The sequence below is a fragment of the Pigmentiphaga litoralis genome, from assembly GCF_048632615.1.
GTDB lineage: Bacteria > Pseudomonadota > Gammaproteobacteria > Burkholderiales > Burkholderiaceae_B > Pigmentiphaga > Pigmentiphaga litoralis_B.
On the sequence record NZ_CP184480.1, the window covers coordinates 114,194 to 171,864 of the forward strand.

At 58.6% G+C, this 57,671-nt stretch carries 34 protein-coding genes and 10 pseudogenes; 20 read left to right on the forward strand and 24 right to left on the reverse strand.

Features of this window, described 5'->3' with window-relative positions:
• Nucleotides 1–254: 254 nt before the first annotated feature.
• Together ACNANG_RS26265 and ACNANG_RS26270 are read right to left on the reverse strand one after the other, a co-directional pair.
• The gene (locus ACNANG_RS26265; RefSeq protein WP_407792282.1) at nt 255–935 is read right to left on the reverse strand and encodes a DUF305 domain-containing protein; all 681 of its coding nucleotides are present in this window, start codon (nt 933–935) and stop codon (nt 255–257) included.
• A 393-nt stretch (nt 936–1,328) separates the two neighbouring features.
• Nucleotides 1,329–1,513, reverse strand: a pseudogene (locus ACNANG_RS26270) (arsenical resistance protein ArsH); the annotation flags it as partial.
• Here ACNANG_RS26270 and arsB point away from each other — a divergent pair.
• Nucleotides 1,495–2,404: pseudogene (arsB, locus tag ACNANG_RS26275) on the forward strand (arsenical efflux pump membrane protein ArsB); the annotation flags it as partial. The pseudogenes ACNANG_RS26270 and arsB sit on opposite strands and share 19 nt — an antisense overlap.
• Nucleotides 2,405–2,416: 12 nt before the next feature.
• Here the strand turns inward: arsB and ACNANG_RS26280 are convergent.
• The 4 genes from ACNANG_RS26280 to ACNANG_RS26295 are packed head-to-tail and all read right to left on the reverse strand — an operon-like array spanning nt 2,417 to nt 8,792.
• Nucleotides 2,417–2,770 carry a copper-binding protein gene (locus ACNANG_RS26280; RefSeq protein WP_407792283.1) on the reverse strand — a complete coding sequence of 118 codons (354 nt, stop codon included), beginning with the start codon at nt 2,768–2,770 and terminating at the stop codon, nt 2,417–2,419.
• A gap of 1 nt (nt 2,771) precedes the next feature.
• Nucleotides 2,772–5,972, reverse strand: coding sequence for an efflux RND transporter permease subunit (locus tag ACNANG_RS26285; RefSeq protein WP_407792284.1), 3,201 nt, complete (start codon nt 5,970–5,972; stop codon nt 2,772–2,774).
• Complete coding sequence (locus tag ACNANG_RS26290) at nt 5,969–7,483, reverse strand: efflux RND transporter periplasmic adaptor subunit (protein WP_407792285.1); 1,515 nt, start codon at nt 7,481–7,483, stop codon at nt 5,969–5,971. The genes ACNANG_RS26285 and ACNANG_RS26290 overlap by 4 nt, the downstream gene beginning before the upstream one ends.
• Nucleotides 7,484–7,493: 10 nt before the next feature.
• The gene (locus ACNANG_RS26295; RefSeq protein ID WP_407792286.1) at nt 7,494–8,792 is read right to left on the reverse strand and encodes a TolC family protein; all 1,299 of its coding nucleotides are present in this window, start codon (nt 8,790–8,792) and stop codon (nt 7,494–7,496) included.
• A gap of 825 nt (nt 8,793–9,617) precedes the next feature.
• Between ACNANG_RS26295 and czcI the strand changes: the two genes are divergently transcribed.
• The 4 genes from czcI to ACNANG_RS26315 all read left to right on the forward strand — a co-directional run bounded on the left by czcI (nt 9,618) and on the right by ACNANG_RS26315 (nt 15,719).
• Nucleotides 9,618–9,965, forward strand: coding sequence for a cation efflux protein, CzcI family (czcI, locus tag ACNANG_RS26300; RefSeq protein WP_407792287.1), 348 nt, complete (start codon nt 9,618–9,620; stop codon nt 9,963–9,965).
• A 72-nt stretch (nt 9,966–10,037) separates the two neighbouring features.
• Nucleotides 10,038–11,297 (forward strand): TolC family protein, encoded by a 1,260-nt coding sequence (locus ACNANG_RS26305; protein WP_407792288.1) that lies wholly within the window; start codon nt 10,038–10,040, stop codon nt 11,295–11,297.
• Between the two features lie 12 nt (nt 11,298–11,309).
• Nucleotides 11,310–12,563, forward strand: a complete 1,254-nt coding sequence (locus tag ACNANG_RS26310; RefSeq protein WP_407792289.1) for an efflux RND transporter periplasmic adaptor subunit — start codon at nt 11,310–11,312, stop codon at nt 12,561–12,563.
• A 12-nt stretch (nt 12,564–12,575) separates the two neighbouring features.
• Nucleotides 12,576–15,719: an efflux RND transporter permease subunit gene (locus ACNANG_RS26315; RefSeq protein WP_407792290.1), complete on the forward strand. Its 3,144-nt coding sequence runs from the start codon at nt 12,576–12,578 to the stop codon at nt 15,717–15,719.
• Here ACNANG_RS26315 and ACNANG_RS26320 read toward each other — a convergent pair.
• A complete protein-coding gene (locus tag ACNANG_RS26320) occupies nt 15,706–15,966 on the reverse strand; it encodes a hypothetical protein (protein WP_420227699.1) in 261 nt (86 codons plus the stop codon). The two genes, ACNANG_RS26315 and ACNANG_RS26320, sit on opposite strands and share 14 nt — an antisense overlap.
• Before the next feature lie 237 nt (nt 15,967–16,203).
• Here ACNANG_RS26320 and mcr-12 point away from each other — a divergent pair, with 237 nt between their 5' ends.
• Entirely contained in the window at nt 16,204–17,850 is a 1,647-nt protein-coding gene (mcr-12, locus tag ACNANG_RS26325; protein ID WP_407792291.1) for an MCR-12 family phosphoethanolamine--lipid A transferase, read from the forward strand.
• A 48-nt stretch (nt 17,851–17,898) separates the two neighbouring features.
• The gene (locus ACNANG_RS26330) at nt 17,899–18,552 is read left to right on the forward strand and encodes an SIS domain-containing protein (RefSeq protein WP_420227700.1); all 654 of its coding nucleotides are present in this window, start codon (nt 17,899–17,901) and stop codon (nt 18,550–18,552) included.
• Here the strand turns inward: ACNANG_RS26330 and ACNANG_RS26335 are convergent.
• From ACNANG_RS26335 to ACNANG_RS26345, 3 genes are all read right to left on the reverse strand, one after another.
• On the reverse strand, nt 18,506–18,961 hold the full coding sequence (locus ACNANG_RS26335; protein ID WP_407792293.1) for a hypothetical protein: 456 nt from the start codon (nt 18,959–18,961) through the stop codon (nt 18,506–18,508). The genes ACNANG_RS26330 and ACNANG_RS26335 overlap by 47 nt on opposite strands.
• Nucleotides 18,962–19,118: 157 nt before the next feature.
• Nucleotides 19,119–20,561: a heavy metal sensor histidine kinase gene (locus ACNANG_RS26340; RefSeq protein WP_407792294.1), complete on the reverse strand. Its 1,443-nt coding sequence runs from the start codon at nt 20,559–20,561 to the stop codon at nt 19,119–19,121.
• Entirely contained in the window at nt 20,551–21,234 is a 684-nt protein-coding gene (locus ACNANG_RS26345) for a heavy metal response regulator transcription factor (protein ID WP_407792295.1), read from the reverse strand. The genes ACNANG_RS26340 and ACNANG_RS26345 overlap by 11 nt, the downstream gene beginning before the upstream one ends.
• A gap of 237 nt (nt 21,235–21,471) precedes the next feature.
• On the opposite strand from ACNANG_RS26345, the pseudogene ACNANG_RS26350 reads away from it, so the two are divergent.
• A pseudogene (locus tag ACNANG_RS26350) lies at nt 21,472–21,909 on the forward strand (arsenic resistance protein); the annotation flags it as partial.
• A gap of 42 nt (nt 21,910–21,951) precedes the next feature.
• Here ACNANG_RS26350 and arsH read toward each other — a convergent pair.
• Nucleotides 21,952–22,686, reverse strand: coding sequence for an arsenical resistance protein ArsH (arsH, locus tag ACNANG_RS26355; RefSeq protein WP_407792296.1), 735 nt, complete (start codon nt 22,684–22,686; stop codon nt 21,952–21,954).
• A gap of 165 nt (nt 22,687–22,851) precedes the next feature.
• A pseudogene (locus ACNANG_RS26360) lies at nt 22,852–22,971 on the reverse strand (arsenate reductase); the annotation flags it as partial.
• Between the two features lie 75 nt (nt 22,972–23,046).
• Between ACNANG_RS26360 and ACNANG_RS26365 the strand changes: the two are divergent.
• The 3 genes from ACNANG_RS26365 to ACNANG_RS26375 all read left to right on the forward strand — a co-directional run bounded on the left by ACNANG_RS26365 (nt 23,047) and on the right by ACNANG_RS26375 (nt 25,288).
• Entirely contained in the window at nt 23,047–23,388 is a 342-nt protein-coding gene (locus ACNANG_RS26365; protein WP_407792297.1) for an ArsR/SmtB family transcription factor, read from the forward strand.
• Nucleotides 23,389–23,425: 37 nt separating this feature from the next.
• Nucleotides 23,426–23,932, forward strand: coding sequence for an arsenate reductase ArsC (locus ACNANG_RS26370; RefSeq protein ID WP_407792298.1), 507 nt, complete (start codon nt 23,426–23,428; stop codon nt 23,930–23,932).
• A 69-nt stretch (nt 23,933–24,001) separates the two neighbouring features.
• Nucleotides 24,002–25,288 (forward strand): arsenic transporter, encoded by a 1,287-nt coding sequence (locus ACNANG_RS26375; RefSeq protein ID WP_407792299.1) that lies wholly within the window; start codon nt 24,002–24,004, stop codon nt 25,286–25,288.
• A 436-nt stretch (nt 25,289–25,724) separates the two neighbouring features.
• On the opposite strand, the pseudogene ACNANG_RS26380 reads toward ACNANG_RS26375, so the two are convergent.
• The 5 genes and pseudogenes from ACNANG_RS26380 to ACNANG_RS26400 all read right to left on the reverse strand — a co-directional run.
• Nucleotides 25,725–26,503, reverse strand: a pseudogene (locus ACNANG_RS26380) (restriction endonuclease subunit R); the annotation flags it as partial.
• 64 nt (nt 26,504–26,567) lie between these two features.
• Nucleotides 26,568–27,943: pseudogene (locus tag ACNANG_RS26385) on the reverse strand (IS1182 family transposase).
• A 58-nt stretch (nt 27,944–28,001) separates the two neighbouring features.
• Complete coding sequence (locus ACNANG_RS26390) at nt 28,002–30,503, reverse strand: heavy metal translocating P-type ATPase (RefSeq protein WP_407792300.1); 2,502 nt, start codon at nt 30,501–30,503, stop codon at nt 28,002–28,004.
• A complete protein-coding gene (locus ACNANG_RS26395; protein ID WP_348691020.1) occupies nt 30,500–31,105 on the reverse strand; it encodes a cation transporter in 606 nt (201 codons plus the stop codon). The genes ACNANG_RS26390 and ACNANG_RS26395 overlap by 4 nt, the downstream gene beginning before the upstream one ends.
• The gene (locus ACNANG_RS26400; RefSeq protein WP_407792301.1) at nt 31,102–31,785 is read right to left on the reverse strand and encodes a ZIP family metal transporter; all 684 of its coding nucleotides are present in this window, start codon (nt 31,783–31,785) and stop codon (nt 31,102–31,104) included. The genes ACNANG_RS26395 and ACNANG_RS26400 overlap by 4 nt, the downstream gene beginning before the upstream one ends.
• A 767-nt stretch (nt 31,786–32,552) precedes the next feature.
• On the opposite strand from ACNANG_RS26400, the pseudogene ACNANG_RS26405 reads away from it, so the two are divergent.
• The 5 genes and pseudogenes from ACNANG_RS26405 to ACNANG_RS26425 form a co-directional block, all read left to right on the forward strand.
• A pseudogene (locus ACNANG_RS26405) lies at nt 32,553–33,406 on the forward strand (efflux RND transporter permease subunit); the annotation flags it as partial.
• A 60-nt stretch (nt 33,407–33,466) separates the two neighbouring features.
• A pseudogene (locus ACNANG_RS26410) lies at nt 33,467–34,416 on the forward strand (cation diffusion facilitator family transporter).
• Nucleotides 34,417–34,638: 222 nt separating this feature from the next.
• The gene (locus ACNANG_RS26415; protein ID WP_407792302.1) at nt 34,639–35,238 is read left to right on the forward strand and encodes an SIS domain-containing protein; all 600 of its coding nucleotides are present in this window, start codon (nt 34,639–34,641) and stop codon (nt 35,236–35,238) included.
• 346 nt (nt 35,239–35,584) lie between these two features.
• A complete protein-coding gene (locus tag ACNANG_RS26420) occupies nt 35,585–37,519 on the forward strand; it encodes an FTR1 family protein (RefSeq protein ID WP_407792303.1) in 1,935 nt (644 codons plus the stop codon).
• Nucleotides 37,520–37,726: 207 nt separating this feature from the next.
• Nucleotides 37,727–38,638: a cation transporter gene (locus ACNANG_RS26425; protein ID WP_407792418.1), complete on the forward strand. Its 912-nt coding sequence runs from the start codon at nt 37,727–37,729 to the stop codon at nt 38,636–38,638.
• A gap of 77 nt (nt 38,639–38,715) precedes the next feature.
• Here the strand turns inward: ACNANG_RS26425 and ACNANG_RS26430 are convergent, their stop codons facing one another.
• Nucleotides 38,716–39,507 (reverse strand): TIR domain-containing protein, encoded by a 792-nt coding sequence (locus ACNANG_RS26430; protein WP_420227701.1) that lies wholly within the window; start codon nt 39,505–39,507, stop codon nt 38,716–38,718.
• Between the two features lie 1,076 nt (nt 39,508–40,583).
• On the opposite strand from ACNANG_RS26430, the pseudogene ACNANG_RS26435 reads away from it, so the two are divergent.
• The 4 genes and pseudogenes from ACNANG_RS26435 to ACNANG_RS26450 form a co-directional block, all read left to right on the forward strand.
• Nucleotides 40,584–40,679, forward strand: a pseudogene (locus tag ACNANG_RS26435) (VOC family protein); the annotation flags it as partial.
• A 126-nt stretch (nt 40,680–40,805) separates the two neighbouring features.
• Nucleotides 40,806–41,477 carry a hypothetical protein gene (locus ACNANG_RS26440; protein ID WP_420227702.1) on the forward strand — a complete coding sequence of 224 codons (672 nt, stop codon included), beginning with the start codon at nt 40,806–40,808 and terminating at the stop codon, nt 41,475–41,477.
• Nucleotides 41,478–41,714: 237 nt separating this feature from the next.
• The gene (locus ACNANG_RS26445) at nt 41,715–42,350 is read left to right on the forward strand and encodes a hypothetical protein (protein ID WP_407792306.1); all 636 of its coding nucleotides are present in this window, start codon (nt 41,715–41,717) and stop codon (nt 42,348–42,350) included.
• The gene (locus ACNANG_RS26450) at nt 42,350–43,645 is read left to right on the forward strand and encodes an McrC family protein (RefSeq protein ID WP_407792307.1); all 1,296 of its coding nucleotides are present in this window, start codon (nt 42,350–42,352) and stop codon (nt 43,643–43,645) included. The genes ACNANG_RS26445 and ACNANG_RS26450 overlap by 1 nt, the downstream gene beginning before the upstream one ends.
• Nucleotides 43,646–43,864: 219 nt before the next feature.
• Here ACNANG_RS26450 and ACNANG_RS26455 read toward each other — a convergent pair whose 3' ends face one another.
• The 6 genes and pseudogenes from ACNANG_RS26455 to ACNANG_RS26480 form a co-directional block, all read right to left on the reverse strand.
• Entirely contained in the window at nt 43,865–46,861 is a 2,997-nt protein-coding gene (locus ACNANG_RS26455) for a type III restriction-modification system endonuclease (protein WP_407792308.1), read from the reverse strand.
• Between the two features lie 10 nt (nt 46,862–46,871).
• Nucleotides 46,872–48,767 (reverse strand): site-specific DNA-methyltransferase, encoded by a 1,896-nt coding sequence (locus ACNANG_RS26460; RefSeq protein WP_407792419.1) that lies wholly within the window; start codon nt 48,765–48,767, stop codon nt 46,872–46,874.
• Between the two features lie 40 nt (nt 48,768–48,807).
• Complete coding sequence (locus ACNANG_RS26465; RefSeq protein WP_407792309.1) at nt 48,808–49,578, reverse strand: DUF4391 domain-containing protein; 771 nt, start codon at nt 49,576–49,578, stop codon at nt 48,808–48,810.
• Between the two features lie 23 nt (nt 49,579–49,601).
• The gene (locus tag ACNANG_RS26470) at nt 49,602–52,796 is read right to left on the reverse strand and encodes a helicase-related protein (protein ID WP_407792310.1); all 3,195 of its coding nucleotides are present in this window, start codon (nt 52,794–52,796) and stop codon (nt 49,602–49,604) included.
• On the reverse strand, nt 52,793–52,990 hold the full coding sequence (locus ACNANG_RS26475; RefSeq protein WP_407792311.1) for a helix-turn-helix domain-containing protein: 198 nt from the start codon (nt 52,988–52,990) through the stop codon (nt 52,793–52,795). Before ACNANG_RS26475 ends, ACNANG_RS26470 begins: the two co-directional genes overlap by 4 nt.
• Nucleotides 52,991–54,723: 1,733 nt before the next feature.
• Nucleotides 54,724–57,435, reverse strand: a pseudogene (locus ACNANG_RS26480) (UvrD-helicase domain-containing protein); the annotation flags it as partial.
• Nucleotides 57,436–57,671 lie beyond the last annotated feature (236 nt).

Sequence of the window (57,671 nt, forward strand, 5' to 3'; positions counted from 1 at the left end):
GCCTTCGCATCAATGATCCCTACTATCGTCAGCATAATCCGCCCCTCAACATCCCATCCGGCTACTGGCGGGGTTCAAATGAAAGCCTTTGAGTAACTCTCATGGCCGCTGCCGATCTAATCATGCACGTCGCCCAGATTACATCCCCACCCTTAAGCACTTATGCCGACCCTCCAGTCATCTCTAAGATTTTGGGAATCAGAAACGGCCGACGGCGTGCCCACGGTGATGAAGAGGACGTGTAGCATGAGCTGTCAATGTTGACGCCGAGCTGCGCCTGGTTGAAAGTCGCAATCGGAGAAATCGCTGCAAAGATCCTTGCGCATTTCGTTTATGTCCCGGGTCTGGTTCTCAACGATGCCCTCGCAGTAGTGGATCAGTGAGTCGTGGGATATGTCACTTTTCACTCGACAGTCTTGACTAGGTTGAAGCGCCGCGTAGTGATGGTCGCTAAAGGTTTTGAGGAATGTGCGATCGAAACGAGAACCCGGCGGCGCTTGCTCAAGAATCTGGATCAGTGACTGAGCTTCTTTTGGTAATTCCGGCGCATGAGTAACAGCGTAGAACTCGAGCAACATACGTTGAGCGGTTAGGATCTCTTCTCTTTGCATGCGATTTGCCTGTCGAGCCATTGACTTGATCTTGTCAGAGTGGGCTTTCGCAGGCGTTGCTGAGGTTTTCGGCGTTGGTGAAGTGCCTTCCTCAAGATTGTGCAAAGCGGCGTCGCGCTTCACGTCGGTCCCAGAGGCGAGCTCGGTCATCCGTAGCGCCGAATAGTGATGATCTATGATGAAAGTCAGGTAATTCTTCTCGAACTCAGCCGTTGCCCCACGGCCAGGATTTTCAGCGTGCGCCAAGGAAGCACCTAACATCGCCGCGACGGATACGGCAATAAGTGTGAGTCGAGCAGAGCTAAATTTGGTTGTTAGCATCATGGATCTCCTTTTTAAGCAATGCGGGAAAGGTCGTTGCAAAGTGCACTGCGCGGTAAAACGTCAGCAAGAACCTCGCCTGTAAATCCCTGCTAACCAGCCGACGTCAGTTCTCATGACTCCGCGTAAGATGACCTTCGGCCGCTTCGCCTATTGTCAGGGGTCACGAGCGATCGGCACGAAGAGAAGGATCGCGACGAAGAGCAGGTATTTGCAAAATGCATCTCACATTCTTCTGCTTGAGTTGATCGAGTTGCAATTTTCTCGACCATAGAAAATTCACGATCGCGCGCGAACAGTGCTGAGTAAAAAACGGTGCGCCCTGAGCCGGCGTTTTGCTGATGCTGGGAAAGAGCAGTCGGCGACGGTCCGCTACACGGGTACAACCGTTCGTTGTCAGCTTGCCGAAGGCGTATGCATCACCTCTTCGACTAACCGTGCGGCTTGCGCTGCAGTCCCTTTACGTTCGCTGTAGCGGTCAATGAGGTAATTTCACTCTGGTCGCGAATCAGCAACGTGAACTTGACCAGCTCTTCCATGACGTCGACGACGCGGTCGTAATCTGTCGGCTCTCGGCTTCTCGGCCGCAGCCACGCTGGCCTTCGTGATAGCGGCGGGCTTCATTGCCGACACGGCCAGTCTGCCGCTGGTCGTCTCCAACCTAGTGAACATCGTTTCGGCCGATTTTTTCGGTATCGGGTTTAACCGGTATGCATCGGTCATGGCGCCAGTTGACGTCGTCTCGGTTCTGGCGACGTTGGTTGTGTTGTTTCTTTACTTCCGGTCGTCGATCCCGGCCCGGTACGACGCTCCACAACTGGCGGCCCCTTTCAAGGCCATTCGCGACCGTGCGACCTTTCGCGCCGGCTGGGGCGTGCTGGGACTGCTGTTGGTCGGCTTCTTCGGCCTGGAGCCATTGGGTGTTCCGGTCAGCGCTGTAGCTGCGGTAGGCGCGGCGATCCTTGTTGCCGTTGCGGCGCGTGGGCACGTGATCGACACCAAGAAGGTCCTGCGCGGTGCCCCCTGGCAGATCGTGATCTTCTCGCTAGGCATGTACCTGGTCGTCTACGGCCTGCGCAATGCGGGCCTGACCGATCTGCTGGCACAGGCGCTCTCCTGGCTGGCCGGCCAGGGCCTATGGACCGCAACCCTCGGCACCGGCGTCATCGCCGCGGTGCTGTCATCGATCATGAACAACATGCCCACTGTCCTGATCGGCGCGTTGTCCATCGATGCCAGTCACGCCAGCGGTGTCATCAAAGAAGCGATGGTGTACGCCAATGTAATCGGCAGCGATCTTGGACCAAAGATCACGCCAATCGGCAGCTTGGCGACACTGCTTTGGCTGCACGTATTGGCGAGCAAACAGATCCGCATCAGTTGTGCGTATTACTTTAAGGTTGGGGTGATGCTGACCCGTTCCTGTGCTGCTCGTCACGCTGGCTGCCCTAGCCGCACGCCTGGCCCACTAGCAGCGGCGACACTTATGGGGTACCGGACTTTTCCATCCGCACGATGGTCATCATTCCTTCCATGCTTTCTATGCGGACCCTCACCTTGTCACCCACGTGCACTTGGCGTGCCATGGCTGCATCCTTCACCTTGAAGGCCATCGTCATGGGCGGCATGTTGACGTTTTTGAGTGCTTCGTGCTGCAAAGTCACCATGCCGGTGCTCGCATCGACCCGCTTCACCACAGCATTGGTCAACCCAGAATCAGACGGTGCGGCTTTCGCAGAAGAGGGTGCTGGCATCGCCATGCCGTCCATACCTCCCGCGGCAAACGCGGGCATGGAGACTGTCGTAACAAGCAGGGTGGTCAGGATCAAAGTCTTCATTTCAATTCTCCGTAATTTTAGAGGGTAGGTGTCTACCGGAAGGGACTGCTGATAAGTTCGATTCACATCCAGCTCGACGGATACGTCGCCGCTGCAGAAGCAGCCAGACGGCCGGTATGACAAACATCGATAGAAGAGGGGCTGTGATCATGCCGCCGACCATAGGCGCGGCAATGCGTTGCATGACTTCGGACCCGGCTCCGCTTCCCACCATGATGGGTATGAGGCCTGCGAGCACGACAGCCACCGTCATGGCTTTCGGCCGTACCCGCAGTACGGCGCCTTCACGAATCGCCTCGACGAGTGTGGCTTCGGTCCAGGGTTCTCCGGCGCGCATTCGCCGGTTCATCGCCTCTTTCAAATAGAGCAGCATCACCACACCGAACTCGGCAGCGACCCCCGCAAGGGCAATGAACCCGACTGCTGTGGCCACAGACACTGCGTGGCCTAGCATCCAGACGAGCCAGAAGCCGCCTACAAGGGCGAAGGGCACGGTCAGCATCAGCAGCAACGCATCGGCAACGGATCCGAAAGTCAAAAAAAGCAGCACGAAGATGACGGCCAGGGTTACGGGAACGACGGTGCGTAGCGTCGCCGCGGCGCGTTCCAGATATTCGAACTGGCCCGACCAATTGATGGAGTAGCCTGGTGGCAGCACCACCTTCTGTACCACCGCGCGCCGCATGCTCTGCACAGCCGAGGCGAGGTCGACGTCTCGGATGTCGACATACACGTAGCCTGAGAGGCGGGCGTTCTCGCTGCGGATCATCGGCGGTCCGTCGGTTATCGTCACTGCGGCCACATCGCTCAACCGGATCTGGGCGCCGCGATCTGTCACGATAGGCAGCCGCCGCAGGTTTTCCAGGGAGTCCCTGACCTCGCGCGGATAGCGGATGTTGATGGGAAATCGTTCCCGCCCTGCTATGACTTCGCCGACATTCTCACCACCGACAGCCGAGGCAACCACGGCCTGTATGTCGGTTACCGCCAAGCCATAGCGTGCAGCGGCGCGGCGGTCGATGTCTATTTCAACGTAGCGGCCGCCAGTGAGCCGCTCGGCCAAAGCGGAGGTCACCCCAGGCACTTCCCTTACAGCCACTTCGACCTGGGCAGCGATACGCTCGATCTGGCTCAAGTCGGGGCCCGAGATTTTGACGCCCACCGGCGTTTTGATCCCCGTAGAAAGCATGTCGAGCCGATTCCGGATAGGCGGCACCCATACATTCGACAACCCCGGCACCTTGACCGTCCTGTCCAGTTCAGCGACCAGCTTGGACGGAGTCATCCCCGGTCGCCATTGGTCGCGCGGCCTGAATTGGATGGTTGTCTCGAACATCTCCAGCGGGGCTGAGTCAGTGGCGGTGTCCGCGCGCCCGGACTTTCCGAATACGGTGGCAACTTCGGGCACGGTCTTGATGAGCCGATCGGTCTGCTGCAAAAGCTCGGATGCCTTCGCCGCCGATATACCGGGCAAAGCGGTTGGCATGTACAGAAGGTCGCCCTCATCCAAAGGCGGCAGAAATTCTCCGCCCAGACGCGAGAGGGGAATCACAGTGATGGCCAGCGCGATCAGAGCGCATCCTAAAACGATCCAGGGGCGGCGCAAGGTGGCTTCCAGCAGCGGGCGATACATCCGCACCATGGCGCGGTTGAGTGGGTTGGCGTTTTCTTGCGGAATTCGACCGCGGATCAGGTAGCCCATCAAAACGGGTACCAGCGTCACTGATAGGCCAGCCGCTGCCGCGATCGTGTAAGTCTTGGTGAAGGCCAAGGGTGAGAAGAGCTTTCCCTCCTGGCCTTGGAGCGAAAACACCGGGATGAACGAAAGCGTGATGATCAGCAAAGAAAAAAACAGCGCTGGCCCGACTTCCGCTGCGGACTCCGCGATGAGATCCCATCGCCTCTCTGTCGTCAGCGGCTGGTCGGGATGTGCGTGTCCATAAGCCTCAAGATGCTTGTGCGCATTCTCGATCATCACTATCGCAGCATCGACCATTGCCCCGATGGCGATCGCGATCCCTCCCAGGGACATCAAGTTGGCATTCACCCCTTGGTAGCGCATCACGATGAACGCCGCCAGGACGCCCAGGGGCAGCGAAATGACGGCAACCAGGGCGCTGCGAAGATGAAACAGGAACACCGCGCAGACCAAACCTACGATGATGAATTCCTCGATGAGCCTGCCCGTCAAGTTGCTCACGGCACGTTGAATCAGCTGAGACCGATCGTACGTTGTCACGACTTCGACGCCCGTTGGCAAGGAGCGTTGCAGGTCTGCAAGCTTCGCCTTGACCGCCTCGATGGTGGTCAGCGCATTCTTGCCGGAGCGCATGACAATGATGCCACCAGCTACTTCCCCTTCGCCGTTGAGCTCAGCGATCCCACGACGCATTTCTGGGCCGATCTGAATGCGTGCCACATCTCCGAGCAGCACGGGTGTACCCGCGTCATTACTGCGCAGAACCACGTTGCGAAAATCGTCCAGCGAACGTAAATACCCGGATGACCGGACCATGTATTCGGCTTCGCCCATCTCGACTACCGAGCCGCCTGCTTCTTGGTTCGCCTTGTCGAGCGCGTTCGCTATCATCGACTGGGATAGGCTATAGGCGCGAAGCTTGTCCGGATCGAGCACGACCTGGTATTGGCGCACCATCCCGCCGACGCTGGCAACTTCCGAGACATCCGGGACTGTTTTCAGCTCGAATTTTAAAAACCAGTCGTTAAATGCACGTAATTGGCCCAAGTCCTGCTGGCCGGTGCGGTCTACCAAAGCATATTCGTACACCCAGCCTACACCGGTGGCATCTGGCCCTAGCGACACGGTGGCTCCGCGGGGAAGTCGGCTCTGGACCTGGTTGAGGTATTCGAGCACCCTCGAGCGGGCCCAATACAGGTCGGTCTTGTCGTCGAACAGTACGTAGACAAACGCATCTCCGAACGAGGAATATGCGCGGACGGTCTTCGCACCAGGTACGCCAAGCAGTGTGGTGGTGAGTGGATACGTCACCTGGTCTTCGACTACTTGCGGGGCCTTGCCCGGATAGGACGCCTTGATGATGACCTGGGTGTCGGATAGGTCAGGAAGTGCATCGAGCGGGGTCTGTCTGACCGAATGGACGCCCCAGACAGCAAGCAATAGCGTTGCCAGGAGGACGAGGAGACGGTTGCGGATTGACCAGCGAATGAGACCGGCAATCATTTGTCACCTCTGGCTGGGGTGACGTCGGTAAGCTCATAGCCCGCTTCGGTTCGTTTGAAGACAAAGCGGACCGAGTCACCGACTTGGATGCCAGGAAATGCTGCGGTAGACGGCTTGCTGAAAGCCATCGTCATGTTGCCCCAGCCAAGTGCTGGAACAGGCTGGTGCGAAAATGTCATGTCGTCGGCAGTGACTTGTTCGACCTTGCCTGTCGTTTCGTAGGTGTCGGCAGCAGCAGACTTCGGCTCGGCGGTCGATGTGCTGGCATTGCTGGCCAGGCGCGGCAGGATCGACTTGAGGCTGGCTTCGGAATCGATAAGAAATTGCCCGGAGGCAACTACCGTATCGCCATCGTTGAGTCCACTGAGCACCTCGGTTTCGTCGCCGACGTCGCCGCCCAGCGTGACCTCGGCGGGTTGCAGCCTGTCATCGTCGCGTTTGACGATGACAATAGAGCGTTTGCCCGTGGTGATGATCGCCTCGGAGGGCACGGTGAGCCGTGAGCTGCTCTGCTGCCCACTGACGCGCACGCGCATCAACATCCCTGGAGTCAGTTTGCCTGCGGCGTTGTCGATCTCCAGCCGTGCCTGCAGGGTGCGGCTGCTGGCGTTGATTGTCGGCAGAATCTCCCGGATTCTTCCTTGGAAGTGATGCGTCGCATCACCAGAGAAGGTCGCATCCGCGCTCATACCAGTCTGTACCTGTAGCGCCAGGGCTTCCGGCACTTCGATAATCAACCAGATTTTCGAGAGGCCGGCGACCTTGACCAAGGTCTGGCCAGGGATGACCATCGCGCCATTCCGGACCTTCAGTTCGCTAACCACGCCAGTCTCCGGCGAGAACAGGGTAATGTGGGTTTGCGCCTTGCCTGTCCGCTCGAGGTCAGCAACGACGCGGTCAGGAATGGAGATCGCACGCATGCGCGCCCGAGCCGCCTCCAACATGCCGTCATCGGTGCCAGAGCGGCGCAGCGCCAGATACTCTTCCTGCGGGGCAATCCAGTCAGGTACAAATAGCGACACGATTGGCGCCCCTTTGTTGATCCGTTGCATGGGCGCGCTGGCGTACAGGTGCTCGATGTAGCCGGCGACACGAGTCTCCACCAGGTTCGTGCGCGATTCGTCGTACTGGGTGGTGCCGACGGCATCGAAGGCCTGCTGGACATCCTGCCGCCGCACCTTGGCGTAACGAACGCCCAAGTTATGTTGCACAGCAGGATCGATTGTGATGCCGGGCGCTCCGCCGCCTTCGTCCGCGAAAACGGGTTCGAGCTGCATGTCCATGAAAGGCGACTTACCTGGCTTGTCAAAATGCTGGGTGGGCACCATCGGATCGTGCCAGTAGAGGACTTTGCGGCCCGTCTTTGGGTCTATCTTGTCGCCATGGGCATTGACCGTTCGAGCCGGCCCGGCTACCTCGGCGCGTTGAGAACCTGCCAGGTAGCCAGCGCCTAGAAGTAGTGTGGCGATGCACAGGGACAGCGCCGCGCGCATCAGAGTTTTTTTGTTCATGTCGTTTCCTTCACTGGGCAAGCGCCAACGCTGGCGATACGACTTGGTATTGGAGCCGCGCCCAGGTCTGCGATACGGCACGGTTGAGATCGAGCACTTGCAGTTGTGCCTCCAGTTGGGCACGCCGGGCGGCAAACGTATCGGCCAAGGTCCCAGTGCCGGCACGGTACGCTGAGATAGACAACTGGACGCGCTGCTCCGTCGTGGGCAAAAGGGATCGTTTGAGTTCATCTGAGCGGCGCCGGCCGCTATCAAGCAGTGCCACCTGAGTCCGGATATCCGCTTGAACCGACCTTTGCGCCTCCTCGTACATCAGGCGGGCCCTTTCGGTAAGCATGAGTTTTGCGGCGATCGTTCGGTCTTGGCGCTTTTCCCGGTTGATGGGTATCGGAATCCTGACGCCAACGGAGACCATGTCTGAATAGGCTCCTCCGCGCTGCTGGTAGGACACTTCCCACGTCCAATTCGGATAGCGTTCGCTAGTCGCCACCGCTGCATCAGCGGTGGCCACGGCAACATCCTCGGCTGCGATGGCAAGGGTCGGCTGAACTCGGCGCAGTTCGTCCGCGGACAGCGTCGGCACGGACGACTCTGGCGGAGGAGGCTCGCCGGTCACGTCCACGACCGTCTGTCCAGTCCAACGGGAAAGGCCAATCAACGCCGTTTCATACGACTGTTGTGCCTGAAGATCCAAATCCTGGGTTTGCGCAAACATGGCCTGCGCTTGCACGACGTCCGCGGCCGAAGCCTTGGCACCCCTGTAGGACGCCTGCGTGGCCTTCAGTTCCTGGCTCATGTGATCTACCAGCGCGCTTCGCATGACGAGCGCCTTTTTTGCGTAAGCGGCATCGAGCCACGCCAGGGCAGTCTGTTGCCGGATGTCTGCCACTTGCGCAAGATAGGCAGATCGAGCCTGGCCGACCATCTCCTTGGCAAGAGCTGACCGCAACTGGCGCTTTTCGGCTGAAACCCATTCCTGTTCAATGCCCACGCGGCGCATGGTCATGAAATCCTGGCCAATGGTGAACCCTTGCGATCCACCGGTGGGCAGGTTATCGATTCCTGCCTTGAGCATCGGATCAGGTAACTGGCCCTCGCTCACTGCACTTTCTGAACTGGCACGTATCGAGATCTGCGCAGCCTGGACCGCCGCAGAGCGCTGCGACGCTGCCTGGAGAGCGGCGTCGAGAGTAAGGGGCTCGGCGTGTGCCTGGGCCCAAACGCATGAAAAACTAATTGCCGCGCTAAGCATTTGCGCGTGCAGCCGCATCTGCCGACGTGGCAGTGCGTTGATAACGAAGGTGAACATGTTCCAACCCCAACAACGGAACCCAACGGGCGTTCCCGTCCTGCGCGCAGGACGAACTCACTACAAGGCGACGTGCCTATGCAGTGAACCTATCGAATAAACGGGTCAGAGCGTGCGGGGAGGTCGCCAGAGTCCATTCGGATCGCTAACGATAAGCGGGTGCACGTAGAAGCACGCCACCGGAGTAAGGCGCTCGGCCGGACGTGCTACGTCGGCGTGGGGTGCTGGATGGTACAGGCTGCCTAATTGGCAGTGCACGGAGGTCTTGCAGGTCGGAGAGTCAGTGTGATCCGAAGCCCGCGACGACTCCATCGTGTCGCAGTCGGCCACGCCTTCCATCTGAGCAATCTCATGTTCTTCGAGCATGCTCTTCTGCATAGGGCAGGGGCCGGCCAAGCCGGTGGCCGCCAGCCCAGACATGGGAAGCGCCATACACAGCAGAAGGACAAGCAAAGCCCGAAAAAGTCGCATAAGGAATTACAGGTAACGCCGGGTCGGAGCGGACGTAACAATAAAATTACGGGCGCTGTATAGGCTTTTAGCATCAATCGAGCGCAGGCGATGGCTCGAACTAGGCTAACTTGGCAATAACTGCGCAATGCAACACACCATTTTATTTTAGCGGCTAAAAAAACGGTGAAGATTCGTACCTTGAGGACAGGGCGGACGGTCCAGATGACAGAAATGTAATCTGGCCGTTCGCATTACGTCATGCCCGGAGGGTATGATGCGTGGCATGAGGACGCCATTTCCCGGGTGTTCTCGACCTGAGCTGCCTCTGCAAGGCCGGCCCGATCCGATAGTCGTTGTTCTCACTGTTTCTTCATGCGGCGTTTTTTTGTCATCCTGCTCCTGGCAATCCTGCCTTTCCAACTTGTTTGGGCGAGTGCGGCTACCTATTGCGAGCACGAGGCAGAGTCGGTTTCCACGAAGCACTTCGGACACCATCTCCACATTCACAAATCCGATGGCGACAGCACGGAGCTGAAGGTCAAAGTCCACCACGATTGTTCGGTGTGTCACACCGTCGCCGGGCAAGCGGTGCTGCAGCAAATTCAGCATTTCCCCGCGTCCATGGCGGGGACCACATTGCACTGGTCGCCTCCCGAACCACAGCCTGCTATCGCGCCTTCGTCAGTCCCAGAACGTCCGCAATGGACGCGTCTCGTGTAACGGCGAGACGACTTCTAACCCCCAACCTACGCGTCTCGTCGAAATCCCTGGATCAACCCTTGGTGTATTTCGATGCGAAGACTTCTGTTACTGCCGATCATGGCCGTGCTGGTTTACAGCACGCCGGTAAACGCGCAGCCGTTCACTTACCAACCTTCAACTGACACGTCGGCGCCCGCCGACGAGCGCTCCGGACCGCTGAACCTTCAGGCCGCGCTGGCCTTGACTGCCGCTCGCAGCCGCGGACTGGCGGCAGCCGTCAAGGAAGTGGATGCCATGCAGGGCGGCGTCATCCAGGCAGGTGTCAGACCCAATCCTGAACTTGGCATCGACTTGCAAGACACGCGGCGTGACACTCGCACGACTGCGGGGACGATCAGCATCCCCATCGAACTCGGTGGGAAGCGTGCCGCGCGGGTGACAGCCGCCGAGCGTGCCAGAGGCGTCGCGATTGCAGATCTTTCCGCGGTGCGGGCCGATCTGCGGGCGCAGACCGTGGCGGCCTTTTTCAACGTGTTGATCGCGCAGGAACAATCGAAGCTGGCCGTCGCATCGGCCGACGTCGCCGCTCGCGGATTCGACGTGGCCTCGCGTCGCGTTGCGGCAGGCAAGGTATCGCCTCTCGAAGAGACCCGAGCAAGCGTCGAACGCGCCAATGCCGATCTCGAAGTCCAGCAAGCCGGTTTCCGGCTGCGCACCGCGCGCCAGCAGCTCTCGTCGTTGTGGGGGAACGCTCAGCCGAACTTCACCGAAGTCATCGGCGATCTCGATGCCCTGCCGTCACGGCCTCCTGCGCTGGAACTTGCTCAGCGCCTAGATGAGTCGCCGGAGCTGGTATTGGGTCGCGCGGAAATCGAACGCAGACGTGCGGTGGTGGGTCTGGAACGCGCCCGGCGCTATCCCGACGTGCGCCTGACGGTGGGCTCGCAGCGCAACAATGAGCTGGGCCTTACCCAGACGTTGGTCGGTGTCTCGATTCCCCTGCCTCTATTTGATCGGAATCAGGGCAATCTGTACGAGGCGCTGGTGCGCGCCGACCAGGCGGAGGATATCTACGCGGCGACGTACATCCGCCTGGTCAGTGACCTCGAAACCGCTTCTAATCAACTGGAATCTTCCAGGACCGGCGCGGCCACCCTCCAGGCGCAAATTGTTCCGAGTGCTCAGGAAGCTTATCGAGCCGCCACGCTGGGATTCGAAGCAGGAAAGTTCGGCTTTATCGACGTCCTGGATGCTCAGCGCACCCTGTTCCTCGCACGCATTCGCTACATCGCGACGCTCGCGGAATCCTATCAAGCAGCCATCGCGCTGGATCGCATACTCGGTCGCTGACCAGGAATCATCATGTCTATTTCCACAAAGCAAAAAGGTGTCATGGCAGCGATCATCATCGCTGGCGTGATCGGCATTGCCGGCGTCCTGTTTACCGGTCAAGGGCTCGGTTCCTCGGAAAATGCGGAGGATGAGCATGCCGACCACTCCGAGAGTGAAGGCAAGCGAGAAGCCGCCGCCGAGAGTAACAACGTCGAAGGCAAGGGTGCCGAAGACAAGGAAGAAGATCACGCGGACGAGGGGCTGGTAAAGCTCACGGATGCGCAAGTCAAAGCGTCCAATATCCGGTCGGGCATGATGGGAAGCGCTGTCATCGAGCAGTCAAGGTCGTTCCCAGGTGAAATTCGATTCAATGAAGACAAGACGGCGCACGTCGTCGCCAGGCTGGGGGGTGTCGTAGAAAGCGTTCGCGCCGAGATAGGCCAGCAGGTCCGCAAAGGTCAAACGCTGGCGATCATCGCCAGCACGGTGCTGTCTGACCAACGCAGCGAATTCAATGCGGCTCAGCGTCGGCTTGAATTCGCCAATACCACGCTCGCTCGGGAAAAGACATTGTGGGAACAGAAGATCTCGGCGGAACAGGATTACCTACAGGCGCGTGCCGCTCAACAGGAAGCCCAGATCGCGGTTCAGAACGCGAATCAGAAGTTGAACGCGATCGGCGCGAGTCCGGCTTCGTCGTCTCTCAACCGGTTTGAACTGAAGGCACCATTCGACGGACTCATCACCGAAAAACATATTGCCCTTGGCGAAGCCGTGGGGGACACAACCAATGTGTTCACGATGTCCGACCTGACGACGGTGTGGGCAGAGTTCATCGTGTCACCTCAGGACTTGTCAGCTGTGCGAGTTGGCGAAAAGGTGACCATATCGTCAAGCGCGCTCAAGGAGTCGAGCTCGGGCGTTGTGTCTTACGTCGGATCGCTTCTGGGCGAACAGACTCGCACGGCACGGGCGAGGGTGACGCTTTCGAATCCTGGCATGGCCTGGCGACCCGGTTTGTTCATCACGGTGCAGGTGCGCCAGGCACAGCAGAATGTGCCTCTCGCGGTACCCAGCGACGCTATTCAGTCGGTTGAAGATAAACCCTCGATTTTCGTGAAAGTGGCGGAGGGGTTCAAGGCAGTACCTGTGACTCTGGGCCGTACCGATGGTGTCAATACCGAAATTCTAGATGGTGCGACTGCCGGTACTGAGTATGCGGTAACCAACACGTTCACGTTGAAGGCGGAGCTCGGTAAAGGCTCGGCCGAGCACGGTCATTGAGGCATAACATCCATGTTTGAACGCCTCATTCGTTTTGCCATCGATCAGCGATGGCTCGTCATGCTCGCCGTCTTCGGAATGGCGCTATACGGCATTTACAATTATTCGCGTCTTCCGATCGACGCCGTTCCGGACATTACCAACGTACAGGTTCAGGTCAATACCGCGGCGCCCGGCTATTCTCCTCTGGAGGCCGAGCAACGGATCACGTACCCGATCGAAACCGCCATGGCGGGTCTGCCTGGTATTCAACAGACCCGATCCATTTCGCGTTATGGACTGTCGCAAGTAACCATTATTTTCAAGGAGAACGTCGACATCTATTTCGCCCGGCAACTGGTCAACCAGCGTCTACAGGAAGCGCGTGAATCCATTCCGCCCGGAGTTTCGCCAACGCTGGGGCCGATTTCGACCGGTCTCGGCGAAATCTACATGTGGACCGTAGAGGCAGACGAAGGCGCGAAGAAGCCGGATGGGCAGCCCTATACTCCGACGGACCTGCGTGTGATTCAGGATTGGGTCGTCAAGCCTCAGTTGCGCACCGTTCCCGGTGTTACGGAAATCAATACGATTGGCGGCTTCTCGAAAGAGTACGTCGTATCGCCAAACCTCGAGCGACTTGCATCATACGGATTGACGCTTGCCGACGTAGTACTGGCACTCGAACGTAACAACGTCAACGTCGGGGCGGGTTATATCGAAAGAGGCGGGGAGCAGTATCTGGTTCGGGCGCCCGGTCAGGTGCGCTCGATCCAGGATGTCCTGGATGTGATCGTCAACAGCGTGCAAGGGCAGCCTATCCGCGTTCGCGATCTGGCAACCGTCGACATCGGCCGTGAACTGCGTACAGGCGCTGCCACGGAAAATGGTAGGGAAGTCGTGCTGGGTACGGTGTTCATGCTCATCGGCGAAAACAGTCGCGCCGTATCCCAAGCCGTGGACGCGCGCCTGGCGTCAATCAACAAGACGCTGCCGCCCGGCGTGAAGACAGTGACGGTGTACGACCGCACGAATCTCGTTGACAAGGCCATCGCGACGGTAAAGAAGAATCTGCTCGAAGGCGCCGTTCTGGTCATCGTCGTACTTTTCCTGTTTTTGGGAAACATCCGTGCGGCGCTGATTACCGCATTGGTGATTCCACTGTCGATGTTGTTCACGTTCTCGGGAATGGTGTCCTACAAGGTCTCCGCCAATCTGATGAGTCTGGGTGCGCTGGACTTCGGGATCATCGTGGATGGTGCCGTGGTGATTGTGGAAAATTGCGTGCGGCGTCTGGCTCATGCGCAGGCGCTCAAGGGCCGCTTGCTGACGCGCGCGGAGCGTTTCGAGGAAGTGTTTCAAGCGTCCAAGGAAGCTCGCCGCCCTCTCATCTTCGGCCAGTTGATCATCATCGTCGTGTACCTGCCGATCTTCGCGTTGAGTGGGGTCGAGGGGAAGATGTTCCACCCGATGGCAATGACTGTCGTCATCGCTTTGCTCGGTGCGATGATCCTGTCTGTCACTTTCGTTCCCGCAGCAGTCGCATTGCTGCTCAACAATAAAGTGGCCGAAAAAGAGAATCGACTGATGGCTTGGGCCAAGGCGCGGTATGAACCGCTCCTGGACCTGGCACTGGCCAACACGCCTGTCACGCTGACGATCGGTGTGGTCGCGGTTGCGATGTCGGTCGCCTTGGCAACCCGCCTCGGCACGGAATTCATCCCGAATTTGAACGAGGGGGACGTTGCAGTCCAGGCGCTGCGTATTCCCGGCACCAGTCTGACGCAGTCGGTCAACATGCAGATCGAACTGGAAAACAGTGCGTTGAAAGTGCCAGAGGTGTTGAGGGTCTTTTCTAAGATCGGCACGGCGGAAGTTGCGAGCGATCCGATGCCACCCAACATTGGCGATACCTTCATCATTCTGAAGCCGAAAGACGAGTGGCCGGAGCCCCGTCGAACCCATGACGAAATCGTGGCATCCCTCGGCGAAGTGTTTGCCAAAATACCGGGAAACAACTTCGAATTCACCCAGCCGATCCAGATGCGATTCAACGAACTCATATCTGGCGTTCGTAGCGATGTAGCCATCAAGATTTTTGGTGACGATATGGACGTCTTGAACAAGACGGCTGCGCAGATGGTCGCCGTGTTGAGCGGCATTTCCGGGTCCCAATCGGTAAAAGCCGAGCAGACCACGGGGCTTCCGATGTTGACGATCGGTGTCGACCGGCAAAAGGCCGCACGCTACGGCGTCAGCATGGCCGATGTTCAGGAAACGATCGCCACTGCCGTCGGAGGCAGGGAGGCCGGGATCTTCTTCGAGGGTGATCGCCGTTTCGACGTTCTCGTTCGACTTCCGGACGACGTTCGTTCCGACGTCGAAGCTCTCAAGCGCATACCGATCGCCTTGCCCAAGACTGCCGATGCCCGTACATCGTTCATACCGCTGGCTGAACTTGCAAACTTCGACCTCGCGCCTGGACCAAACCAGATCAGTCGGGAAGATGGCAAGCGCCGCGTTGTGGTCAGTGCGAACGTCAGGGGCAGGGATCTGGGATCGTTCGTCGGTGAGGCCGAAGCGAAAATCGCTTCGTCGGTGAAAGTTCCGGCCGGGTATTGGACCACTTTCGGAGGCACGTTCGAGCAGCTCGAGTCGGCCACTGCCAGACTGAAGTTGGTGGTTCCGATCGCACTCCTGCTGGTATTCGTCCTTTTGTTTGCGATGTTCGGAAACGTCAAGGATGGGCTGATGGTGTTTACTGGGATTCCCTTTGCGCTGACGGGTGGCATTCTGGCGCTCTGGCTGCGTGATATTCCTCTGTCAATCACTGCGGCCGTAGGATTCATCGCTCTGTCGGGTGTTGCAGTGCTTAACGGATTGGTGATGGTGTCGTTCATCAATGGGTTAAAGCAAGAAGGCAGGAATCTGGACGAGGCGGTGCATGTGGGCGCATTGACTCGTTTGCGCCCTGTGTTGATGACGGCTCTGGTCGCCTCATTGGGCTTCGTTCCAATGGCGCTGGCCACCGGAACGGGAGCAGAAGTCCAACGTCCTCTGGCGACGGTCGTCATCGGAGGCATCATTTCGTCGACCGCGCTCACACTTTTGCTGCTGCCCGTGCTGTACCGGTGGTTACACCGGCGCGAAGCGGATACCGATGTCAAGACAGTATAGAAATAGGCCCGGCACGGAAAAACTGCATTATCACGGGGCGGGAGGCAGTCAAAAAGCGCTTGTGATGGCGCTTTATCTGACCGGCTTTTTCATGTTCGCGGAAGTAGGCGGGGAGGTCCTGACACACGGTCTGGCGCTCCTCTCCGCCGCCGCAGCTAGTTCTGACATGCTGGTTGGTTGCGATCGTCGAACTGGTCGTCAACCTCATCAGCATGCCGCTATTGAGCGCAGGCAAGGAGGAACGCATGAATTTCCGGGGCGCTTACCGCGATCGCCCGCCTGACCCTCGCAGGCGCGCTTCACATGCATTGATGCGCTAGCCGATTGATGCGTTAGCCATTTCAAACCCGGGCGCGGCGCTGTCAAGAACGATCCGCCCGCCCCGCTTATGTTGCGTCGTTGTGCCCGATTACTTGAATCGCAGGATTCCAGGCGGGGGGCACGCACGCGCTCGAATCCTCGAACTTCGAAGGACGGCAACATCATGCCAACCCCGTTTTCGGCACCAACGCGTTTTCTGCAGTCGCGGATCGGCTATGCCACCGTGTGTGGCATGTTGCTCGCCGCGGTGTACAACCAGGCGTTCTGGACACGGTTCGTGGAAGCCATGCCCATCACATCGGCACGCGATGGTCTGTTCGTCGTGCTCCTGTTCGTATTTCTTGCGTGGTTTCATACTGCGGTCCTGCTCCTGGCGCCTGGCCGCCGAGCAATGCGATGTCTTGCGGCGGCGTTGTTTCTGACGGCATCGATCTGCGCGTATTTCACCGACACCCTTGGCATCATCATCGACAAGGACATGATCCGCAACGTCATGCAGACTGACGTGACGGAGGCGTCAAGCCTGCTCAATGTGAAACTCGTCGCTTACGTCGTACTACTGGGCGTGCTGCCGGCATGGGCGGCATTCAAGGTGCCTTTGCACCCCAGTCCCTGGAAGCGCGAGCTGGCTCGTCGTGCTGTGTTCGGCGTGTTGAGTGGTGCGGTGTTGCTCGTTGCATTGCTGCCGTTCACCGGGCACCTGGCATCGTTCATCCGGGAGCACAGACCGCTCCGTGCAATGATCAATCCTGCAAGTGTCCTGTACGCCTCTGCCACATTCCTGCGTACGGAATGGCGGAGCGCGCCGACAGTCGTCGTCGACATGGATGGCGATGAAACACGAGCGCCAGGTTCCATGGGCATCCGCCCGCTGCTGGTCGTACTCGTCGTGGGTGAGACGGCACGGGCCTCGGACTTTCAGCTTTACGGTCACGGCCGCTCAACCAACCCGCGACTGTCGGCCCTTGACGATCTTTACCGTTTCGAACGGGTAGCAAGTTGCGGCACCGCCACCGCCATTTCGTTACCTTGCATGTTCTCCGGACTTGGGCGAGACAACTTCGATGTCACGGTGGCGCAAGGCCGCACCAATCTGCTGGATTCGGTGGCTGCCGCGGGTGTCTCGGTCGAATGGCGCAACAACAATTCGGGATGCAAGGGGATCTGCGGCCGCGTGCCAACGGTGAATATGAGCAGCGACGTGTCCAAGGATCTGTGCACTCAAGATTACTGTTTTGATGAAATCCTTTTGACAGGACTCGAATCGTCTATTGCATCGACGTCAGGGGATCAATTGAAAGTGCTTCACCAGATTGGCAGTCATGGCCCTGCCTACTGGCGGCGATACCCCAAACGGTTCGAGGTCTTCACCCCCAGTTGCGAGTCGACCAACCTGTCTTCGTGCTCGCTTGATGAGATCCACAATGCTTACGACAACACGATTCTCTACACCGACTACGTTCTGGGCGAGCTGATCGACAAGTTGAAAAAGCTGTCCGACCGATACGACTCGCTGGTTTTGTACGTGTCGGATCACGGAGAGTCACTTGGCGAGAAAGGCGTCTATCTGCACGGCGCGCCCTACATGATTGCGCCGCTCAATCAGACGCATGTGCCGATGCTGATGTGGATGACACCCGGGTATCAACGCAGGTTTTCCATCGACACGGCGTGCCTTCGGCAAATGCAAGGGCGCTCACTCAGCCACGACAATGTCTATCACACCGTGTTGGGTGCGGTCGGCGTGTCGAACAAGCGATACGATGCCAGTCAGGACGTGGTAGCAGGGTGCCGCGGCACAGGGCGTTAGACCAGACCCGAAACTCTGCAGATCTCACTCACCAAATGGATGGATTGCATGACAGACGAACAACACACCGCTGCAAGGGAAACGATTGTCACCGCACTTGCAGAGGCACAAACCATGCTCGGCCAATTGTTGAAAAATGAGGCTGCGCTCTTGGCGATTGCTTCCGCAGCTGCAGTCATGGTGGCTGCATTGCATCGAGGTGGCTGCATTTACGCGTGCGGCAATGGGGGCTCAATGAGTGACGCCATGCACTTTGCAGAAGAATTGACCGGACGTTTCAGGGACACCAGACGTGGCTTTGCCGCTCAAGCCATCAGCGACGTCGGGCATATCACATGCGTGGGGAATGATTTTGGCTACGACCAGATCTTTTCTCGATACATCGAAAGTCACGGTCGCAAAGATGACTGTCTGTTTGCCATCAGCACCAGTGGCACCAGCGCAAACGTCGTGAGGGCAGCCCAGGTCGCAAAAGACCTGGGACTGGACGTCATAGTTCTGACGGGCCGTAACGGTACTGCGCTGGAAGCCTTAAGCACCGTGTGCATCTCCACCCCGGGTGGGAAGTACGCAGACCGGGTCCAGGAGCTGCACATCAAGGTGATTCACATCTTGCTGGAATTGATAGAACTGCATTTTTCGCAGGATGGGAACATCAATTCTGGTACAGCTCTTTTTGCAGCTTCAATTGTTCCGCAGTGAAGACGGGCGTGACGGGGCGCGTATCGTGGCTCAAATTGTCCGTGTGTACCCATGTCCCGCCTTGACGCTCGAGCGAGTGGTCCGGCGACGACCACTCGCCGTTGCTGAACACCCAGCCGTCAGAGGCTTCCATTTCTCCCTGCGAGGAACCGCGCGATGTTGCAGGCTTGATCGAGCCATGGGGCAGTTTGTCGTTGTGAACCCACTTTCCGTCGGCTTTCACTACTGAATGAGGGGACCGTTGCCATTCGTTGTTGACCAGCGTCCAACCGTCGGTGCTGGCCGCCGCATTGCTTGATGTGGGGCGGGACATTTTCTGCTCTGTGCCGTTTCTTGCGGTGTCGGCGGCGACAGCGGCGGACATACTTCCAACGAAGGCGAGCAGGGCGATGGCGATGGTGCGATTCATGATTGGATCTCCTGAAGTTGACACTGCGGCATTCGCAGTTTTCGAGGCGCTGTGAAGCTGAAGCCTTGGTATCAACTATAAGAATCCAGCGCGTACAGGAACATGGCGTTGCGATGACAAATGCGTCATCTATCTGACGAGAACATGAGCGTTTCGTTCATGTTCCCACGGTGCTCGCCTCATCAGGCAAGGGCAACCTGATCTCGACTTCCGTGAGCCCTCCCGACGACCTCGCCGTGACCTGCCCACCATGGGCGTCCACTATGGACTTGACGATCGCCAGTCCGAGGCCGCTGCCGTCGCCGTTGCGTTGTCGTGAAGGGTCCACGCGGTAGAACCGATCAAAAATTTTCGGCAAGTGCTCGGGGGGAATGTCGATCCCGGGGTTGGTGACGCTGATCTTGCACCATGTCCCCTGGCTCGTGAGGTTCACTGTGACGGCATGCCCGGCCAAGGTGTGGCGTATCGCGTTCGAAAGCAGATTGCTCAGCGCGCGCCTGAGCATCAGTTGATTTGCCGACACAGTGATTGGTCCACCACTGACGCGCAACGCAATGGACCGCTCCTCGGCGAGTGCCTCGAAGAACTCGAACAGCGCTTCTACTTCGGCTCGCGCTTCAAGCACGGCAACCTCCTTGTCCCCGAGCGTATTGTCGGCTCGTGCCAGGAAAAGCATGTCACCGACCATCTTGCTCATGCGATCGAACTCTTCCTGGTTCGAATACAGAATTTCTCGGTACTGCGCGTCGGTTCGCGCCTGCGCAAGCGCAACCTGGGTCTGTGTGGTCAGGTTGGTAATGGGTGTGCGCAGTTCGTGGGCGATGTCTGCGGAAAAATTGGATAGGCGGCTGAATCCGTCTCCGATCCGTTCGAGCATGTCGTTGAACGACGTGGCCAGGGGCACCAGTTCGACGGGGAAAGCCTGCGGCTCGAGCCGCACATCGAGTCGATCGGAGGTGATGCCGCGAATCTTTCGGGTGATATGACGGATCGGTGCGATGCCGTAGTAGGTCGCCGCCCAGGTGAAAAGGATGGCGAAGAGGCAGGCAATGGCTGTGGTCAACCACAGGATCTGACGAAATCTGTCGAGGTACATTGACTGCGAATTCATGTTGATTGCGACGGCTATCCGCCAGTCTGCCGCGCTGGTTTTGGCACCGGTTCGAACGCGTACCGCGGCTCCGCGGAAGCGATCCCTCCCTTCCAGCCAATTGACCAGCGCATCTTCGTTCACCGTTGAGTCACGCAAGTCAGGGGAGAACAGCCTGCTCAGGTCAGTGCCCGGACTGCCATAGCGGAGTCGGCCTTTGGCGTCGACCACGTTGAACAGGAAAGCGCCATGGTGGCCCGCCACGGTCTGAGAAATTGCCGCGGCCGAAATGTCTGGCGGCGCCGTTTCAGGCAACTGGTTCAGGCGTTGATGAATGGCACTGACGACCGCGTTCAGTTCGTCTGCATCCTGCTCGGCGAAGTGCCGGTCGATGGAACGCTCGATCACAATACCGAGCGCGAAAAAAATAACGGTTACGGCCGCGCTGATGGCAATCGTGAGTCTCAGCACGAGCGAGATGGGCCGGCGTGCGGCGAGGCTAGTCGCCATTGGGCGCATCCAGCATGTACCCCATGCCTCGGACGGTGTGGATCAGCTTTGGCTCGTAGCCATCGTCGATCTTTACGCGTAGCCGACGGATGGATACATCGATGACGTTCGTGTCACTGTCGAAGTTCATATCCCAAACCTGCGAGGCGATCAACGAACGTGTGAGGATCTCTCCCTGGCGCCGGACCAGAAGCTCCAAAAGGGAAAACTCCTTGTTGGTAAGGCCGATCCTGACTCCATTCCTGAGCGCTTGTCGCCGAGAGAGGTCGAGTATCAGATTCGCGACCTCCAGCTTGTCCAAAGCCACCGGCGCGGTGCCTCGTCGCAACAGCGTCCTGACGCGAGCCAGCAACTCGGAAAAGGCGAATGGCTTGATCAGATAATCATCGGCACCCAGTTCCAGACCCTTGACCCGGTCGTCGACGCTGTCGCGCGCAGTCAAGAACATAACGGGCGTCATCGAGCCGGCGGCGCGTAGCCCTTTCAGGATTCTCCAGCCGTCGACATCCGGCAGCATGATGTCCAGGATGATCAGGTCATAGCGCTCGCTCGACGCCAGGTGATGACCATCCAATCCCGTGCGCGCAATGTCGACAACAAATCCCGACTCGACGAGTCCCTGACGTAAATAATCTCCTGTTTTCACTTCGTCTTCAACGATGAGAAGTTTCATCTTTATTCCCTGGTTCACGTACAGCCGCCACAGACGGATTTCTGATCACCATAGTAGCGAGGTGCACCATACTGGCAAATTACGCTGACATGACAACTGTGTAATGTCCGCTTCCTATAGCGGCATCTTGGCTCGTTTTTTTTATTGGACGCCAAAGGTTTCTAGGCGCACTTCTCGCTGCCTTGATTGAAAGAAGTGACCGCAGGCTGGGGTTATTGCTCAGCCTGCGGTCACGGGCTTGCGGCGACGCCGGTTCTGCTGATCGCTCAGATGATTTGTTGCCCGGGTATCTGACAATCTTTCTTGGCGATGAAGCCGCCCGTCTGGTTCAGGCAAGTCCGTTCCTGCATGCGTTTGTGTGGTTGATCGCGGTCCCTCTCGCACTTGCCTGTGCGTAATGCATGTGCTGGCCAGCCGCAGCCCGAGCCAGCAAACTTGCAGGCATGCTTGGCCTTTTGTCAGTGCGCCCGCGACAGATCTTGTCCTACTCACGGTTTGCGCAGGTTCTTGGCCTGAGCGCGACCGCAGGACGGTCAGTTGCATTCAGCGCCGGAACCGCAACGCATTGGTGGTACTGCCGTGGCGCTCGCGGTGCCGGGAGCCATTCCAGTGCTGCCTGCGGTCATCATGACGCAGACACTGGTGGAGCTGTTTAGCGAGCTGGTGTACGTTTGAGTGCTTGCTCGACTTGGTCAAGAGAGGCCTCCAGTTCGATGACTACCTTGAACGCATCGCTTGATCAGCAAGTCTGGCGTTCTCGGCAGCGATGCCTTTGCGTTCGCTGTATCGGTCGGTGAGGTACTCGCTCCGGTCTCGAATCAGCAGGGTGAACTTAACCAGCTCTTCCATGACATCGACCACGCGGTCGTAATACGCGGAAGGCTTCATACGGCCGCTGTCATCGAACTCTTGAAATGCCTTTGCGACCGACGACTGATTGGGGATCGTGACCATCCTCATCCAGCGACCCAGCACACGCAGTGCATTGACGGCATTGAACGACTGCGAGCCCCCCGACACCTGCATGACGGCCAACGTCCGGCCTTGCGTCGGCCGCACACTTCCTGCCTCCAGCGGCAGCCAGTCGATCTGGCTCTTGAATATGCCGGTGAGGGTGCCATGCCGTTCCGGGCTGCACCACACCTGGCCTTCTGACCATAGCGACAGCGCTCGCAACTCGGCCACCTTCGGATGGTCGCCTGGCACGCTGTCGGGTTGCGGCAGACCGGCAGGGTCGTAGATACGAACATCGGCGCCAAGGTGGGTCAAGATCCTTGCGGCTTCTTCGACAAGCAATCGGCTGAAGGAGCGCTCTCGCAACGACCCGTAAAGCAGCAGTATGCGCGGTGCGTGTTGGGAACCCTGCGCCAACTGCAGGTCTTGCAGCGTTGGCGCCGTGAGCAGCGCTTCTTTCAGCGCGGGCATTGTCAGGTCTGATGTGACGCTTTTCATAGTGGGTACCAGGTTCAACATTTCGGAATGTACCGCTTACCCGGCAGGTTGCGCTGGACTGACCGTCCACGCTGTACTGCGGAATGATAAAAAGGGCGCGCACGGGATAGGCGCCTCGGCGCTACCCTGCATGACCAGACACGGCTCAGCCGATACGCCTGCCTTCGCGTCAATGACAGGCTGCCCGTCTTCCTTGGTGAACGCGCAACGATGCGCCGCGGGAAGGATTTCGAGAACCTTTTCCGAGGGCCTGCTCAGGCACACGCCGTTCGATGTGACGACGAAATGGGTTGTGGTAAATCATAGTGGACGACATTTTTTGCTTGCCTCATTGATCATTGATTCGAATATACTAGAAATATGGAAATGAAAACAGCAGCCAGGGCGCTCACCGCTATCGGCAACGAGTCGCGCCTTCTCGTCTATCGCATGCTTATCGAGGCCGGTCCGGCTGGACTGCCCGCCGGCAAGCTGGCCGAATTGGCACGCATGCCGCCATCGTCCCTCTCGTTCCACCTCAAAGAGCTGGTGCATGCCGATCTGTTGGAGTCTCGGCAAGAAGGACGCTTCGTCATCTATGCCGCGAAGTACCAGACCATGAATGACTTAATTGGATTTCTGACCGAGAACTGTTGTGGCGGCAACCCCTGCATGCCAGTTGCGGAACAGTGTTGCGACATCCAAAACACGCCCCAGGATTGAACTGTCCTGTCACTCACCACGGATCCAAGGAACTCGCATGACCGACAAGGTTTACAACGTTCTCTTCCTCTGCACGGGCAATTCGGCGCGCAGCATCATGGCTGAAGCTCTCGTCAGCACCCTGGGGGAAGGTCGATTCAAAGGCTTCAGTGCCGGAAGTCACCCGGGTGGTGAGGTCAATCCTCTGGCGGCTGATAAAGCCCGTATTACCGGCTACGCGACTGACGCGCTACGCAGCAAAAGCTGGGACGAGTTCGCAGCTCCAGACGCGCCGAAAATGGATTTCATCATCACCGTGTGCGACAACGCTGCGGGCGAAGTCTGCCCCATCTGGCCAGGCCAGCCCATTTCCGCACATTGGGGATTCGAAGACCCTGCTGCGGTTCAGGGCACCGATGCCGAAAAGCAGCGCGCGTTCGACAAGGTGTTCAAGCAGATTGCGAATCGCATCAAGATCTTCGTCAACCTCCCGGTAGCCACGCTCGACAAAACGGCGATAAGACGGGAGCTGGCTGCAATTGGCGAGCGGCCGGTCGACGCCTGATTGCCGCTTGTTCTGAAAAGGGGCCGGTTGGCCCCTTTTTTGTGTTGATTCTCTAATCTTGCTGCCCCAATGATCCTTGCCTTCGCCATATTTGTAGCCACGCTTGTCCTTGTCATCTGGCAGCCCCGCGGCCTTGGCATCGGCTGGAGCGCACTTGGCGGCGCGATCATTGCGCTGCTGTGCGGCGTCATCCAGCTATCCGACATTCCGGTCGTTTGGGACATCGTCTGGAACGCCACAGCCACTTTCATCGCCGTCATCATCATCAGCCTGTTGCTGGACGAAGCGGGCTTCTTCGAATGGGCCGCTCTGCACGTGGCGCGCTGGGGCAAGGGCCGCGGCACGGCATTGTTCGCGCTGATCGTGCTGCTGGGGGCGGCCGTCAGCGCGCTGTTTGCCAATGACGGCGCGGCGCTGATCCTGACACCGATCGTCATCGCCATGCTGTCGGCGCTCGGCTTCTCGGCCGCAGCCACGCTGGCCTTCGTGATGGCGGCAGGCTTCATTGCCGACACGGCAAGTCTGCCGCTGGTCGTGTCCAACCTGGTGAACATCGTGTCTGCCGATTTTTTCGGCATCGGGTTCAACCGGTATGCATCGGTCATGGCGCCGGTCAACGTCGTTTCGGTTCTGGCAACACTGGTTGGGTTGTTCCTCTACTTCCGGTCGTCGATCCCGGTACGGTATGACGCCACGCAACTGGCGGTTCCTTCCAAAGCCATTCGCGACCGTGCGACCTTTGGCGCCGGCTGGGGGGTGCTGGGCCTGCTGTTGGTCGGCTTCTTCGGCCTGGAGCCATTGGGTGTGCCTGTCAGCGCGGTCGCCGCGGTGGGCGCGGCAATCCTTCTTGCCGTTGCGGCGCGCGGCCACGTGATCGATACACGAAAGGTCTTGCGCGGCGCACCGTGGCAGATCGTGATCTTTTCGCTAGGCATGTACCTGGTGGTGTATGGACTGCGCAATGCGGGCCTGACCGATGCACTGGCACAAGCACTTTCCTGGCTCGCAAGGCAGGGGTTGTGGACCGCAACCATTGGTACCGGCGTCGTTGCCGCGATGCTGTCCTCGATCATGAACAACATGCCCACCGTCCTGATCGGCGCGTTGTCCATCGATGCCAGTCAAGCCAGTGGTGTCATCAAAGAAGCGATGGTGTACGCCAATGTAATCGGCAGCGACCTCGGCCCCAAGATCACGCCCATCGGCAGTCTGGCGACGCTGCTCTGGCTGCACGTGCTTTCGCGCAAGCAGATCCGCATCAGTTGGGCCTACTACTTCAAAGTAGGTGTCGTTCTGACCACTCCAGTATTGCTCGTGACACTTTTGGCATTGGCCGCGCGATTGTCCTTGTTCTGAGCAAAGCGTACCCCCCGGACCGGTGACCACCCAGACGCAATAACAGAAGCATGGGGCCTTGGCAAAAGTACCGTACATGCTGCTCAAGGATGTGCGGTAGGGAGAGATGTACAAGTTACTTTCACACGAGACTGCCGAATAGCTTGCACCGCACCGGCGCCCTGTCTCGTGCACGTCTCGCGCAAGTGCATGTAGTCGGCCGCCGTCTCTGTCTGGACGTCGATGATTGAGTTGATTGGCACCACATGTTTTCGGTGCGCGATTTTCGTTGCTCGCACCTTGCGAAAGAAGAACCCTCTGTACACATCACCCTACGCGCCGTTCTGAGCTAGCGCCTCAAATTCCTTCATTACATCGCCTGTATGGCACCGATTGATCGCGGGTCTTTCTTTGTAGCCGCGTGCCAATGCACGTTGTTAACACATCGTCGACACTTCAGCACATCGCCAAACGACGTGGCACGGACGTAGCGCGCCGGGTTCTCCCCGGACGGTAGTGCGGCGAAGTGAGCCTCCCCGCACGGCATCTTCGCGTCTGCCTTGCTGCGCAGGTCGTCGGTAAGCAGGCTGCTCTTGGTCTCGACGACGAAATACAGCCGCTGCGCGTCGTCCTGGTCGAACAGGATGGCCCAGTCCGGATTGTATGGCCCCAGCGGCGCAGGCACCTTAAACCAGCTGGGTAGCTTGGCTTAGAACACCACGCCCTCGTTCTTTTCCAACGCTTATGCGAAGTCGCGTTCGGTGGTCGAGTCGTAGATGACGTGCTCATGGATCGACCGTTTGGTAACTTGCAGCATGTTGCGCAGGTAGCCCGTCAGCTTGTCCTTCGAACAGCTCGTAGAAGTGCTCATCGCCTATCTTTTGATACCTGAGGCCGTCCCCCAATGCCAGGCGCTTGCAGCGGTTGATGATTTCCGCGGTCTGCTCGATGATTTGCTGCGGGTTGCGCTCGAAGTCGTCCAGCCGGCCGCTCTTGGTTAGGATGGTAATGATGCTGCGGCGGGTGAGCTGTGTGCGATCCTGCAAGTCGGTCAACGAGTCCGGCAGCTCTATGTCGGTCTCATTGCGCACCACTGGTGCCAATACGCTCGTCTCGGTAGCCTGTACGCCGGCCTTACCGTTTGGCGTTGTCGAACTGCACGCGGTAGGTCGTCTGGTGCTTGATGCGGTCCCACAGCGCCTTGAAGGCTTCGGATAGGTAGACGGCCTTGCCGTCCCAGACTGCTGAACAACTCCCTGTTTTCCAGAACAGGGGGTTTTGTTCTTCTGGACCAAGCGTTTCAGGCGAAGATTAATTGGTCGTCGCTGACGCCCGCGTTTTTGATGATCATGCTCAAGAATGAGCGCCACGAGTCGCTCAAACTATTACGAAGCGACGCTGAGCGCAATAAAAGGCGCGCAAGCACCAGGGCGATCTTCTTCATGTTCTGCGCGGCAGCGGCCAACAGGCATTGCTGGCGTACCTTCGCCATTCCTCGCATGCGGGCATAACGATGGCCGTGCAATTGCTTGGCATCGTCCCACACGTGTCGCACGATCACCTTGGTGTGGTTGGCGCTTCGCGTGCATTGAGCACGCTCAACGCAGCCACCGCAGGCGGCTTTATCCGAGTGGTACTCGCGGTAGCCAATCCGGTTGGTTGTCTTGTAGGGGATGACCTGGCCCTGCGGGCAGCTATAGCTATCGGTAATCGCGTCGTAGTGGTATTGGCGTTTGTAGAAATACCCGTCGTGGTGGTTCGGCCGACGATGGCCCATCACGCCCAGGATGCTGCGTTGCTCAAGTCCATGACACACCGCAGGCGTGTAGTAGCCGGCATCGAGTCCCACCCATTTCACATCGAACCCGAACCGCTCACGTCGTCGATCGAGCCGGCTCAAGTAGGGCTGGCTGTCGTGCACGATCGCCGTCACATGGGTGTCGGGAATGATGTTGTGTTTGGCATCGACCGTGCGGTGGTCGAGATAGAAGAACCCTTTGGGCTTGCCTTCTCGCACCATGTAGTCACTGTCTGGATTGGTACGGCTGACCTTCTTTTCCTGGGTCGGAGGCGCCGCGTCGTCATCGTCTTTTTTCTTGGGCAAAGGCTTCTTGCCATGAGCGGCCCGGTCCTCTTCGACCGCGGCATCCAGCGCGGCCAGGTACTCCGACGGCTTCTGCTCGACCTGCACTACGTCAAACTTGCTCTTGTTGGCGCTGGCCTTCAAATGCGTGCTGTCGGTGTACAGCACCTTGCCGCCCACCATGCCACGGCCCATCGCCTGCATCAGAATCTCATCGAAAATTTCCTGATAGATCGTGCTGTCGGCAAACCGCCTGCGCCGGTTCACCTACAGCGTCGAGGCATCAGGGACCTTGTCGGTCAGTCGCAGATCCAGGAACCACCGGTACGCCACGTTGACCTGCACTTCCCGCATCAACTGCCGCTCGCTCCGGATTCCGAACAGGTAGCCGATGAACAGCAGCTTGAACAACACCACCGGATTGAGCGCCGGGCGCCCATTGTCCGAACAATAGAGGTGCGCCACTTTGGGCCGGATGAATTCGAAGTCGATCACCGTGGCAATTTTGCGCAGCAAGTGATCGCACGGAACGAGTGACTCCAGGGTCACCATTTCCAGCGCGTGCTGGTGTGTGGGGCCGGGGCGCGTAGCATGCCCCAATTATGTGACGCTGAAAAGGTGGGCCTGGATCGCGTGCCATCAGGCCGAAAGCTATACCGCCTTGCCCGTAGGGTCGCGGTAGGCCAGCAGCCGCAGCGCGTTGATGACGACCAACAAAGTCGAGCCTTCGTGAACGGCGACCGCCGGTCCGATCCCGAGACCGAGGATTGTCGCCGGCACGAGGAAAGCGACAATACCCAAGCTCACGAACACGTTCTGGCGGATGATCCCCCGCGTGTGGCGGCTGAGGCCTACCGCAAACGGCAAATGCGTCAGGTCATCGGCCATCAGCGCAACGTCGGCCGTTTCGAGGGCGACGTCCGAGCCCGCCGCACCCATCGCGATACCCACCGTCGCACTTGCCATTGCCGGAGCGTCGTTGACGCCGTCACCGACCATGGCGACCTTGTCCTCACCCGCAAGTTTCTTGATCGCCGCGACCTTGTCCTCAGGCATGAGATCGCCCCAAGCTTCGTCGATCCCGACATCCTTGGCGATGGCCTCGGCCACCTTCTGATGGTCGCCTGAGATCATGATCATGCGCAACACGCCCATTTCATGCAGGCGGCGAATAGCGGTCTTGGCAGCCTCGCGCGGCGTGTCCATCAGGCCGATCGCGCCCAAGTCGCGATTGCCCTTGCGCACGACCATCGTGGTGCGTCCGCCCTCGCGCAGCTGCGCAATGGCACTCGTCGCCTCATGCCCCAGTGCCGGAATGCCTTCGCTGCCGAACATCTCGACCTTGCCGATCCACACGGTCTCTGCATCAACCGTGGCGGTTACGCCGCGCCCTGTAAGGCTTCTAAGGTTGCTTGCTTCAGGCAGCTCGGCAGTTCCCAAGCGCTCGCCGCCATCCTTCACGATTGCTTGCGCGAGCGGGTGATCGCTCAAGGCCTCGACTGCCACAGCAAGCGCGAGCAACTCGGTTTCACTCGTACCGCTGACGGGCACCACATCAGTGATGCGAGGGCGCCCTTCCGTCAGCGTGCCGGTTTTGTCGAACGCGATAGCCTTCAGCGAACCAAGGTTTTCCAGTGGGGCGCCACCTTTCACCAGCACACCGCCACGCGCTGCCCGAGCTACGCCCGACAGCACCGCACTGGGCGTCGCGATGGCGAGGGCGCATGGGCTCGCCGCAACCAATACCGCCATCGCGCGATAGAAGCTGTCGCGGAACGGCTCGTCGATCACGACCCAGGCGAACAGCAATGTCACGGAGAGGATCAGCACCGCCGGGACGAAAATACGTTCGAACCGGTCGGTGAAGCGCTGGGTCGGCGACTTCTGCGTCTCCGCCTCGCTCACCATCTTCACGACCTTGGCAAGCGCAGACTCGTTGGATCGCCGCGTCACCTCGATTTCGATCGCGGCTCCGCCGTTGATCGTGCCGGCGAACACGCGGCTTTCTGCATCGACCGCATCGGGCCTGGCGCGGGCGACCTCGACGTTGCCCACCGGAACCTTGTCGACCGGCATACTCTCGCCGGTGACGGGTGCCTGGTTGATCGCGCTCGTGCCTTTGATGATGAAGCCATCGGCGGGAAGCCGTTCGTTAGGGCGAACGATGGCGACATCGCCGATTGCCAGCTTCTCAACCGTAATTTCAACTGTCTTCCCGTCGCGACGCACGGTCGCGGTTTCGGGCGCAAGCTCGGCCAGCGCCTCAATCGCCCTTTTGGCGCGGCCCATCGCATAATGCTCGAGCGCATGCCCCAGGCTGAATAGGAACAGCAGGAGTGCGCCTTCGGCCCACTCGCCAAGCGCGGCGGCACCGGCCGCCGCGACCAGCATCAGCGTGTCAATCTCGAACTTGCGCAACCGGAGATTGTCGATCGCTTCGCGCAGCGTGAAGAAGCCGCCGAAGCCATAGGCGGCAACGTAGAAGGCAGTCGGCAGCCATTCCGGTACGCCTAGGGCCAATCTACTGATGGCAAAGCCGATCCCTAGGAGCGCACCGCACGCGAGCGCAAAGATCAATTCGGTATTGGGACCGAGAAAATCTGCATGGGCATGGTCATGATCGTCGCCCGGACCGTGCTTTTTTTCGCCATGCACGTGACCACCCGGCTCATGGCCGTGTCCGGCATGGTCATCGACCTCGACCTGCCGGACCCGCTTGAGCCCTAGGCCACCTAGCGCATTGATGACCGTGCTTTCGGTCACCCGTTCGCGATCGAACTCGACCCGGACCGTACCGGCTGCGCTGGCATTGATCTGGAGAATGCCGGGAACTGCGCGCAGAGTATCCTCTACCGTTCGGGCGCGGCGCTCATGGTTGATGCCTTGCACCTGCCACACGGCATGGCCGTAACGCCCGCTGATCGCCGCGCCTGCTGCCCGCACCATCTCGCGGACACGCGGCAGCGGCAGCACCGCAGGATCGAAGTGGATGCATAGCTTGGCCGGCGTTGCGCCTTCCGCCGCGACGACATGCGCCCGATCGACCCCGGGCTTAGCACTGAGCGTCGAAACGAGCCGGCCAACGCACGCATCCGCCGCGTTCGGTACTTCGGGCAGCAAGACGGGGACTTCGAGTTCGAGCTTGTCGGTCATGGCTTGCCGTCCTTGTCGGTCTTGGTTTCAGCGCGTGCGTCGCGCAGGATTTCGATGCCGCCCTTGATCGCGATGATTGCAGTCGCGAGTCCGACCAACAGATCCGGCCAGTTGGTGCCGAGCCACAGCACCAGCAGGCCGGCAATCAGGATGCCGCCGTTCGAGATGAAGTCGTTGAAGCTGAAAGTGGTGGCGGCGCGAAGATTCACGTCCTTTTGCTTCAGCCGCTGGAGCAGCCGCAGGCAGATATAATTTACGATCCCAGCGACCGCCGACATGATCATCATTGTCGGTCCGATCGGGTCGCTGCCCTGCAAATAGCGGCGTCCGACATCGACAAGAATGCCTGCAGCAAAGAGCAGCAGCATCACACCGGATGCGGTCGCGGCCCGGGTCTTCCAGGTCTGACCGTGGCTCAATGCGACGAGGCTCAGCGCATAGACCGCTGTGTCGGAGAGGTTGTCGACACCATTGGCAATGAGTGCGCTAGAATCCGCCGTCAACCCGGTGGCGAAGAAGCCAATGGCAATCGCCGCGTTGAAGAGCAGAACCATCCACAATGTCCGGCGCTCGTCCGACGCCCGCTGGCCTGAAGACGTCATGCCATAATCTCCTCGACGAGCAAAAGCGTGAGAAAGCCGACGAAGAACATTGCACTGATAAGTGGTGATTCCGGCTTCTCGTGCGCCTCGGCCAGCAGCTCCTCGGTAACGAGGTAGAGCAGCGCCATGAGCCCGAAGCTCAGAAACCCGGTGATCCACACCGGCTTCAGCAGCGCTACCGGTTGCGCGACCAACGCGCCGATGGGGACCAGCAGCGCCAGCATGCACGTCAAGCCGATCGCCTTCATCTTGCGATATCGGCCCGCCAGATCGTTGGTGAGGGTCAAGGCCAGGAAGAGCACTTCGAGAGTGAGTGCGACAGCCAGCAGCGTCCCCGCCTTCTCACCCGCGATGAAAGCAAGCCCCAGAACTAGGCCGTCGATAGCAAGATCGAGCCCGATTGCAGCGAGGAGCGCGACAGGTCCCGCGAACCGGCTTTCCGCCGCCTTGAGGCCCAGCATCACCGTAACGCCCAGCGCGCCGCCGATCAGGGTGGCAGTCGGAGAACCGCCATGCTTCACCAGCGGTAGGATCTCCGTCGCAGCGGCTGCGAACACTACGCCGGCTGCCAGATGCTGCATGGCTGCGACGAGCTTCGCACCCGGGGTGCGCCACCCGGCCAGGAGCGCCCCAAACATGATAGCAATCATGGGAATCAGAGCGAATTTAAGGGCTGCCAAGGTCAGAGCCCTTCCGTACTTGAGCGAGCGATCACAAGTTTGTCTCCTTCGTGCACAGGATCGGACGCTTCCCCGGCTCTTCAATCTTGATTTCGTTGCCCTTGAGGGTCGCGCTGGCCGTGTCGCCTACATACTGAAGGCCCTGCATCGGCGCAGTGAGAATCAACGGTGCCACGCTCGCATCGCGCCCGTTAGTCCTCATCCTTGAAGTCGATCAGGATCTTCCGTTTGTCGTCGCAACGATACGGGTGACGACCTCGCATTCCGTTTGGCAAACCACTGTCATTCGCATGAATTTCATGTTCGTTGGAGGCCCTTTGCGGGGCTCTTGGGAACAGCCGCTCAACTCTAGCGCCGCAGCAAATGCAGCATGCACGAATACAAGATGAAATGGTAACACCTCCGCATCCGGTTACTTTTGACACCGTGGCGCGCAGCCGTACTTCGGCCTTTCGAAGCCTGCTGGACCGATAAACTCCGTAGATGCCGTTCCAAGCACGTATCCGACCGTACGAGCCTGGCCTGGAGCTTGCGGCGCACCAGTGTCGCCAATGGACCGGCCAAGAGCCCCGAAAAGCGGATACTACGGCGTATGCAGGTGCACGTAGGCTCGCTTTCCAGCGCATAGGCTTCCTCAAAAAGGAGGAGCTTCGCAACGCCTGCGCTCCAGGCGAAAGCCTCTGGTTTGTCTACCCGGGTGATGTCAGCCTTGGCCGTCATCGATTCGTCGATCCTGCTGATGCGAAAGGTATATGTGGCCTCGCCACCGACGCTTCGACGTGCTCGTCCGTCTGCCGGACAATGTCCGCACCGACATCGAGGCACTAAAGCGGATTCCCATTGCCCTGCCTAAATCTGCCGCAGATGCGGGTACGTCTTTCATTCCACTATCCGAAGTCGCAAATTTCGACTTGGCGCCTGGCCCAAACCAGATCAGTCGGGAAGATGGCAAGCGGTGGGTCGTGGTGAGGGCGAACGTCCGTGGTCGGTATCTGGGTTCTTTTGTCAACGAAGCTGAGCAGAAAATGGCTTCTTCGGTGCAAATTCCCGCAGGTTATTGGAGCACCTTTGGAGGTACTTTCGAACAGCTGGAGTCGGCGACTACCAGGCTGAAGCTCGTCGTGCCCATAGCCTTGCTGCTCGTCTTTGTCCTGTTGTTCGCAATGTTCGGGAACCTGAAAGACGGGCTGATGGTGTTTACAGGCATCCCATTCGCTCTGACCGGGGGCATCCTTGCGCTATGGCTCCGCGCATTCCGTTGTCCATTACCGCAGCAGTAGGGTTCATTGCGCTGTCTGGCGTAGCCGTTCTTAACGGTTTGGTCATGGTCTCGTTCATCAGCGGACTGAGACAGGAAGGCAAGAGCCTGGACGAAGCCGTCCACACCGGCGCGCTCACTCGATTGCGACCCGTGCTAATGACGGCCCTTGTCGCATCGCTCGGCTTTGTGCCGATGGCGTTGGCGACAGGGACGGGTTCAGAGGTGCAGCGACCCTTGGCAACCGTCGTTATTGGCGGGATCGTCTCGTCGACGGCGCTGACTTTGCTGCTTTTTCCTGTGCTGTATCGATGGGTACATCGGCGTGAAGCTGACCGGCAGGCCAACGCCGCAATCGCCTAACCGAGGGTGCGATCCGCAATCGGATCGCACCTTACTGGCACCGTACTGGAGACACTTGCAATGAATGCAGCAAAAGCACACTCGCATGACCATGCCGCGGGTAGCAGCCGTAAAGCGCTGATTCTGGCCCTTTGCCTAACCAGTTTTTTCATGGTCGTCGAAGTCGCGGGTGGACTTTTGACACAGAGCTTGGCGCTTCTGTCAGATGCGGCGCATATGTTCACCGATGTTGCAGCATTGTCTATCTCATTGCTAGCCATCAATCTTGGCAAGCGGGTTGCAGACAGAAAGCGAAGTTTTGGCTATTACCGATTCGAGATACTTGCTGCGGCTTTCAATGCTTTCTTGCTCTTCGGCGTCGCGATCTACATCCTGTATGAAGCATACGCAAGATTGAGCGCACCGCCACAGATCGAGTCGGGGGGATGTTGATCGTGGCCGTCATTGGGCTGATAGTCAACGTGATCAGTATGCGACTACTCAGTGCCGGCAAGGATGCCAGTCTGAATGTCAAAGGGGCGTACCTCGAAGTCTGGGCGGATTTATTGGGCTCCCTTGGTGTCATCGTGGGCGCGCTGGTCATTCGCTATACCGGATGGACTTGGGTTGATTCCGCGGTGGCGGTGTTGATCGGCTTTTGGGTATTGCCACGGACCTGGGTGCTACTGAAGTCCAGCCTCAACATCCTTCTTGAAGGCGTCCCCGAAGACATCGATTTCGGCGCAGTAAAGAAGACCCTGTTGACGGTGCCGGGGGTACTGTCACTACACGACCTGCACATTTGGGCACTTACCAGCGGCAAGACCAGCCTGACCGTTCACGTTGTGGTGGACGCAAATGCTTCCGCAACCGAACAGGTGCTCCCTGCGATCCGTGCGATTCTGGCAAAGGAGTATGGCATCGGTCATGTCACCGTTCAGTGCGAGCTAACCCCTTGCGAACAGGCTCCCTGGGACCATCACTATTTGCCAGCAGGCACAGGTAACGCAGAACCTCCAGATCGTCATTGACGCGTATGCAAAAAAACCAGGCCTCGATCCTGATCCGGTCATCATACAGTGCTATGCGCGGTGGTTTTATCGAACGAGCGGTATGACGCCCTCCGAAACCTGCTATTTGGCTGCCGAAGGGCTCGATAAGCAATCGTGTGCTGGGCGTTTGGTTGTTCGGTCCGAACGCCGTCATCCATTAAACTGAACCCCATCCATTGATGGAACCTGTGGAGTAACTCGATGCCAACCACGAACGCAGTTGCCAATGACATCATCACCGCTGCGCTGATGGAAGCGCGGACGTGCTTGGACGAATTTCTGAACAACCAAGTTGCGCTCGATGCAATCGAGTTGGCGGCCACTGTCATGGGCTCGGTTCTGCGTCAAGGCGGACGAATCTATGCGTGTGGCAATGGCGGATCCATGAGCGATGCCATGCATTTTGCCGAAGAGTTGACTGGCCGTTTCAGAGACACGCGGCGGGGCTTTGCGGCTCAAGCCATCAGCGACGTCGGACATATTACTTGCGTCGCAAACGACTTCGGGTACGACCAAATTTTCTCGCGGTATCTCGAAAGCCATGGTCGCGCTGGCGACTGCCTGCTTGCCATTAGCACAAGCGGATCAAGCGCAAACGTTATCAAAGCGGCAGAGACCGCAAGGAATCAAGGGCTGGATGTGATCGCTTTGACAGGTCGGAGCGGCACGGTGCTTGAAGCATTGAGCACGGTGTGCATCGTCACTCCTGGCGGTAAGTACGCAGATCGAATTCAGGAACTGCACATCAAGGTGATTCACATTCTACTGGAGTTGATCGAGTTCCAATTTCTTCGACCATGAAGAGCCTTTTTGAGAGCGACATGTCACGTTAAGCATCGACAGGTCTTTCATTTCAATTACACGGTAGGTGCTAGCACGGCAGTTCCCCAAGTACGGTTCCGTGGATGGCCTTTTGAGTCGACACCCGGAGGCGAAATGCGAATCATGTGCCGTTGCGTATTTTGTTTTAAAGTACCGCAGCGTCGGGCAATACCAACTTCGCCTTCGCCATCCCCGCCATCCTGTTGTTAGGTGCGGTGGTCTGGTACGCCAGCCCAAGATCCAGCTCCTCGTCCCGTAGGCACATGCCAAACAGGTGGTTTCGGCTGCGCGATAACGTGTTTCCCCTTTGATTTGTAGGCAAGAAATGAAGCGTCTGCTGTTGCTGTTTTGTATGAGTTGGTTTTCGTTAGGGGCTGCGATTGCGCAGCCGTTGCCCGCCGGATCGGAGGAAGGACCACGCCAACTCTGGCAACTACTGGATTACGTGGCTGTCGACTACGGCGGCGCTGTTGATAAGGGCGCCGTGATCAGCGAGGCTGAGTACGCCGAGATGGTCGACTTCACCGCGAACGCGGTGACACAGGCTCGCGGCCTTCCTCCACACGCATCGAAGGATACCGTTATCGCTGCAGCCGTATCGCTGCAAGATGCCGTGAGCAAGAAGAGTGACGGCGCGGAAGTCAGCCGATTGGCACATCAAGCTGAGGCGCTACTTATTGCGGCCTATCCGATTCCTGTAGCGCCCAAGACTGTGCCTGACTTGAAACAGGGAGCAGCGCTATTTCAGGCGCAATGTATGTCTTGCCACGGCTCGAAGGGTGCGGGCGACGGGCCGCTTGCAGCGAATCTGGATCCCCCTCCGATTGCGTTCACGGATCGCGAGCGCGCCAGCTCGCGAAGCGTGATGGCGCTTTACCAGGTCATTTCCCAAGGTGTATCAGGCACTTCAATGCCAAGCTTCGCAGCGTTGTCGGATGATGATCGCTGGGCACTCGCTTTCTTTACCGGGACACTTTCCCATGACGACGAAATGCGGAACCGCGGCGAAAAGCTCTGGAAAGACAATGCAGCCGCGCGCAATCAATTCGCGGACCTCTCCGCAGTTACCACATTGACCGAGGTTGCAGCCGCCGCACGGATCGGTGCAGAAGACGCTCGCGACCTGACCGCCTACCTGCGTAGCCATCCGGAAGCTGCTTTCGAAGCGGGCAACACCGGCAGGCTTGCTTTGTCCCGCACTCGGCTGAATGAGAGCCTGAGTGCTGTGCGTCAAGGCGACAAACAAGCAGCCACACGGCTCGCCCTATCAGCCTATCTCGACGGCTTCGAACCACTGGAGCCTTCGCTTGGAGCGCGGAACAAAGCGCTCCTTACCGAGGTGGAAAACGGCATGCTCGGGTACCGATCGGCGATTGCGAATGGAACGCTAGCCGAGGCCGAGGCAGCGGCGCAGAAGTTGGACTACCTGTTTGCGGACGTCGAAAAAGAACTGGGCGGGGATGCGGCGTCGCCACTGACAACGTTCTTGGGCTCCCTTACCATTTTGCTTAGAGAGGGTCTTGAAGCGCTGCTGATCGTCGTTGGCATCATGGCCTTCCTGAAGAAGGCTAAGCGACCGGACGTTTTGCGCTACGTGCACGCAGGATGGGTTGTAGCGTTGCTCGCTGGCGGGCTTACCTGGGCAGTTGCGACCTACTTCGTGACCATCAGCGGTGCAAGCCGCGAAGTGACAGAAGGCCTGTCATCGCTTTTTGCCGCGCTCGTTCTGCTCAGCGTCGGGCTTTGGATGCATCAGAAAAGCGCGGCTGGACGCTGGCAGGACTACCTGAAGGAAAAGCTGTCTTCAGCCATGTCGAAACGTTCGGCATGGGCGTTGTTCGGTCTGTCATTTATTGCTGTGTACCGCGAAGTATTCGAAACAGTGCTCTTCTATTCCGCGCTCGCTGCTGATGGGAACGGAAACGCGCTCTTGGCAGGCCTCGGGGTCGGCGTCGCTTTGCTGGCGGTTCTTGCGTGGGTGATGTTGAAGACAAGTGCTCGTATGCCAATCGGCAAGTTCTTCAGCATCAGCTCCATCCTGATCGCCATACTCGCCGTCATCTTGGCAGGGAAGGGCGTTGCCGGACTGCAGGAGGCCGGTTGGGTGGGTGCTACGCCGATCGCAGCACCGCGCATTGATTTGCTCGGCATGTATCCCACTGCTGAAACAGTCATCGCCCAAGTCGTTGTGTTGCTGATTGCGGTTCTTGGCTTTGTGCTGAACACATACAAGGGACGACAGGCACAGCCCGCGCGTTAAGCTGGGGCTTGACCTTAAAGTAACTTCATGGATTTAAATAGCGCGAGAGCAACTCAGGAACCTGCGATGAAGCGCACAGTGTTTAACGTCCCAAAGATGGACTGCCCGTCAGAAGAGCGCCTGGTGCGCATGGCTTTGCAAGGCCAAACAGAGGTTCAGCATCTGGAATTTGATCTCGGCGCGCGGCGGCTCGCCGTAGTTCACTCTATGGCTCCCGATCGTTTGCTTGACCTGTTGGTACCGCTCAGGTTCGGGGCAGCCATTGCGGAGACGACGGACGTGCCTACTCAGGTGGAGCGGTCCGTGTTCGACGTTCCGAAGATGGACTGCCCGTCAGAAGAGCGGTTGATCCGTATGGCGCTCGATGGAGCCCCGGTCGACCGGCTGGATTTCGATCTGAATGCGCGCCGGCTGACTGTCTTTCATCGTGCATCCCCTGAGGAAGTGCTGGCGCTTCTGACCCCCCTGAACTTTGGCGCAAAGCTGTCGGAGACAGGGCCAGTCGCAGCGACAGAAGCTACTCCTGTAGAAACTGACGAGAAGGGCGAACGCTCGACATTGATGATTCTGCTTGTGATCAACGCCGTGATGTTTGTGGCTGAGTTCGCAGGAGGCTTGTGGGCTCAGTCGACTGGCCTGATTGCCGACTCGCTCGACATGTTCGCAGACGCTGCTGTCTATGGCGTCAGCCTCTACGCCGTTGGAAAGGCAGCATCCTCTCAGGCAAGCGCGGCGCGCTTGAGCGGCTACTTCCAACTGCTGCTCGCTTTAGGGGCCTTGTTCGAGGTCGTCCGTCGGTTCTTTGGTGGCAGCGAGCCCGAGGCGCCAGCCATGATGGCCATCTCGCTGGTTGCGCTTGTCGCGAACGTAGCCTGCATGGCGCTGATTTCCAAGCATCGGACGGGCGGTGTTCACATGCGTGCCAGCTGGATTTTCTCTACCAACGATGTGATTGCCAACACAGGCGTCATCGTCGCTGGCGCCTTAGTCGCATGGACTGGGTCACATTACCCTGACTTAATAGTCGGGTTGTTGATTGCCCTAGTCGTGCTCTCAGGTGCAGTACGCATTCTTCGGCTCGCCAACGCGAATAACCAGCCGTCAGCACCCAAGGCGTAGAGCTCTAGTTTAGACCGGCGCATGAGCGCGTTTGCTCGCCTACCGCAGACGCGGTGCGGTAGGCGACTGGCCCCTGCTTAGCGGTCATACACAGCCTTAAGTTCGCGGGCAAGCACGCCAAAGGAAGCGCCAATGCCTCCTTTTGGAAAGGGTATGTAGACTACTCCTGACAAGTTTGTGGGGATGCTCACCGCCTCTTCATGTAACAGGCACACGCGCGAGCGCCCGTACTTCGCTTGGAAGAAGCCGACTTCATGCATCACGTTCTCTCGTGCGCGCGCTCGGCCATCTGCATCTACGTCGTCTCCGCTCATAACGATCACTGCACTGTCGCATCCGAAGGCATTTTTCTCTAGCTTCTCGATGATTGTTTGGCCCGCGTTCGGCTCCTGCGCGAGTTCTAATGTCGATAGCCCTATATCTCGCTCGATATAAGCCTGGACCTCACGCCAGTCGTTCGATCTTCCGTGGGAAATGAAGACTCGCCTAAGTGCGGAAAGCGAGGCCGCAGATGGTTGAGAAAGCTCGCTATTTGCACGGATCTCAAGCACTTGATCAATATCACGAACCAGCCTTTCTAGTTGGTCTCGTCCATAGTTAAACCTCTTCGGCGCTTCTCGGTCTGCTTGATAAAGTTCGGTCGTGGGGTCAGTGGCAACCGGCTGGAAATCCGCATACAACGCAGGTAACAGCTCTCTCAACATATCCACAAGCGCACCTGTTTGTTTGAAGTAGTAGCCCACCACATCAGGCTCAAATGAGCGACGGAGTTCTCCGCCTCGCGCGACGTTCACTTTTTCTGCCAAGGCGGCGGTAGCTGCCTTTTTTATGCCAGCAAGTTTAGCCATCGTGATTGCAATATCGCTCAATCTCCCCTCCTGGGCGCTGTTGGTCCTGCCATATTACCGCGGCCGTTTAGAGACGAACCGCAGCGACTTAAATGTCAAAATTGCATGATCGCGATGCATGCACGGACGCACTTACCGGCAAAAAAGGCCTATCGACGCCCCTAGGCCAACGCATGCGCAACCGTGGCACATCGTTGAAACTGCTATGACCAGTTCAGCAGTAACAGGATACGCCCACGAAAATTTTAGCCGCTAAAGTTATTCTTAGGTCTCCGGCGCGCCAGCTGCCTCCAACGAAAAGTACCGTACATACTGCCCAGTTATGTACGGCTCTGGCAACGACTACCAATGCGCTTCTGCAGCTTCCACTGTTCAGCTAACTACATGTCGACGTTAAAGCACTAGCGTTTACACCCTGAAATCGCATAGCAGCGCACCTGCCCAAGCCAGTATGCGAACAAGGGGCGTCGCTATGTCAGAAAACATAACGTTGCGGCACTTTATGCCTAAAACCGTGGGCAACGCGTAGCCGTTGATGTGGCGAGCGTCCAGTGGGTGAGCGTAACTTTACATCCAGAAATGACATAGACAATCGGGGCTACTGGATAGAGGTCGTCGAGATGCAGAAGGGTGCGTTTGGATGGACAGCGAGCGCTCTCGCTCGTCACGATGCATCTCTGGCGTGTATTCGAGTTTCAACCGGTCGCCGTGCGGGACCGAGCTCGAAGCGTTCACCATTGCCGTGAAAAACGCAAAGCATGAAATCGTAAGCCTGCCACCGGCACCAACGACCTCGCTGCGGATCTGCCGCAGTGAACCGGAAGGCCCCAGGGTGTCTGTTCGGTAAGTCGGTGGCGAAGCCGGGCCCTCATGCCGCATTGCCATGGCCGCGAGCGAGGGGAGGTGACAGCGGACGATAAAGACGAGCGGGCGGCCTGGAGCGCGGAGAATCTCCTGCGCGAGACCTACGATGCCGGTGAGCCGGGCACCGAGCTATTCCTGGTAACCCAAATTTTCGGACCGGATGGCAGCAAGCCGCTACGCTACTGCCGCACCGTTCACTTGGTCCCGGCATCAGCGCCAGCTCTAGGGTTTTCCACTACGTCCCGCGATTCTATGCGGCGAACGTAATGGATCGGGACGGCTATAGCCTCGAGTCCGTCTACAAGAACTGGCAACAGGTGTCGTCATGAGCCAGCTACTGATATACGGTGCGACCGGATACACCGGCAAAATGGTCGCTTGGCACGAAATGCATCGACGAGCCAGATGTGCATATGCCAAGATTGCTGTGTCCAAAAAACTCTAGAGATGAATACATGCCGAATTTAAAAAGTGGGCGCAGTGTAGGAATCACACTTGAGCCTTATATGGATAAACTTAGAAAACCATCCATTGACTACATTTGGGCAACTCACGGGTACTTCAGGCTTTGCATAAAGAAGCCCTCTGATTTGTTGAAGTTTGCATCAATTTTTCAAGGCGATGATCCAAGTTTTAAAAATCCAAAAGCAACGGGATTTTCGGTTGACGACCTCCATAAAGGAAGAGTTAGTTGGTCTAAAGAGGATTTGCATGATTTTAATGAATGGCTGAATTCCAATTGTGATTTGCCGCCATGGCTCAATGCACAATTCAAGCAAGCCAAATATATCGTTGACCCAGTTATATTTTCGCACCCATTCCCATCAAACAAAGACGTGGCAATCACTAGGGAGCCCGTGATTGAGGACAAATGCCAGCAGTTTCAACCTGCAGCCAAGATTGCGAACGAAGAAATTGAGGACAAGGAATTTAGAGAGCTGGTTGTTGAGATGAGGCTGCTTGGGTTTAAGCATAGTAGCCAGTTGTCGGAATATATTGTTGCCATCAGCTTGGAACAAAATACCGGAATATATCAGGGGTATTGCAAATGGAACAAGACGGGGCTGCGTGGAGTTTCAGTGGTGGCTTCCCGTCCAGAATTTATGCCAAACTATGTTATGAGTTAAATTTGTCGAATCAGGGGTCAAGAGCAAAGCCAGTTGGCTTCGAATCGTTTGATGCTCTTGAAAAGCGTTCTCGCAACAAGTAGGAACTAAGCGCAGCACTCGGCTATATGTCGCTTAGTCAATTAATTTGGTTATGGTTTAAATATCCGGGTTGTTTGGTTAATTCTGGCTATCTGATTAAGCACTTTTGGCCCATAACGGTGATTCGAGCTTGCCCGGCATAGAAACATCTCCAAAGTGTTTGGCGAACTAATCACGCTGATCGAGCCCGACAAACGGGTCGGGATGCCCGATGCACTGACCGTGACGCTTCCTTACTCGAGACTCGACTTCGGCGTACCGGCAAATCTCCATATTGGGGGCACGATGAATACCGCCGATCGCTCGATCGCCGTGCTTGATACGGCGCTACGGCGTCGGTTCATGTTCCGGGAGATCGCGCCGGACGCCCAGCTTCTCAAGCCAATCGATGGCATCCCGCTTGGCAACGTGCTGACGATCATCAACGATCGCGTCGAATATCTCCTGGACCGTGAACACCGGATTGGCCATGCGTTCTTCATGAGGTGCAGGCATCGTGACGACATCGACGCCGTGATGCGTGACCGGGTCATTCCGCTGCTGCAAGAGTATTTCTTCGAAAACTGGAGTCGTGTGCAGGCCGTGGTCGGCGACGGCTTCATCGGCAAGAGAATGATCAAGGCCCCGCCTGGCATCGACGGAGATGCCAGGGAGAGCTGGTTCGTCCGTCATGCATTCACGAGCAATGCCTACCTGCGCCTGCTTGACGGGACGACGCTGCCTGATGTTGCCGGGCATAGTGAGACGCCCGAGGCCGGAACATCGAGCGGAGTCCAGGACAAAGCAGCGTGATGCACCAAACGATTTTCGAGTGGGGAAAGGCGTCGTTCCGCTCTGACGGCTTTTCCGTGCAGCAGGCAGACCGATTGCTTGCTGCCGCCCGTGCGCATCCCCTCGCGGATAAAAACGGCAGCAACATCCTGTCCGACAGCAGGCGCTTTCTGCATGCCAAGCAGATGGTCGGCGTCATTGCCGCGCCGGGGTGCAGCCTGGAAATCCTCCCGAAGGTCGATCCCGGCGATCCCGATGAAGCGAAGTTCACTGTTCGCCGGCGCCTGGGCGGCTTGCTGGCGTTAGCACTGGACATTGACCTGCGTGCGGGCAGTTCGGCCGCGATGGCGCATGACGAAGACAGTTTGCTGGAAATATTTATTCGCAATTTCGCGGACCAGTTGCTTACCCTGCTGCGTGCGGGCCTGCCTCACGCCTATGCGTCCAGAGCCGACGATCTGCAGGCATTACGCGGCCGGCTCGATGTGCTCAGGCAATTTACCTTCAACGCCGTCCGGCCGGATCGGCTGGCTTGCCGCTATGACACGTTGACCCACGACACGCCTTTGATGCAAATCATGAAAGCGACGGTCGTCTTCCTTATACCCCTGAGCCGCTCGGCATCAACGCAACGGATCCTAAGCGAACTGCGATGGAGGCTGGCCCCGGTCTCCGACGTCTTGCCGGCTCGCCTTCCGTGGGCCCGGGCGGTGCTGGACCGGACCAACAGCCGGTGGACCAACGCCGTGTCACTTGCTCGGCTCTTAATTAAACGGGACTGGCAGGGGACGCGCCCCGATACCTATGGCGCGCAGGGGTTAACCCTGCTTTTTCCCATGCATACCCTGTTTGAAGCGGCGGTTGCCGCCGTGCTGCGCCGCGTCCTTGCCACCTCGACCATCGAGGTGGTGGTGCAGGGTGGCCTGCGCTACTGCCTCGGCGAACCCAGTGATGGTGCCCAGTGCAAGGGGGAGTGGTTTCAGACGAAGCCAGATATCCTGCTGCGGCGAGGCGGAAAAGTCCTCGCGGTGATCGACACCAAATGGAAGCGCCTGGGCTCCGACCCCTTGGTCAAGAAAGGCGGCGTGGCCCAGTCGGACGTCTATCAGATGATGGCGTACGCCCGCATTTATGCGTGCGAGCGGCTCTTGTTGCTTTACCCCGCGGTTCCAGGCGGGGCGAGCGGGGTGATGCGTACGTTCGGAATTCACAGCGGCACCGAATCGTTGTCCTTGGGATGCCTGGATGTGTCCCGCCATGCGGATGACCTTCGATCTCAACTTAGGGATCTGATTCGGCGGGTAGTGCCTGAATAAGCGCTAAGGCTGTGCCTCAGTAGAATCGAAGGCTTTGAAAACGACTTGCAGCCTAGCCAAGTGCTCGGGGTTCACGGGTATTGCCAAACGCTTACGGATCTCGCGCAGTTAGTGGCAGACGCCATGACGCTAACGGCCAAAAGCACCCGTCGGTAATGACGGTTTTCGCCCGCGGTGCTGCATAGCCAACGAAGAATTGCTTGCGAGCCTGGCGGGTAGTCATTCGAGGGACTTCAGCACATCGCCAAACGACGTGGCACGGACGTAGCGCGCCGGGTTCTCCCCGGACTGTAGTGCGGCGAAGTGAGCCTCCCCACAGAGCATCTTGGCGTCTTCCTTGCTGCGCAGGTCGTCGGTAAACAGGCTGCTCTTGGTTTCGACGACGAAATACAGCCGCTGAGCGCCGTCTTGGTCGAACAGGATGGCCCAGTCCGGATTGTATGGCCCCAGCGGCGTGGGCACCTTAAACCAGCTGGGTAGCTTGGCATAGAGCACCACGCCCTGGTTCTTTTCCAACGCTTCGGCGAAGTCGCGTTCGGTGGTCGAGTCGTAGATGACGTGCTCGTGGATCGACCGTTTGGTATCTAGCAGCATGTTGCGCAGGTAGCCCGTCAGCTCGTCCTTGGCGAACAGCTCTTGGGCATAGAAGTGCTCATCGCCAATCTTTTGATACCTGATGCCGTCCACCAACGCCAGGCGCTTGCAGCGGTTGATGATTTCGGCGGTCTGCTCGATGAACTGTTGCGGGTTGCGTTTGAAGTCGTCCAGCCGGCCGCTCTCGGTCAGGATGGTGATGATGCTGCGGCGGGTGAGCTGTGTGCGATCCTGCAAGTCGGTCAACAAGTCCGGCAGCTCTATGTCGTTCTCATTGAGCACCACTGGTGCCAATACGCTCGTCTCGGTAGCCTGAACGCCGGCCTTACCGATGGCAATGTCAGCCTTGCGCCACTGCAGCCGCGCTTTGGCGATGGGCGGTGCCTTCTGCAGCCCAGTGATGCAGTTCTGCAGTAGTTTGGCGTTGTCGAACTGCACGCGGTAGGTCGTCTGGTGTTTGATGCGGTCCCACAGCGCCTTGAAATCTTCGGACAGGTAAACGGCCTTGCCGTCCTTGTCCTTGCGCAACGGCGCCGCCTTGCGTTCGTCGGCGTTCTTGACCTCCAGCCGACCCGACACCTTGCGCAGCACTCCAGCAATCTGGCCGCGCTGAGCCTCGAAGGCCGGCGGCAGCGCCAACGTGCCGTTCTTCAAGGCCAGCCTCAGCGAATCCTGCACCTTCCCTTTGGCATCGACATGCCCGGCCGCTTTGAGGTGATCCCACAGCGCCTTGGACTGTTCCACACCCAGCGGCGTCAGCGTGCCGTCGTCCGCCTTGATTGCGATGCCAGCGAACTGGTGCTGCTCCAACACGCCAAAGCGGATGCCCGTGTCGGCCTCGATTTCCTTCTGCAGGTTCTCGGCGAACTGCTCGTAGGACTCGGTGGCGATGACCGTCAGCCGGTTGACCTCGAAGCCACGCACACGCTGGCCGTTCTGGTCCACGCATAGCCGCAGGCCCCGGCCGATGGTCTGCCGGCGCTCGCGCTCAGTGCCCATTTCGCGCAGGGTGCAAATCTGGAACACGTTGGGATTGTCCCAACCTTCCTTCAGCGCCGAGTGCGAGAAGATAAATTTCAGCGGCGTCTTGATGTCGAGCAGCTTCTCCTTGTCCTTCATGATGAGGTTGTAGGCCCGCTCGGCGTTGTCACGGTTGCCGGCGTTGTTCTCGGCCGTGTCGGACCAGCCGCCCTTCTTGTCGATGGAAAAGTAGCCGTTGTGCACGTCCTCGGCGGCGCTAGCCAGATCCACTTCGGTGAACAGGCTCTGATAGGCCGGGAGCTTAGCCGCACGCCGATACTCTTCTTCGAAGATGCGGGCGTAGTCACCCTTCATCGAGTTGCCGTCCTTGTCGTACTGGCGGTAACGCTCCACGGCGTCGATAAAGAACAGCGACAGCACCTTGATGTTCTTTGGCCCGAGCAGCTTTTCCTTGTCAAGATGTTCGCGGATCGTGCGGCGGATCATCTCGCGCTGCACAGCCAGCGCATCGACATCGCCGTAGGCTTGGCCCACGGCCAGCATCACTTCGCCGCCCGGGTAGCGCAGCTCCAAAAACTCTTCGCCCTTGGCGGTGTTGATTTCGCCCACGCGAAAGTCAGTGTAGATCTCGCGGCCCTCGGCGGACTGCTGCAGGTCGTCGCCGTCGCGGACCTGCACCTCTCTCGGCTTTACCCCCGTGGCGGTCTTCACGTGAAGCTCAACCTTGGCACTAATGGCCTCGCGCTTGTTGCTGACCGAAACCAGTCGCACGTAGGGCTTGTTGTAGGCGTCCTCGATGGTGGCCGCCGCCACCTCGATCTGCTTGACCAGCTTGCGTTCGTAGGCATCCAGCGCATCCAGCCGGAACACCATGTGGTGCTTGATGGCGTGCGTGGCCGAGTAGCGCAGTGTGCACAGCGGGTTCATGGCGTCCAACGCGGTCTTGCCGGCGCCCGTCAGGCCGCCGTCCACGCTCTGCGGTTCGTCCACGATGACGATGGGCCGGGTGGCCTTAATGAGGTCGATGGGCTTCTCGCCGCCCGTCTTCTCGCTGTCCTTGTAGAGGTTATTCACGTCCTTCTTGTTAATGGCGCCGACCGTGACCACCATTACCTGAATGCTGGAGCTTGTAGCGAAGTTACGCACCTGCCCCAGCTTGCTGGAGTCGTAAAGGAAAAAGTCTACCGGCACGCCGGCATAGATGCCCCTGAAGTGCTCTTCGGTTATCTGCAGCGACTTGTAGACGCCCTCCTTGATGGCCACCGAGGGCACGACGATGACGAACTTGGTGAAGCCGTAGCGTTTGTTCAACTCGAAGATCGTGCGCAGGTAGACATAGGTTTTGCCGGTGCCTGTTTCCATTTCAACAGTGAAGTCGCCTGAGGCCAGCGCGCTGGATGGCGCTAGGCCACCACGCAACTGCACGTCGCGCAGGTTCTGCAGTAGCTGGTCATCCAGCAGCGTCAGCCGGTTGCCGACGCCAAGGTCGGCCTCGGCGACGCCTAGCGTCAATTGCTGGTCCGACAGCTTCATCGTGACAGTGAACTCGGTGCGGCAGATCTCCTGCCCTCGGAACAGGTCGCAGACGGCCTCGATGGCCTGGAGCTGGTAGTCGAGGTTGGGTTCGAAATGGAGTTTCATCGACCGGCCCTCACAGACTGCGGACGGTCTGGATGCCGTTCTGGTTCAAAATTGCGGCCATGTTGGTCTTGGCCACGTCATCGACAAAGGCACTGTCGCGGAACACGCACGTTGCCTCGCCAGCTGGCGCCAATTCCTTGTGCCAGTCGATGATGTCCATCGCGACAGCTTCCACTTCGGTGGCCGCGATGGAGGTCGCCAGGCAAGCCATCAGGACGCCGCCGCCCACCGCGTGCACTTCTTTGCCCTGAACGGTACGGTGCTCGATGTTGACGCAAAGATCAAGGCCAAGTTTGATTAATAGTTCGCAAAGCACATCATGTTCGGTTCGCCCTGCCTCGATATGTTCTTGCTGGGCAAACAACGTCTGCTCAAGGCTCCTTGCATCAGGATTCCAAGCCTTGATGTTTGAACTATCCAGCACGTAGGTGCGAAAACCGATGTCTCCGACAAACAGTGGATTGTTCTTTCGGGTCTGAATGCCGGCCCTACGGATGCGATCAACGGTAATGTCAGCAATCGACTTGTAGCCCCTTGAAGTCACTACGGGAAGTGGCTCAGGCAACTGAACCAAGATGCACCGACGGGTGCCCCCGTCCTCTGCGTTTTGCTCCATTGCAGCTTGAAGAGTGGTGCCAGAGCCGGCGAAGAAGTCTAAGACCAGCGCATTTTTGTCCGCTCCGATCTGTAGAACTCGTCTCAACAAGCGAACCGGCTTTGGCGTGATAAATAGATCATCGCCAGCGTCAGCCTCCATCAATTGAGACAATTCCTGTTTTGCATGCCGGGTGCTGCCAACATCTTTCCATGGCCAGTAGGTTTGCGGAACGACGCCGTCCTTTACTTCAGACAAGAAGCGCTTAATTCCAGGTCGGTTGTCGCCGTTTGCGCCCCACCAAATCCGCCCGTCTTTATCGAGCTCACGGAACTTTTCCTCACTGATGCGCCAGTAGCTTCCTGCAGGCGGGCCAGAGATGATTTTTCCGGACGGTGTTGTTATGGGGTACCTACCCTGGCCATAGAAGTTACGTGCAGCTAGGTCCCCAAGCAACCATGGACCGCGCGGATCGTTGTCGCTGTTTTTATATCGGGTGATCATCTCGTGTGTCCTTGGGAGCGGACACGGGCGCCAGGTGTCGGCGTCCCTTGCGTAGATCACGATGTAGTCATGGTCTTCGCTGAGATGGACGGCCGAATTCTTGGGGCTATCCATCTTGTGCCAGACGACAGTCGCTATGAAATTTTCAGGACCGAAGATCTCATCCAGTACCTGACGCAGATTGTGAACTTCATGATCAGCAATACTCACGAACATCGCGCCGTCCTGTGCGAGTAGCGACCGCGCTAGCTTCATCCGTGGGTACATCATGTTCAGCCAGTCCGTGTGGAAACGGCCGCTAGACTCAGCATTGCTAGTGATAGGCTTTCCATCGAGGTCGAGTTGCCCGGTTAGCTCTTTATAGTTACGCATACTGTCGCGGAAGTTGTCAGGGTAGACAAAGTCCCTCCCCGTGTTGTATGGCGGGTCGATGTAGACCAGCTTGACCTTGCCGGCGTAGCTTTTATGCAGCAACTTGAGAACTTCAAGGTTATCGCCCTTGATCATGAGGTTCTGAGTCGAATCCCAGTCCACGCTTTGGTCCCGGCACGGCCGCAGGGTGCCGGTGCTGGGCGCCAATGCCAGCTTCCGCGCCCTGCGCTTGCCGTGCCAGTTCAACCCGTACTTCTCTTCGGCATCGGTGGCCGTTTGGTCGCCTACCAGTGTCTTGAGCACGTCCACGTTCACGGCGACGCCGCTTGGGCCTTCAGTGATCAATTCGGGAAACAAAACCCTAAGCTGTGCGATGTTGTCGGCCATCACGTCGGCTGACTTCGCCTGTGGGCTGTGGGCTTCTAGTTTTTGCATGGGCTTCTTCGCTGCCTCGTTCGAGTTCATTCAAGAGTTTTCAAAGTTGTTCTCTCGCCGACGCCAGCTCGGCGCTAAGGCGCTTGAGCGCAAGGTTCAGGTCCACCTGCCGCGCCATCTGCTTTTCCTTGGCCGCCAGCGCCCGCAATCGAGCGCCCTCCCGCTCCAGCCGTTCGCAGGTGCGCAGTGCTTCGCGGCGTGCAGCAGCCTGGACCGGTGTACTTGCGGCGGTGAAGGTGCCAGTTATCTTGGCCGCGTGCCAGGCGGTCAGGCAGTCCAGCCAGCCCTGGTAAAGGGCCATCAGGTTGGCCTGGGGCTGGCGGGCCAGGGCCACCGCCTGCATAAATGGGTGTTCAGCCGTCAGATCAAGCGCCAGGTCCACCGTGGCCGGCTCGCCATCTAGCACCACTTTGCTGGCCTCGTTCTGTGCCCAGCGCTTGTGCGCCAGGGACAGAAACATGCCCTGCGGTGCGCCCAGCAGCAATAGCACGGGGTAAGGTACGGCGCGGTGCACCAACTCGGTCAGGCGGGTGATGTTGGGCGGCTTGGTGGCATTGCCGCCGTCTCCCTGCGGCGCGTGCCGTGCGGTGACGCACAACACCGCCACCTCTAGGTACTCGCGCTCGCCGTCGCGGTAATCGGCCACGCCGACGGTATTGGGCTTCAGCGCGGCAAGCCACTGCACCTCTTCGACGCTGTCGTTGATGAGGCGTTTGTCGGCGCTGGTTGGGGCGCCGTTCTCTACCAGCATCTTCTTTGGAACGCGCTGATCTACGCGACAACTGGCCGGCAGGGCCAGTGCCGAGACCATCAAGCTCGTCAGCGCCTGCACTGTCACGCAGCGGCCCCCGGCAACACCACCATGAAGGCGACGACCTCGAAGTCGTTGCTGCCGGCGAACTCGCCTTTCATTGCATGGGTGCCGCCTGGAGAAAACAGGCTAGCTATGGCGCGCTCTTCGTTCTTACCCACGATAGACGCCACGGCGGCGGCCAGCAGCTTCTGTGCTTGGCGCATGTCCTCGCCCTGCTTGGTGTCCTCGTCGAACTTTGTGCAAGCGCCGTCATCCGGCAGCTCGCGGCCGAGGGCCAGGCGCTTGAGCCGGTCCAGGATGCGCTTGGCCTGGGGGTACGGTAGCAGCACGGCGCCGTCGTCGCCCACGTGGACCAGGTAGATCGGTGCCAGGGGGTAGTCGGACTGCTGCCCCTTAGCCACGGCACCTTCGGCCCGCAGGCAGTAGATGATGCCGGGCGCAATGTCGGCGTCGATGCTAGTGGTGACGGCGTAGCTGCCAAGCGGTAGGGTGTCGAGCTGGCCGGGGTGTTCCTTGAGGTATTGCGCTAGGTCGATACGGAAATCATTCAACGTCAGATCAGTGATGGACACGCCGTTGCTGAGGTCCTCCATGTCGATGACCGTGTCTTGCAGCTTGAGCAACTGCTTGCGCCGATATTCGAGGTCGTTCATCGGGTTACCCGACTGCTGCTCGATGAGGTTTTCCTCGCCGGTGGCCGACACGTCCAGCAGCACCATGCGCCCGCTGACACGCTGCTCTAGGCCGATGTATTCCTCCAGCTCCATGTTGGGCCAGAAGTTCACCAACTGGATGCTCTGGTTGGGCGAGCCGATGCGGTCGATGCGGCCGAAGCGCTGGATGATCCGCACTGGGTTCCAGTGAATGTCGTAGTTGACCAGCCAGTCGCAGTCCTGCAGGTTCTGGCCTTCAGAGATGCAGTCGGTAGCGATGAGCAAGTTAATTTCGCCCTCGTCCGCCATGTCGGCCGGGCGCTCCTTGGCGCGCGGCGCGAAGGCCGACAGTACGCTGCTCATGCTCTTGCGCAGGCCGGGCAAGGTGGTCTGGATGCCGGCGCTGCCGGTGACCAAGCCAACGTCGATACCGAGTGTGGCCTTGGCCCAAGACGCCAAATTGGCGTAGAGGTATTGCGCGGTGTCCGAGAATGCGGTGAAGACAATGACTTTGCGGTTGCCGGCATTGATGGGCTGGCGGCACTTTTGCTCGACCATTTCGCGCAGCTTGGCCAGCTTGGCGTCGCGCGCCGCGTCAACCTGCTGTGCTGCGGCCAGCAGGGTCGCCAGGCGGTTGCGGTCTTCAATGAGGTCTTGCTTCCAGCGGATCAAGTCCACGTCGCTCAGCAACACCTTGACCTTGCGTCCCACTAGCAACAACTCAAACGCCGGGTCGTCGATGTCCACGTCGGCGATGTCGATTTCTTGAATGTCCTCGTCGTGGGCCTCGATGTGGGCCAGCACCGCTTCCACGTCCTTGAGCTGCCGCTGAACGGTCAGCGAGAACGAGGACACGGCGCTCTCCATGCGCTTAAGCACGTTAACCCGCAGCAGATGGATGAGGCTTTCTTCACGATCAGACTGCCGAAAGAAGCTTTCACCGCCCCGAATCTCGGTGCTGTATTTGGCGTCGTAGGCTGCCTGCTTGTGCGGCAGCACGTAGCGCAGCGGCGCGTAGCTAGCCAGGTTCAAGCGCCGGATTTCGAGGTTGATGTCCTTAATGGCGCGGAACTGGCCCGCTAGGTCCACGTCGGCTTTGATGTTGATGGGGGGCAGGCGCCCGGGAAACTTGCCCGTCTCGGCCGTGCCGTAATACTTCTCGACGTGCCGGCGCGAACGCGCGATGGTCAGGTGATCCAGCAGCGTGAAGTAATCGAAGCCCAGCATTTCAACCAGGTGACCAGGCGTGCGCTCGGCCTCGTCCATGGCCAGCCAGCGGTTAAACTGGATTTGGGCCTTGCGCGTCGTCTGCTCGATGCTGTCGATGCCATGCCTCACCAGCGCGGTATCGTCGCCCTCGGTGACGAACGCGATCTGGTTCTTCAGGTCAGCCAAGCGATTGTTCACTGGCGTGGCCGACAACATCAGCACGCGCGTCTTAACACCTTCCTTGATGACCTTGCGCATGAGCCGGTCGTAGCGGGTCTCAGTGCCCTGACGCGGCGACTTCTTGTTGCGGAAGTTGTGGCTCTCGTCGATGACAACCAGGTCGTAGTTGCCCCAGTTCACCTGGTTCAGGTCGATGTCCCCGGAACTGCCGCCGTCGCGCGAAAGGTCGGTGTGATTTAGCACGTCGTAGTTGAAGCGGTCGGCCGCCAGAACGTTGCGCTTGTCGTTGGCCTTGTAGAGCGTCCAGTTGTCGCGCAGGCGCTTGGGCGCCAACACCAACACGCGGTCGTTGCGAAGCTCGTGATACTTAATGACCGCCAAAGCTTCGAAGGTCTTACCGAGGCCGACGCTGTCCGCGATGATGCAGCCGCCGAAACGGGCCAGCTTGTCGATGGCGCCGACGACACCATCACGCTGGAACTTGAACAGCTTCTTCCAGACGACGGTGTTGCGGATGCCGGTGGCGGACTTGACGATGCGCTCTTCGTCCATCTCGTCGCCTTGGTTCCCGAACAGGTGGTTTAGGATGGCGGCGTAGAGGGTGAATGGGGCTCGGTGCTGGCCCATGTCGCGCAGGGCTTCAATCAGGGCTGGCCGACTGTCGGGCTGTGCCTGCAGCGTGGCCCATTGCTGTTCAAGCCAGCGGGCGAGCTGCGCTGCTTCTTCAGCCGACTCCGATGCTTGGATCAGGTTCAATGGGTTGCTAGGCGTCAGGCCCAGGCCGTCCGTACTAAAGGCGAACGAACCCATCACTACTTGATCGGCCGTGCCGTCCGGCGCACGCATGACTGCTGCACCCTGCGGCACGGGTCCATGCGCCCTGCGCATTTCTACCGCGCCTTCAAGCCAGTTGGCGCACTGGTTTGCTAACCACCTCGATTGGAGCCGATTGCGCGCGGCGCGATCCTCCTCGCCACCTAGGAAGTCGAGTCCATCGTCAGTCGGGGGCAGGATGAGCTGCACCAGGTCCAACTTGGCCAGCAGTTCGCGCAGCTCTGCGAAGGCAAATAGCGATAGAGATGGGGTGACACAGCCGAATTGGTGCCCTGGCCGCAGATGAGGCCGCATCAGGTCGATAACGCGGTCTGGGCCGCTGTTGGGGACCAGCTTCATACCTTCTTGTCCTTCAGTGGGTCGCCTGCTTCCTGAGCAGATGGTGACTGAGCCGCTATCCAACCGTCGATGTCGCCCCTTTTGAAGCGCCAGTTCGCCCCGACCTTGAAGCGGGGCAAGCGGCGCGAAACCGCCAGTCGATACACCGCGCATTTATTGAGCTGCGCGTAGTCGGCAACTTCTTTAACGGTCATGACGATGTCAGGCGGGGGTTCATGAGAGACTAAGCCTATCGATCGGGGATTTAGTGTAAGGCAGTTCAAGCAGCTCAAGTGTGGTGCACCTGAGTTCAGTGGCGTCGCTCGCCACAGCTTCCAAAATCAACCCTCGAATCGAGCATCGGCTCCAGTTAGAGCGCAAAGAGCAGAGGCCGTCGACGCCTCGGCGTCGGATGCGGAATTCAACATGCTTTATGTTCCCGCTTGCAATGGCATCCCGCGGGTGACCGCCACGGGAATCGCTTTGGTCGTCCACGGCCGCGATGTGCCGTTGGCGTTCAATCCCGAGTAAGCCATGGACTAAGGCGAAGGAGGATTGTCGGTCGGTGCGCCCAATACCGGTCGCGTTTTTATCGACGATGACGTGACCTCGGCGGGCACGTCGGCGCTCGATCCGGTCAAGCTAATTTAGGCGTCCAAGGACGCAGGCCGCCGTGCTGATCACACTGGACCAAATGGAACGGGTCAGCGCCGATGACGATTTGTCAAAACATTCAGCGATGCAGGATGTGGAAACGCGCACGACTGCCCGTGTCCCGAGTTTAGCTTACAGGCTGTCAATCATTGCCATTATTCCGATGCGACTGGCGACCTAGTTCCGCTCCGCGCGGGCTAAACGGGCGCGTCCTCGAACTGAAGAGTTCGAGCGCCTCTACTCTGCCATTCAAGGTGCCGTGCAAAGCGTCTTGCAAGTCATTGCGATAGCGATGATGCCGAAGCGGGACCAGGCGCTATTCGAGAAATTTTAGCCGCTAAAGCATTACGTACCCCTGCAGCCCGGGCGCTCACCGCCGCTGCACATGGGAGCACAACGTGCAAGGCGCTTCGCAAGCCCCGTTCCCTAGCGAGATTGGTTCTTGTGGCTTGGCGCTGACGAGCGTGAAGCTTTAATGCTTCCGCCAGGTCAGATTAGATAGCGTCAAGCAGCGCGATCCACCGTCCAAGCTGCTTGTCCCGCCCAGTCAGATCGGCATTATGGTGCGTTAACGTTGAATCGTTGCTCACGTTGACATCAGCGAGTTCCGAGGATCTAGGCCCGCTAAGTAGTGGTCGCTCTGGAAATCGTGGACTCTCTTCAAGAAATGACGGTAGAGGATCGGGTCGCCGGCTAGTTCCACGTGGACACGGGATAGGAAGTCCTCGCGATCGCTGCGCAGGCCATCTATTTTCCGCCGGATCGCAGACTCAATTTCCGGGGCGTTGTGTCGCACATCGCGAGTAAAGTTGGGAAGGGGACGGTCGATGCGTGGCGCTTCCATGCGTGGCGCTTCCTCAAGTAACTTGCCAATCATCTCAAAGCTCTGCTCATAAAGCGCGCGAAACCGCGGATCTTGCTTTTGTATCTCCATTTCCTTTGTTGATCTTGCAAAGTCGAGGGCAGCCTGGATGACGGTCCGCTCTGCTTGCAAGTCTTTCTCGAGTTCGGAGGTAGCGTTTTGAAGTGCTTCAGCGCGAGTGACGTAATCGTTGATCTGCGTCACGCCGTCGTTAATGGCTTTGAAGACGGAGGAGATCGTGAAGCGCTGCTTGGTCGGTGCTCCCGTCTTTTGGGCAGAATAGGACGAACTTCCTTGGCCATTGGATGACGCCAGGGGCGTGCGCTGGCTGGTCGAGGGAAGTGCGTGCGGCCGAGCCGCCGGCGCTGGTGAGATGGCCCGCTGCATTATGGCTTGGTCGGTTGAAGAGATCGGTGCGCTTACCCGCTTATTCGGCTTGTATGTGCAAGCGGGGAAGTTGGAGCAGGAGCGGAACTCACCGTAGGGGCCGGTCCGCAAGACTAAGACGCCTTGCTTGCACGCGGGACAGCGTTCTTCTCGAATGGCCTTACCGTCGGGGCCGGTTATCGAAACTGCGCCGTCATCGGCTAGTTCTTGAAGGAAGGAGGAGCATTTGCCGCGGGCGGTGAACATCGCGACGCTGCGGCGGGCTCGGGTCAGCGCCACATAGAACAGGCGGCGTTCTTCTCCCTGGTGAAAGTCGTCCCCCGCGGGCATGGCCAAGGCCAGCACTGGATCATCGGCGCGTGTGTTGGGAAAGCTGCGTCCCATCGGTACGCTGAGCATCTCAGGCAAAATTACGTAATCGGCTTCGCTGCCCTTGGAGCGGTGAATCGTCAAGAACGACACGTCCACCCAACGCTCGAAGCGGGCCTTGCGGGCCGGCACATAGTATCGATCAGCGTTGTAGCGGCCCAAGATGTAGATCGATACCTTGCCGTTCCGGCCAGCCGGGATCGTTCCGTCCTTCACCCCGTTCGCCAACCTCATCACGAACTGGTCGATGGCGTCGGCCAGTTCATCCTTGTTGTCGACCTGAAAGGCCTGGAGCACAGGTCCCATGGCAGGAGTGACCGACCGTACGAGCTTGCTGATCTGGGCTGGGTTCTTGGATACGAACTGGCTGGACACGTCGCACAGGGCCTGGGGGCAGCGGAATGTCTGTTCGAGCTTCAGGATCTGTCCATGGTCAAACCATTTCCGGAAACCGGTCATCACCGAGACATCGGCACCGGCGAATCGGTTGATAGATTGCCAGTCGTCGCCGACGGCGAACAGATGTCGTCCTGGCTTTTGAACCAAGGCCCGGAACAAGCGCGCGCGAGCCCGTGATACGTCCTGAAACTCATCAGCCATGACCAGCTCGTAAGATGCCTCGTACTGGCCTCTCTCTAAATGCTCGGCGGCTTGGTTGAGCATGTCCTCAAAGTCGATGCCGCCCTCGGCCGCCAGGGCAGCGTCCCACGCTTTCAAGATAGGCTCTGCGATGTCGAGGAACACGCGGTATCGATACTTGAAGGTATCCTCCGGCATAGACTCCAACAGGTGGCGGATTGCCGTGATCGTCAGGCAGTTGCTTTTGGTATGGCTGATAAACGTACGCACCAGGCCGACCAGTTCAGCCGGCTCCATGGGCTTTTTCCCGCCGGGAGGAGTCTCGCGATCGGGATTGAAGTCGAGCTGGACGCCCCGGCGGGTCAACTCGTTGGTCAGGTGTTTAAACGCCTCGCCAGATTCGATCTGGTAGGACGCCGTTTCGATTAGCGCCGTCCCACGCTCCTGATGCAATTTTCGCTTCCACACGACCCCTTCAACATAGCCCTTGAAGTGAGGCGGGGCATTGCCTTTCGCATCTAGGGCAAAGTGTTCATGGTAGAGATCGATGTCCGGATAGTAGAAGTCCGGGCGGTATTGGCGATGATCTTCCTCTGCGGTCTTGAACTTGTAGCGCTCCTCGTAGCGGTAGTTCACGCCGTTAAAGAACAGCCAGTTTGAAAGGCTAGCCTCTTCCTGGCTACGCACGCGTTTCCCATCCATGGTGTTCACGCGGTTGTCGCCATTGGGCCCTGAGGCTTGCAGATCTCGAGAAAGAACACATCGGAAAAGGTCCCACTGGGTCCGGAAAGAAGGAGAGCCATCCTTGAGCTGATCTACGATCTCGGTAAGCTTGCGAAAGCCTCCAACCGTGTCGGTGGCCCAGTCCGGAATCTCGGGTTTCTCGCCTGTAGTCTTCCCGATGATGAGAAGGCCCAGCGCATGAAAGGTTGACGCTTTAACCGAAACGTCTCCCATGCCCAGCCGCTCGAAGGACTTGGCGGCGCGCTCCTCAAGTTCTTCTGCTGCGTGTTTGTTGAAGGCCAGGAGGATGATGCGCTCCGGATCTACGAAGCCCCGGTGGACGGCGTAGGCGGCCTTTGCGACCATGGTGGACGTCTTGCCCGAGCCGGCAGAAGCCACCACCTGCACCTTGTTGTCGAAACAGATCACCGCCCGTGCTTGCTCCTCGGTCAAGGGCTTGCTCTCGACCCGGTCGAAGAGATCTTTGCAGGCTTGTAACTCGCGTTCGGTGTGGACGGTATTCAGGAAGGCCCAGTGAGAGCGATGATCAGCTCCCCATTGGGCAACGGAACGCTCAAAGGCGGCGGCTTCTTGTCCCAATTGGTCCTTCACGCCGGGCTTTTTCATGCGTGCGCGGACCGCATTTACTTCGATCGACGGGCGCGTTGCTTCCAAGGCCGCCTGCATCTCATGCGTGAACCACCGCCGATCAGCTTCTGCGGCCTGCTCTTGCTTGGTTTTGCGTTCAAGCCATTGAAGGACAGCCTGGTGGGCAGCTCGCACAGATGCCACGTCCTCGCGCATTTGCTTGTCGACCAGCGCGGCGTCCAGCGCTTGCTTTAAAACTTCCCCTTGTTCGTTGGGTAGGCCATCTGCCCTTACTTCCTTGGACTGACCCGGGTGGAGGGTGAAATCGGTCCAGAGGACGCCTCTTTTCACCCGGTAAGATGCCTCTTCCTCGACGTTGACCTGGTGGGTCTGGCCGTGCATCGTCAGCGACAGTTCCAAGCCCTGCAAGCGCAAGCGCCAGTCTGGCGATCTCGTTAGATTTCGGCCCCATGTGGAGGGGGCCCATTCCTTTCTCATTCTTCTTCTCGCGATGTCCCGACAGGCCTTTCGTTAAGCCGAAAACCTAAGCATCAGATGAGAACGGGACCCAAAAGGCGGCGACCTGATAGCGCATTTTGCCGCGCGGGAGTGATTCGAGGGGCGGTTGTACCTCAAAAGCGGGCATTGCAGCCACGCTACTCCAACGGCAGTTATGGGTCAAAACCAGACATCGATGGCATCGGATGACAAGGTGGAACTTCACCGTTTCTCGG

Coding starts and splice junctions, on each gene's coding strand:
- ACNANG_RS26265 (WP_407792282.1), bottom strand. CDS start 935: ATGATGCTAACAACCAAATTTAGCTCTGCTCGACTCACACTTATTGCC.
- ACNANG_RS26280 (WP_407792283.1), bottom strand. CDS start 2,770: ATGAAGACTTTGATCCTGACCACCCTGCTTGTTACGACAGTCTCCATG.
- ACNANG_RS26285 (WP_407792284.1), bottom strand. CDS start 5,972: ATGATTGCCGGTCTCATTCGCTGGTCAATCCGCAACCGTCTCCTCGTC.
- ACNANG_RS26290 (WP_407792285.1), bottom strand. CDS start 7,483: ATGAACAAAAAAACTCTGATGCGCGCGGCGCTGTCCCTGTGCATCGCC.
- ACNANG_RS26295 (WP_407792286.1), bottom strand. CDS start 8,792: ATGTTCACCTTCGTTATCAACGCACTGCCACGTCGGCAGATGCGGCTG.
- czcI (WP_407792287.1), top strand. CDS start 9,618: ATGCGGCGTTTTTTTGTCATCCTGCTCCTGGCAATCCTGCCTTTCCAA.
- ACNANG_RS26305 (WP_407792288.1), top strand. CDS start 10,038: ATGCGAAGACTTCTGTTACTGCCGATCATGGCCGTGCTGGTTTACAGC.
- ACNANG_RS26310 (WP_407792289.1), top strand. CDS start 11,310: ATGTCTATTTCCACAAAGCAAAAAGGTGTCATGGCAGCGATCATCATC.
- ACNANG_RS26315 (WP_407792290.1), top strand. CDS start 12,576: ATGTTTGAACGCCTCATTCGTTTTGCCATCGATCAGCGATGGCTCGTC.
- ACNANG_RS26320 (WP_420227699.1), bottom strand. CDS start 15,966: ATGCGTTCCTCCTTGCCTGCGCTCAATAGCGGCATGCTGATGAGGTTG.
- mcr-12 (WP_407792291.1), top strand. CDS start 16,204: ATGCCAACCCCGTTTTCGGCACCAACGCGTTTTCTGCAGTCGCGGATC.
- ACNANG_RS26330 (WP_420227700.1), top strand. CDS start 17,899: ATGACAGACGAACAACACACCGCTGCAAGGGAAACGATTGTCACCGCA.
- ACNANG_RS26335 (WP_407792293.1), bottom strand. CDS start 18,961: ATGAATCGCACCATCGCCATCGCCCTGCTCGCCTTCGTTGGAAGTATG.
- ACNANG_RS26340 (WP_407792294.1), bottom strand. CDS start 20,561: ATGGCGACTAGCCTCGCCGCACGCCGGCCCATCTCGCTCGTGCTGAGA.
- ACNANG_RS26345 (WP_407792295.1), bottom strand. CDS start 21,234: ATGAAACTTCTCATCGTTGAAGACGAAGTGAAAACAGGAGATTATTTA.
- arsH (WP_407792296.1), bottom strand. CDS start 22,686: ATGAAAAGCGTCACATCAGACCTGACAATGCCCGCGCTGAAAGAAGCG.
- ACNANG_RS26365 (WP_407792297.1), top strand. CDS start 23,047: ATGGAAATGAAAACAGCAGCCAGGGCGCTCACCGCTATCGGCAACGAG.
- ACNANG_RS26370 (WP_407792298.1), top strand. CDS start 23,426: ATGACCGACAAGGTTTACAACGTTCTCTTCCTCTGCACGGGCAATTCG.
- ACNANG_RS26375 (WP_407792299.1), top strand. CDS start 24,002: ATGATCCTTGCCTTCGCCATATTTGTAGCCACGCTTGTCCTTGTCATC.
- ACNANG_RS26390 (WP_407792300.1), bottom strand. CDS start 30,503: ATGACCGACAAGCTCGAACTCGAAGTCCCCGTCTTGCTGCCCGAAGTA.
- ACNANG_RS26395 (WP_348691020.1), bottom strand. CDS start 31,105: ATGACGTCTTCAGGCCAGCGGGCGTCGGACGAGCGCCGGACATTGTGG.
- ACNANG_RS26415 (WP_407792302.1), top strand. CDS start 34,639: ATGCCAACCACGAACGCAGTTGCCAATGACATCATCACCGCTGCGCTG.
- ACNANG_RS26420 (WP_407792303.1), top strand. CDS start 35,585: ATGAAGCGTCTGCTGTTGCTGTTTTGTATGAGTTGGTTTTCGTTAGGG.
- ACNANG_RS26425 (WP_407792418.1), top strand. CDS start 37,727: ATGGCTCCCGATCGTTTGCTTGACCTGTTGGTACCGCTCAGGTTCGGG.
- ACNANG_RS26440 (WP_420227702.1), top strand. CDS start 40,806: ATGCCGAATTTAAAAAGTGGGCGCAGTGTAGGAATCACACTTGAGCCT.
- ACNANG_RS26450 (WP_407792307.1), top strand. CDS start 42,350: ATGCACCAAACGATTTTCGAGTGGGGAAAGGCGTCGTTCCGCTCTGAC.
- ACNANG_RS26455 (WP_407792308.1), bottom strand. CDS start 46,861: ATGAAACTCCATTTCGAACCCAACCTCGACTACCAGCTCCAGGCCATC.
- ACNANG_RS26460 (WP_407792419.1), bottom strand. CDS start 48,767: ATGCAAAAACTAGAAGCCCACAGCCCACAGGCGAAGTCAGCCGACGTG.
- ACNANG_RS26465 (WP_407792309.1), bottom strand. CDS start 49,578: ATGGTCTCGGCACTGGCCCTGCCGGCCAGTTGTCGCGTAGATCAGCGC.
- ACNANG_RS26470 (WP_407792310.1), bottom strand. CDS start 52,796: ATGAAGCTGGTCCCCAACAGCGGCCCAGACCGCGTTATCGACCTGATG.
- ACNANG_RS26475 (WP_407792311.1), bottom strand. CDS start 52,990: ATGACCGTTAAAGAAGTTGCCGACTACGCGCAGCTCAATAAATGCGCG.